Annotated in this window: 47 protein-coding genes (1 of these 47 running past the window's edge); 13 read left to right on the forward strand and 34 right to left on the reverse strand. The window is 69.4% G+C overall.

What is annotated here, in order from left to right; translation table 11 throughout:
• Positions 1–96 precede the first annotated feature (96 nt).
• The 3 genes from RAMLITH_RS12455 to RAMLITH_RS12465 form a co-directional block, all read right to left on the reverse strand.
• The gene (locus RAMLITH_RS12455) at positions 97–786 is read right to left on the reverse strand and encodes a hypothetical protein (RefSeq protein ID WP_168107755.1); all 690 of its coding nucleotides are present in this window, start codon (positions 784–786) and stop codon (positions 97–99) included.
• Positions 787–896: 110 nt separating this feature from the next.
• Positions 897–2507 carry a Wzy polymerase domain-containing protein gene (locus RAMLITH_RS12460; protein ID WP_168107756.1) on the reverse strand — a complete coding sequence of 537 codons (1611 nt, stop codon included), beginning with the start codon at positions 2505–2507 and terminating at the stop codon, positions 897–899.
• 8 nt (positions 2508–2515) lie between these two features.
• On the reverse strand, positions 2516–3631 hold the full coding sequence (locus RAMLITH_RS12465) for a glycosyltransferase family 9 protein (RefSeq protein ID WP_168107757.1): 1116 nt from the start codon (positions 3629–3631) through the stop codon (positions 2516–2518).
• Positions 3632–3693: 62 nt separating this feature from the next.
• On the opposite strand from RAMLITH_RS12465, the gene RAMLITH_RS12470 reads away from it, so the two are divergent.
• Positions 3694–4710 carry a glycosyltransferase family 9 protein gene (locus RAMLITH_RS12470; protein ID WP_168107758.1) on the forward strand — a complete coding sequence of 339 codons (1017 nt, stop codon included), beginning with the start codon at positions 3694–3696 and terminating at the stop codon, positions 4708–4710.
• Between the two features lie 41 nt (positions 4711–4751).
• Positions 4752–5519, forward strand: coding sequence for a glycosyltransferase (locus RAMLITH_RS12475; protein ID WP_168107759.1), 768 nt, complete (start codon positions 4752–4754; stop codon positions 5517–5519).
• A gap of 278 nt (positions 5520–5797) precedes the next feature.
• Here RAMLITH_RS12475 and RAMLITH_RS12480 read toward each other — a convergent pair whose 3' ends face one another.
• The 14 genes from RAMLITH_RS12480 to sucC all read right to left on the reverse strand — a co-directional run bounded on the left by RAMLITH_RS12480 (position 5798) and on the right by sucC (position 23895).
• Positions 5798–7057 carry a glycosyltransferase family 4 protein gene (locus tag RAMLITH_RS12480; RefSeq protein WP_168107760.1) on the reverse strand — a complete coding sequence of 420 codons (1260 nt, stop codon included), beginning with the start codon at positions 7055–7057 and terminating at the stop codon, positions 5798–5800.
• A gap of 94 nt (positions 7058–7151) precedes the next feature.
• Positions 7152–8330 (reverse strand): hypothetical protein, encoded by a 1179-nt coding sequence (locus RAMLITH_RS12485; RefSeq protein ID WP_168107761.1) that lies wholly within the window; start codon positions 8328–8330, stop codon positions 7152–7154.
• Positions 8327–9145: a hypothetical protein gene (locus RAMLITH_RS12490; protein ID WP_168107762.1), complete on the reverse strand. Its 819-nt coding sequence runs from the start codon at positions 9143–9145 to the stop codon at positions 8327–8329. The genes RAMLITH_RS12485 and RAMLITH_RS12490 overlap by 4 nt, the downstream gene beginning before the upstream one ends.
• Before the next feature lies 1 nt (position 9146).
• Positions 9147–10370: a glycosyltransferase family 2 protein gene (locus RAMLITH_RS12495; RefSeq protein ID WP_238344176.1), complete on the reverse strand. Its 1224-nt coding sequence runs from the start codon at positions 10368–10370 to the stop codon at positions 9147–9149.
• 41 nt (positions 10371–10411) lie between these two features.
• Positions 10412–10891 carry a pilin gene (locus RAMLITH_RS12500; protein ID WP_168107763.1) on the reverse strand — a complete coding sequence of 160 codons (480 nt, stop codon included), beginning with the start codon at positions 10889–10891 and terminating at the stop codon, positions 10412–10414.
• A 177-nt stretch (positions 10892–11068) separates the two neighbouring features.
• Positions 11069–13477, reverse strand: a complete 2409-nt coding sequence (locus RAMLITH_RS12505) for an ATPase, T2SS/T4P/T4SS family (RefSeq protein WP_168107764.1) — start codon at positions 13475–13477, stop codon at positions 11069–11071.
• The gene (locus RAMLITH_RS12510; protein WP_168107765.1) at positions 13474–14265 is read right to left on the reverse strand and encodes an MBL fold metallo-hydrolase; all 792 of its coding nucleotides are present in this window, start codon (positions 14263–14265) and stop codon (positions 13474–13476) included. The genes RAMLITH_RS12505 and RAMLITH_RS12510 overlap by 4 nt, the downstream gene beginning before the upstream one ends.
• Positions 14266–14292: 27 nt before the next feature.
• A complete protein-coding gene (locus tag RAMLITH_RS12515; protein ID WP_168107766.1) occupies positions 14293–16542 on the reverse strand; it encodes a CHASE2 domain-containing protein in 2250 nt (749 codons plus the stop codon).
• 40 nt (positions 16543–16582) lie between these two features.
• On the reverse strand, positions 16583–17272 hold the full coding sequence (locus RAMLITH_RS12520; protein ID WP_168107767.1) for an FHA domain-containing protein: 690 nt from the start codon (positions 17270–17272) through the stop codon (positions 16583–16585).
• A 48-nt stretch (positions 17273–17320) separates the two neighbouring features.
• Positions 17321–18106 carry a Stp1/IreP family PP2C-type Ser/Thr phosphatase gene (locus tag RAMLITH_RS12525; RefSeq protein ID WP_168108120.1) on the reverse strand — a complete coding sequence of 262 codons (786 nt, stop codon included), beginning with the start codon at positions 18104–18106 and terminating at the stop codon, positions 17321–17323.
• 11 nt (positions 18107–18117) lie between these two features.
• Positions 18118–20841 (reverse strand): CHASE2 domain-containing protein, encoded by a 2724-nt coding sequence (locus tag RAMLITH_RS12530; protein WP_168107768.1) that lies wholly within the window; start codon positions 20839–20841, stop codon positions 18118–18120.
• A 161-nt stretch (positions 20842–21002) separates the two neighbouring features.
• Entirely contained in the window at positions 21003–21710 is a 708-nt protein-coding gene (locus RAMLITH_RS12535; RefSeq protein WP_168107769.1) for a TerC family protein, read from the reverse strand.
• 93 nt (positions 21711–21803) lie between these two features.
• Positions 21804–22697 (reverse strand): succinate--CoA ligase subunit alpha, encoded by an 894-nt coding sequence (sucD, locus tag RAMLITH_RS12540; RefSeq protein WP_168107770.1) that lies wholly within the window; start codon positions 22695–22697, stop codon positions 21804–21806.
• A gap of 34 nt (positions 22698–22731) precedes the next feature.
• On the reverse strand, positions 22732–23895 hold the full coding sequence (sucC, locus tag RAMLITH_RS12545) for an ADP-forming succinate--CoA ligase subunit beta (protein ID WP_168107771.1): 1164 nt from the start codon (positions 23893–23895) through the stop codon (positions 22732–22734).
• A 161-nt stretch (positions 23896–24056) separates the two neighbouring features.
• Between sucC and argC the strand changes: the two genes are divergently transcribed.
• The gene (gene argC, locus RAMLITH_RS12550; RefSeq protein ID WP_168107772.1) at positions 24057–24977 is read left to right on the forward strand and encodes an N-acetyl-gamma-glutamyl-phosphate reductase; all 921 of its coding nucleotides are present in this window, start codon (positions 24057–24059) and stop codon (positions 24975–24977) included.
• Positions 24978–25005: 28 nt separating this feature from the next.
• On the opposite strand, the gene RAMLITH_RS12555 is transcribed toward argC, so the two are convergent.
• The 4 genes from RAMLITH_RS12555 to recA form a co-directional block, all read right to left on the reverse strand.
• Positions 25006–25299, reverse strand: coding sequence for a hypothetical protein (locus tag RAMLITH_RS12555; protein WP_168107773.1), 294 nt, complete (start codon positions 25297–25299; stop codon positions 25006–25008).
• A gap of 77 nt (positions 25300–25376) precedes the next feature.
• The gene (locus tag RAMLITH_RS12560) at positions 25377–27284 is read right to left on the reverse strand and encodes an O-linked N-acetylglucosamine transferase, SPINDLY family protein (RefSeq protein ID WP_168107774.1); all 1908 of its coding nucleotides are present in this window, start codon (positions 27282–27284) and stop codon (positions 25377–25379) included.
• 48 nt (positions 27285–27332) lie between these two features.
• Positions 27333–27788, reverse strand: a complete 456-nt coding sequence (gene recX, locus RAMLITH_RS12565; protein WP_420376906.1) for a recombination regulator RecX — start codon at positions 27786–27788, stop codon at positions 27333–27335.
• A gap of 145 nt (positions 27789–27933) precedes the next feature.
• A complete protein-coding gene (gene recA / locus RAMLITH_RS12570; protein ID WP_168107776.1) occupies positions 27934–28995 on the reverse strand; it encodes a recombinase RecA in 1062 nt (353 codons plus the stop codon).
• A 140-nt stretch (positions 28996–29135) separates the two neighbouring features.
• On the opposite strand from recA, the gene RAMLITH_RS12575 reads away from it, so the two are divergent.
• Positions 29136–29630, forward strand: a complete 495-nt coding sequence (locus RAMLITH_RS12575) for a MarR family winged helix-turn-helix transcriptional regulator (RefSeq protein WP_168107777.1) — start codon at positions 29136–29138, stop codon at positions 29628–29630.
• Here the strand turns inward: RAMLITH_RS12575 and RAMLITH_RS12580 are convergent.
• Positions 29615–30535 (reverse strand): LysR substrate-binding domain-containing protein, encoded by a 921-nt coding sequence (locus RAMLITH_RS12580; RefSeq protein WP_168108121.1) that lies wholly within the window; start codon positions 30533–30535, stop codon positions 29615–29617. The two genes, RAMLITH_RS12575 and RAMLITH_RS12580, sit on opposite strands and share 16 nt — an antisense overlap.
• Positions 30536–30649: 114 nt before the next feature.
• On the opposite strand from RAMLITH_RS12580, the gene RAMLITH_RS12585 reads away from it, so the two are divergent.
• The 4 genes from RAMLITH_RS12585 to RAMLITH_RS12600 all read left to right on the forward strand — a co-directional run bounded on the left by RAMLITH_RS12585 (position 30650) and on the right by RAMLITH_RS12600 (position 34932).
• Positions 30650–31615: a tripartite tricarboxylate transporter substrate binding protein BugE gene (locus tag RAMLITH_RS12585; protein WP_168107778.1), complete on the forward strand. Its 966-nt coding sequence runs from the start codon at positions 30650–30652 to the stop codon at positions 31613–31615.
• A 31-nt stretch (positions 31616–31646) separates the two neighbouring features.
• Complete coding sequence (locus tag RAMLITH_RS12590) at positions 31647–32573, forward strand: N-formylglutamate amidohydrolase (protein ID WP_168107779.1); 927 nt, start codon at positions 31647–31649, stop codon at positions 32571–32573.
• An 80-nt stretch (positions 32574–32653) separates the two neighbouring features.
• The gene (locus RAMLITH_RS12595; RefSeq protein ID WP_168107780.1) at positions 32654–33328 is read left to right on the forward strand and encodes a response regulator; all 675 of its coding nucleotides are present in this window, start codon (positions 32654–32656) and stop codon (positions 33326–33328) included.
• Between the two features lie 122 nt (positions 33329–33450).
• Positions 33451–34932 (forward strand): sensor histidine kinase, encoded by a 1482-nt coding sequence (locus RAMLITH_RS12600; protein ID WP_168107781.1) that lies wholly within the window; start codon positions 33451–33453, stop codon positions 34930–34932.
• A gap of 260 nt (positions 34933–35192) precedes the next feature.
• Here the strand turns inward: RAMLITH_RS12600 and RAMLITH_RS12605 are convergent, their stop codons facing one another.
• The 4 genes from RAMLITH_RS12605 to RAMLITH_RS12620 are packed head-to-tail and all read right to left on the reverse strand — an operon-like array spanning position 35193 to position 37436.
• Complete coding sequence (locus RAMLITH_RS12605; RefSeq protein ID WP_168107782.1) at positions 35193–35852, reverse strand: glutathione S-transferase family protein; 660 nt, start codon at positions 35850–35852, stop codon at positions 35193–35195.
• Between the two features lie 13 nt (positions 35853–35865).
• Positions 35866–36090: a hypothetical protein gene (locus RAMLITH_RS12610; RefSeq protein WP_168107783.1), complete on the reverse strand. Its 225-nt coding sequence runs from the start codon at positions 36088–36090 to the stop codon at positions 35866–35868.
• A gap of 3 nt (positions 36091–36093) precedes the next feature.
• Entirely contained in the window at positions 36094–36906 is an 813-nt protein-coding gene (locus tag RAMLITH_RS12615; protein ID WP_420376907.1) for a biotin--[acetyl-CoA-carboxylase] ligase, read from the reverse strand.
• Entirely contained in the window at positions 36903–37436 is a 534-nt protein-coding gene (locus RAMLITH_RS12620; protein ID WP_168107784.1) for an SET domain-containing protein, read from the reverse strand. The genes RAMLITH_RS12615 and RAMLITH_RS12620 overlap by 4 nt, the downstream gene beginning before the upstream one ends.
• Before the next feature lie 121 nt (positions 37437–37557).
• Between RAMLITH_RS12620 and RAMLITH_RS12625 the strand changes: the two genes are divergently transcribed.
• The 5 genes from RAMLITH_RS12625 to RAMLITH_RS12645 all read left to right on the forward strand — a co-directional run bounded on the left by RAMLITH_RS12625 (position 37558) and on the right by RAMLITH_RS12645 (position 47650).
• Positions 37558–40524: a DNA topoisomerase III gene (locus RAMLITH_RS12625; protein WP_168107785.1), complete on the forward strand. Its 2967-nt coding sequence runs from the start codon at positions 37558–37560 to the stop codon at positions 40522–40524.
• A 57-nt stretch (positions 40525–40581) separates the two neighbouring features.
• Positions 40582–44145: a FecR domain-containing protein gene (locus RAMLITH_RS12630; RefSeq protein ID WP_168107786.1), complete on the forward strand. Its 3564-nt coding sequence runs from the start codon at positions 40582–40584 to the stop codon at positions 44143–44145.
• Complete coding sequence (locus RAMLITH_RS12635) at positions 44126–46090, forward strand: adenylate/guanylate cyclase domain-containing protein (RefSeq protein ID WP_168107787.1); 1965 nt, start codon at positions 44126–44128, stop codon at positions 46088–46090. The genes RAMLITH_RS12630 and RAMLITH_RS12635 overlap by 20 nt, the downstream gene beginning before the upstream one ends.
• A 68-nt stretch (positions 46091–46158) precedes the next feature.
• Entirely contained in the window at positions 46159–46656 is a 498-nt protein-coding gene (locus RAMLITH_RS12640; RefSeq protein WP_168107788.1) for a YbhB/YbcL family Raf kinase inhibitor-like protein, read from the forward strand.
• Positions 46657–46690: 34 nt separating this feature from the next.
• A complete protein-coding gene (locus RAMLITH_RS12645; RefSeq protein ID WP_168107789.1) occupies positions 46691–47650 on the forward strand; it encodes a helix-turn-helix transcriptional regulator in 960 nt (319 codons plus the stop codon).
• Between the two features lie 25 nt (positions 47651–47675).
• Here the strand turns inward: RAMLITH_RS12645 and RAMLITH_RS12650 are convergent, their stop codons facing one another.
• From RAMLITH_RS12650 to RAMLITH_RS12680, 8 genes are all read right to left on the reverse strand, one after another.
• Positions 47676–49121, reverse strand: coding sequence for an NAD-dependent succinate-semialdehyde dehydrogenase (locus tag RAMLITH_RS12650; RefSeq protein ID WP_168108123.1), 1446 nt, complete (start codon positions 49119–49121; stop codon positions 47676–47678).
• 34 nt (positions 49122–49155) lie between these two features.
• Complete coding sequence (locus tag RAMLITH_RS12655) at positions 49156–51066, reverse strand: thiamine pyrophosphate-dependent enzyme (RefSeq protein ID WP_238344178.1); 1911 nt, start codon at positions 51064–51066, stop codon at positions 49156–49158.
• Positions 51067–51113: 47 nt separating this feature from the next.
• Positions 51114–52097, reverse strand: coding sequence for a Bug family tripartite tricarboxylate transporter substrate binding protein (locus RAMLITH_RS12660; RefSeq protein WP_168107790.1), 984 nt, complete (start codon positions 52095–52097; stop codon positions 51114–51116).
• A 72-nt stretch (positions 52098–52169) separates the two neighbouring features.
• Positions 52170–53186 (reverse strand): xanthine dehydrogenase family protein molybdopterin-binding subunit, encoded by a 1017-nt coding sequence (locus RAMLITH_RS26065; RefSeq protein ID WP_202883264.1) that lies wholly within the window; start codon positions 53184–53186, stop codon positions 52170–52172.
• Positions 53176–55098 carry a molybdopterin-dependent oxidoreductase gene (locus RAMLITH_RS12665; protein WP_202883265.1) on the reverse strand — a complete coding sequence of 641 codons (1923 nt, stop codon included), beginning with the start codon at positions 55096–55098 and terminating at the stop codon, positions 53176–53178. Before RAMLITH_RS12665 ends, RAMLITH_RS26065 begins: the two co-directional genes overlap by 11 nt.
• Entirely contained in the window at positions 55091–56005 is a 915-nt protein-coding gene (locus tag RAMLITH_RS12670) for an FAD binding domain-containing protein (protein ID WP_168107791.1), read from the reverse strand. Before RAMLITH_RS12670 ends, RAMLITH_RS12665 begins: the two co-directional genes overlap by 8 nt.
• A 4-nt stretch (positions 56006–56009) precedes the next feature.
• Positions 56010–57158 (reverse strand): zinc-dependent alcohol dehydrogenase, encoded by a 1149-nt coding sequence (locus RAMLITH_RS12675; RefSeq protein WP_168107792.1) that lies wholly within the window; start codon positions 57156–57158, stop codon positions 56010–56012.
• A 252-nt stretch (positions 57159–57410) separates the two neighbouring features.
• Positions 57411–57671, reverse strand: partial view of a hypothetical protein gene (locus RAMLITH_RS12680; RefSeq protein WP_168107793.1) — the 3' portion only. It continues 159 nt past the right edge of the window; the window shows 261 of its 420 coding nt (coding positions 160–420); its start codon lies beyond the right edge, outside the window; it ends in the stop codon at positions 57411–57413.

Raw genomic sequence — 57671 nt, forward strand, 5'->3', positions numbered from 1 at the left:
CCCCGGCGCCGTCGCCAGCCTGACCGCCTCACGCTTGAATTCGTCCGTGTAGTGCTTCCTTGAAGCCATTTCGATCTCCTGAACACATGTTGCCATTCAATGTGTCCGGGAAATCGGGGGCAGCCCAGAACCGGTCCTGAAGTCCAGCGGGCTCGCCACCCGCAGCGGCACTCCGCACTGGGTGGCCACCATGCCGGCAATGGTCCAGGTCGCCCCCGGTGCCGGGCGGTAAGTCGCAAAGCTCGTGCCGCCGATGCTGCGCAGCGGCTGAAGCAGATCACGGCCCCAGAGTCCGGCATCGCCATACGTCTCCTCCAGGCTCTCCACGTACACCAGGACCAGGTTCTTCGGCGCATGCGCCGTAAGTCGCGTCGCATCGGGGGGGACGTATTCATGCGCAAAACGATCTTCGGCGAAGTGATAGCCGATCCAGGAGAACACCGACAGCTGCACCATCAACCCCACCGCGCCCGACGCGGCTGCAATCGACGGCAGAACCATGCCTCGCAGCAGGCGATGCGCCCTGGGACTCGGCACGACCAGCCGGCTCGCAACCCCCTGGAGGGCGGTCGCGCACCCACCGAACAGCAGCGGGAAGACAAGACATTCGGCGAAAAACGTCGAGAAGAAGATCCGCCCCATGGCAACACCGGCGCTGTCGCTGTAGTACAGGTGATAGAGGATCTGGTCGAACGTGGGATCGTCGAAGTTGTAGCCCAGCCACCGGCCGAGCGCGAACAGCGCCAGCCCCATGAAATAGGCGACAAACACCGACCAGGATTTCATGCGCAGGAGACCTCCGCGAAAAGATGAGCAGACCGGAGGCTGACACGATCGGCCGGGAACGACAAGCACTGGGAGCCGGGCATTTGTCACGCCCGGCGCTCGGACCCCGATCAGCGAGTCGCCGGTCCGCGGTAGCGGGTGGCCCAGGCGGCATATGCCTGCGGAAAGGCAGCGCGGAAGCGCGCCAGGTGCAGCAGCACTTCGTCCTCGCGGCCCAGCGCCAGGGCGCTGTCCAGGAGCTTCTCGATCACCGCCGGCTCGGGCGAGTAGTGCAACAGGTCGGCCGCGTCGTCGTACAGCCGCGCGGCGTTCCCGCGCGTGACCGGCGTCAGCGTCAGTTCCGCGAAACGGACCTGGCTGCCGAACAGCCATGAGCCGCCGAGGCGTGCCAGCGGATCGCTCTGCCAGCCGGGCGCACGCCGTTCCGGGGGCAGGTAGACCTGGCTGGCGCGGAAATAATCCCAGGCCGCGTACGCCGCCGCCGTCAGCAGTCCGAGCGCGAGGAGTGAAGTGCCGAGACGGCTCGCCACCGGTCCAGCCGCGTTTGATTCCGTCGCAGGTGCCGGCCAGAGAAGCCCCAGCGCCAGTCCCAGTGCCATCTGGAACGGCCCATACCAGAGCGGATATTCCAGCAGGCTGTGCACGCCGAGCACCAGCAGCACGGCCCATGCCAGTTGCCGGACGTCGTCGCGTTCCCGCCATGGGCGGCCGCTCCACACGCCGGCAACGATCGCCCCGCACAGCACGAGGGCCGCCGGAAGCCCCAGTTCCACCGCGAAGTGCAGCGGCAGCGAGTGGGCGTTGTCCAGGATGTCGCAGAAGCGCGGCCCGGCGTACAGCGTGGCGTAGTGCGCGAAATCCAGTTCACCCCAGCCCCAGCCAAGCCACCGCCGCTCGGCGATCAGCGTGAGCACGTTCGACCAGAGGACGATGCGGCTGCCGCAGGACTCGCTGCTGCTCACGCGTCCCCACAGGGAGTTGGCCGGCTCGCCCGTCAGCAGCTCGGCCAGCCAGGGCAGCGCCACCGCGGCAGCGACGTAGGCCGCGAGTCCGAGCAGCCACAGGCGCATGCGGGGCGACCGCGGTCCGGCCCACCAGGACGTGGCGATACCGAGCAGCAGCAGTTCCAGCAATCCGGTGCGCGAGGTGGTTACCGCGTTTCCGGCGGCCAGCCACGCCATCGCCACCAGCGCGGGCCAGCGCATCGCGCCTCGCGCCGCCAGCCACAGGATCGCTGCCATGCCGATCACCGTGAGCGAGGCGAACTGGTTGCGCTGGCGCAGGTTGGCGTAGGCCTCGCCCGCGGCCGACTGGTTCACCCAGGGCGCCAGCCAGTCGGCGGCCCCGAAGTACTGGAGCAGCGCGGCGGCCGTGCTCGCCGCCGCCGCGGCGGCCCAGGCCGTCGCGATCAGCCGGACCAGCCGGTCGCGGTCGGGTGCCGCGGCCGTGATCGCGGCCATCATCCAGACCAGCAGGCAGGCTGCCGCCGCAGCCAGCGTCTCAGGAGACCACCCCGTGCGCAAGATGGCCCAGCCGCCGATGCCGCCCAGGACGGCCGCCACCGGCCACCGCGGCCCGCCGTGTCCCTGCAATCCGAATGCGAGGGCGGCGCACGTGGCGCTGAACAGCCAGGGTCCGACCCAGGACGAGGGGCCTGGGGCGAATGGATTCAGCCAGGGCAGGGCAACGAGCACGCTCACCGCCGCAAGGCGTGGGGACACGAACGCCGTCACCTGAGCAACGAGCGCAATGCCGCGAGGACTTCGTCGACCTCGATGCGTTCCATGCAGTTCGCCGGACGCCCGGGATATTCGAACCCCAGGTGCAGGAACTCGCACGCAGCCGGCGGCGGCGGTGCCAGCGCGATGCTGCGGCTGCCAACAGGTCCCCAGCGCCGGCGGCTGGTCGGCCCGTGCAACGCCACCAGCGGCGCATCCAGCAGCGCGGCCAGGTGCATCACGCCGGTGTTGACGGCCACGACGGCGGCGGCCGCCTGCAGCACGGCGGCGAGCTCGGCCAGCGACACGTCCCCGGCAATGGAGCGCACCGGCAGTCCACCGGGGCAGCGCGCCACGAGGGCTGCCGCCCGGGGCCGGTCCGCCGGGCTGCCGGACACCAGCACTGCCATTCCCAGGGCGCACGTGCGCGCGATCAACTCGCTCCAGCGGGCCAGCGGCCATTCGCGCGATGCGAACCGGAAGCCGCTGGCCCAGGGGTGCATCACGACGTATGGCGTGCACGCGCCGATCGCGGCCGGCGGCCGTCCGACGGGCTTCAGCGCGCGCTCCGGCGGCAGCGGACTGGCGCCGGGAATCGGTTCCAGCAGCCGCTGGAAATTCGCAAGCTCGTGCACGTCGCGGCCATGCGGGACTGCACGGTCATAGGCATAGTGGCGCCACTGTCCGGGCGTGGCGAAACCGATGGTGTACCGGCTGCGCGAGGCGGCGCACAGCAGCGCATACCAGCGCGGCCACTGGCCGATATCGAACATCACGTCGACGGCAATGCTCCTGATCGCGGCGAATGCGTGGAGCGGCCTGGTCAAGGGCACGTCGACGACGGCGTCGATGCCCGCCAGCAGCGCCAGGACGCCGAGGTTGCCGCGCGATGCGAAGACGGTCACCCTGACATCGGGGACGCTTGCGCGCAGGCTCGCGATCAAGCTTGCGGCGAGCAGCGTGTCGCCGATCGTCTCGAACATCATCAGCCCGAAGTGCCGCGGCGCGGCTGGCGGCACGCGCGTGCGCCGGCAGGCACCCCACAGCCACAGCAACGGCGTGCCGGCCGCATGGTCGACGAGCCGCGGCAACGCGCTCTCTCGGATGGAGGACAGGGTGGACGGCATTGGCTGCAGGGCGATTGTGCCAGCGCGCCGGGCGACCTTCGGTCCTCTATAGTGGAACGTCTATGGTGTCACCATGCGACCGCGCCCGCGAGCCGAAGGCCGTCCTGCTCTGGAAGATCGGCGCGCTGGGCGACGTGCTCATGACGACGCCGCTGCTGCGCCAGCTGCGCCGGCAACTGCCCGCCGCACGGATCGACTATCTCGTCGGAAGCGGCTCGCGCGCCGTGGTCGAAGGCAATCCGCACCTCGATGCCGTGCGCACTTTCGACGAATCCATCCTGTTTCGCCGGCAAGCGACCCGGCTTGGCGACGTGCTCGCGCTGCTGCGGGGCTACGACACCGTGTTCGTCCTCGACAAGCACTGGATCTTCGGCTGGCTCGCCAGGCTGTCCGGCGTTCCGCGGCGCATCGGCTTCCGGCGCCGGTCCGTCGAAGGGTGGCCCCACACCCGCGCCGCGCCCTATGGCGCGCTGCGCCACGAGATCGATTGCTACCTGGACCTGGCCGAGACGGCCGGACTGGCCGTCGACCGGGCCGACCGGGCGCCGGAGCTGCCCGGGCGCGAGCGGTTCCTGCTGCCCGATGAACCCTACACCGTCGCGATCAACAGCGGCGGCAGCAACCCGGGTGAAGCTTCGCACGTGCGCAAGCTGCCGGCCCCCTTGTTTGCCAGCCTGGTCGAGGCGCTGAAGGCCAGGGGCGGCGTCGTGTTCCTTGGATCGCCACAGGAGCACGCCGCGTATGAGCCGCTCGCGCGCCGGTACGGGGGCCGGAACCTGTGCGGCAGCACCAGCCTGCGCCAGGCTTGGGACGTACTGGCCCGCGCCCAGGCTGTCTACACCACCGATACCGGCTTGATGCACATGGCGGGCGCCGTGTCGAGTCCGGTGGTGGCCGTGTTCGGCCCGACCCACCCCCTGCGCAAGTGTCCGCCGGGCGCGCACTGGGTCTGGAAGGACGATGCGCTCTATGACCCGGCGTATGAAGTGTTCGGCCGCAGCCCGGACGGCCAGTACTTTCGCACCTTGCGGCTCGACGACATCCTGCGGGCGCCGACGCAGGCGCGCGCACGGATATGATGGCCGTCCTTTCTCGCATGCCGCTCCTGCGGACCAGAACCGTGTCAACCAAGGTCTCCGTCGTCATCGCGACGTACAACTCGGCGGCGACGCTGCGGGACGCGCTCGAGTCGGTCGTGAGGCAGTCGGTCCCCGTCGAGCTCGTGGTGATCGACGGCAACTCGCAGGACGGAACGCTCGACATCCTGCAACGGTATCGAGCGCATGTGGCCTGGCTGGTCTCGGAGCCGGATCGCGGCGTCTACGACGCACTGAACAAGGGCGTGGCGCTCGCCAGCGGCGAGTACGTGTACGTGCTGGGCAGCGACGATGTGCTCGCCCACGAGAACGCGTTGGCCGAACTGCTGGCGGCCGGCGCCCACGATGTCATCTACGGCGATGTCTCGGTCAGGCTGGAAAGTGGTCGCGTGGTCCCGGCGTCGACGGCGCCGCTGGCCAGTTTCAAGTACCACATGCCATTCAGTCACCAGGGAGCCATCGTCCGGCGCGCGCTGGCGCTGCGGCATCCGTTCGGCACCTCGCTCGCGTCCGACTACCGTCACTTGTTCCAGCTCTATCTTGGAGGGGCCCGCTTCGCGAAAGTGGATGCGCGAATTGCCGTGTTCGCGCTCGGCGGCCTCTCCGACCGCAATGCCGTCCGCTCCACCGTGGACCGGCTGCGCATCAATTTCGAACTCAGGGGATGGCGCGGCCTGGACGTGCTGCCCTATTACGCACTGCAGGTCCTGGTGTGTGCCGCGAAGCCCCGCCTGCTGCGCATGCTTGGCCGCGCAGCGGCGGCGCCAGTGATGCGGCGGGACGCGCGCTAGTGCCCTGTCCCAAAAATATCTGTACTCTCGTTCGGATGGATGCGGGGATGATCGGTGGTTGGCCAGAGCGGGTCCAGACTGGACGTCTGGACCCGCTTTGGACGGCCGCCGAGCGCCCCGCAGGCGCCGAACCCTCCGGGCTGGCTCGTAGCGGGCCGCATGCCGCGTTACGGTCACCGGCCAATACGTCAAGTATTGGCCGGCGCCCGCGCCTTGCCTGCGGCCCGCTACGAACCAGCGAGAGCACAGATATTTGTGGGACAGGACACTAGCCTGCTTCAGCCGGGAGCAAGCGTCATGCCGAGGAGATCGGCCGCCACGCGAAGGCATTGCGCGGCACTGTCCTTCCACAGGAACGGGGGCATGCGGCCGCAGCGCGGCCTGGCGTCGGCCCGCGCGTGCTCCACGAGGCGTTCGCGCAACGCCGCGGCCGAATGGCGCTCATAGAGGAACACGCCGCCGTCGCCGAGTTCGGCGAAGACCGGCAGGTCGCTGGCGATCACCGGGCATCCTTGCGTCCTCGCCTCCACCAGCGGCAGCCCAAAGCCTTCCATCAGCGACGGAAAGACCAGCGCGCGGCAGTGCTCGTAGATCCGGGCGATTTCCGTGTCGGTCGCGTCGAACACGGCCAGCAGACGGGTGCCGTGCTCGGGGTGTTCCTTCATGCGCCGCACCAGGTCCATGCACTCTGCGGTCGCACGGCCGGCGATCAGGAGACGCAGGTCCAGGCCGTCTGCCCAGAGCCGCTCGAAGGCGTCCAGGAGGAACGCGTAGTTCTTCTTCGGCTCGACCGAGCCGACCGCCGCGAAACACGGCTCGCTTCCCATGAGGAAGGATTCGATCTGCGGGCGGGCGGCACGGTCGCCTGGAAGGCAGGGCAGGTCGGCGCCGAGACGGAACCATCCCGTCGGCGGCAGCACGCACCCGGCTTCCCGCGCCCACTGCCGGAGATCCTGTTCGGTCGCCGCCGAGTTGCAGATGACCGCATCGCCGGCGCGCACCATTTCTTCGAACCAGCGGCCATAGATGCGCACCAGCTCCGGCGCGCAGAACTCGGGGTGCCGGATGGGCATCAGGTCGTGCACCATGAATGCCAGGCGGGCTCCGCCGGCACGCGCCCTGCCAACCGCCGTCCACGCGGCGTAGTTCCACGACGCGTCGCACAGCAGCACGGCATCGCCGGGCCGGAAGTCCGCGGCGGGAGCGCCGTGGCACGAGGAGCCGTAGGCCCGGCCCGTTCCGTATTCCCACAGCGGTCGCAAGATCGGCCACGGGAGCCGGGTGAGCTGCGTCACGGCGAACTTGCCGGGACGCGAAGTTGCGAGCCTGAAGGTGAGGCCGGCCGGAACGCGATGGGAAACCGGCTCCGGGCTGGCCGACGCCACCTCGCGAAAACGGCCGCCGCCATACGCGATCGCCTGGACCGGAACGGCGTCCTGTTCTTCCAGCTCGTGGAACAGGCGGCGTACCGTGCGCGTGATCCCCACGGCCCCGCGCTGCGTCCGTGTATACGTGGTGTCGAAGAACAGCCGGCTCATGCGCATCGGGCGCCAGCCTCCTCACGCGAAGGCCGCCGCGCCCAGGCAGCCGCGGACCCGACGCACGGCGACGTCCCGCGCAAGCGGGCAACGCTCATATCTCCCGTTCCCACGGCAGGCCAGACCGGCCGCGTACACGCTCGCAATCCATGCCGAAGGCGGGTGCCATGACGTCGGACACGCTGCCCAGGAGCACGGGATTGAGCGCCCGGAAGTACTTGTACCAGACACGCCCGTCCTCCAGCACATAGAGCTTGAAGTCGGAATCGAGGTAGCCACGCACGGCGCCGGCCGGGATGCGCAGGCTCACCGCCCCTCCAGGCGGAAAGATGCGGGGACAGAGCTGCTCCAGTTTTTCGAACACCCGCTCGGTGGCCGGCGGTATGGCTGCCGATTGCGCTATCTGCGTATTCGCCCGGCGCGCGAGCGGACACAGCCAGAAGCCGTGCACGGCCGCGGCGTCCTGCTGCGCCTGCGACTTCCGGTGCACGTCGAGCCTGGCCATGGTCGGCGAGGCAATCACCCGGCACGCGTCGGGTTCGGCGAGCGACAGCTGCTGACGCGCGAGAAGGCCGTCGATCGCTACGGCCAGCTCGGCATCCATGTGCCGGCCCTTCTGTCCGCCCGGCAAGGTCGGGAAGATCGTGTAGAGCGGCCCCGGCGCGTCGATGACGGCCTGGGCGATGTCGGCTGTTCTCTGCGCCGCGCCATGCAGGTTGGCGATGTTGACCCAGCGCGAGCCTGGATGGAAGCTGGGCGCGATGAGCGAGTAGGAGATGCTGGACAAGGTGACGTAGGTGGCCGGCTGCGAGGCCACGTCCTGCGGCACCTGGAGCTGGAACGCCGGTCCGTCGCCCCAGGTGACGTGGCCCCAGGTGCCCCACGGCTCGATCAGGTGGATCAGGAACGCCTGGCACAACACCATTCCGGCGGCCGCGGTGAGCCGGAAGGCTCGCGTGAGCGGCAGCAGGTGCAGCAGGCCGATGCACAGCGGGCCGGCGATCAGCAGGAACGCCATGAAGTAGCGCCCGTTGCCCGTGGTGGCCAACCACGGCACGAACGCCAGGGCGGTGAGCGCGGCCAGCACGAGCGGCGGCGACCAGCGCCGCTCGCCGCGCCGCGCCAGCGCGGCCCAGGCCAGCACCAGCAACAAGATGAAGGCGAAACGGAAATCCGGCGCGATGAGTTCCACGTAGACGCCGCCGTCGGGGGAAGCCATCGCGAGCGGCCGCATGACGGCTTCGCGCCAGTTGTCCGGCAGGAACCTGATCATTGGCCCCTCCGCCAGGCGCGCAGCGGCTCGAACCAGTGGTCGTGGAAGGGATAGATGGGGTTGCCGTAATGGATCCACATCTGCCATCCCCACCAGCCGTACAGGAGCAGGAAGCCGGCCAGCGCGGCGAAGCTGCCCAACGCCACGTGGCCGAGCCGCTGTCGGACGGACTGGCCGTGGAAGCCCCACAGGAAGGGCAGCAGGATCGCAAGCGGCCCGTTGCTCAGCTTGAAGGCGACCGACGCGCCGGCGCAGAGGCCGGAGAGCAGGACGAGGGTCCGCGATCCGCTGGAGTCCTGCCGCCTGGGCACCATCGGCTGCACGCCCAGTGCCACGGCCCAGACGAGGGGGATGGCGGCCAGGACGTCGTTGGAGGTGGCGTCGAAGAGCGAAAGCACGACGCCGGTGAGAAACGCCAGGGCCACGCCAAGCCAGCGCATCGCGAGGCCGTACCAGCTCGCGTCCGGCACGCCCGCTCGTGCCAGCAGCCACAGCGCAGGCACCGCGAGCAGGTTGAGGGATACCAGGACCACACCCCCCGTCGTGCCGCTCGATCCCGACGCGAACAGCTTGTAGAGCGGCCAGTACAGGTAAGGGTACTGGAACGACTGGTTGGAGGCGGCGAGGAAGTCGCGATCGAAGCGTGGCTCGTCGGCGATCCAGCCGAGATAGACATGGTGGTTCAGTGCATCCCAACCCAGCCCGATCCCGCCGAGCGCGAGCGGCACGCACGCGAACGCCAGTCCGGCGACCAGGACCAGCGCGGCGAGTTCCGCCGCCGGCGACGGACCGGAGAAGGCGCGGCGCGGGGCCATGTCAGGCCACGCGCGCGGAGCGCCAGCAGAAATGCAGCGCGCCCGCGAAGAAGGATCCGATCGCCGCCTGCATGCCGCAGGCCATCATCGTGATCGCGGGGATGGCATAGCGCATGGTTTCGAGCGGATCGAGCTGGCCGAAGCCGCGGCGGCCCCAGTCGAAGGTCAGCCAGAGCGACCAGAACAGGCCGGCGGTGAAGGTGGCAAGTCCGAGCATGAGGCCATTCTCGATGGTGAACGACGACGCCCAACGCGTCATCCACGGCGGCTCGGCCACCAGCCCCGCCAGGACCGCGATCCACTTGCTGAGAAGCGCGAACACGATGAACTGGACTCCGAGGATGGTGGCGCCGGCCAGGTACAGCAGCGTATGAATGCCGAAGGGCAGGGTGCCTGGCGCGGGCGGCGCGAGCACCCCCAGGCCGAGGCCCGCCAGCCCGGCGACCAGGAGCGCGACCCCGGGGTAGAGGAACAGCCACCTCGGGCAGAACAGCAGCAGGAAGCGCAGGTGGCGCCAGCCATCGCGCCAGGTACGCAGATGCGAAGGCCTTCCGCGCCCGTCGGGCCGCAACGTGGTCGGCACCTCTTCGATCCGCAGCCTCGCGAGCGCAGCCTTGGCGACCAGCTCGCTGGCGAACTCCATGCCGGGCGTGATGAGGCCCAGCCCGAGCACCGCATCGCGCGAGAAGCCGCGCAGACCGCAATGGAAGTCGCCGATGCGGGTGCGGAAGAAGACCCGCCCGACGAAGCTGAGGACCGGATTGCCGAGATACCGGTGGAGGAACGGCATGGCGTTCGGGGCGATGCCGCCGCGGAACCGGTTGCCCATCACCAGGTGGGCACCGCCGCGCAGCTTCCCGAGGAATTCCGACAGCCTCGAGAAATCGTAGCTGTCATCGGCATCCCCCATGATCACGTAGCGGCCACGCGCCGCGGCCACGCCGGCGAGCAGGGCGGCGCCGTATCCGCGCTGCGCGACGTGCAGCACGCGTGCACCCGCTTCCCGCGCGATGTCGGGCGATCCGTCCTCGGAGCCGTTGTCGGCCACCAGAACCTCGCCGCGCACGCCCGCGCCCTCGATGAAGCTGCGCGCGGCGCGGACGCACGCTCCCACCGTCCGGGCCTCGTTGAGGCACGGCATCAGGACGGTCAACTCGGGTGCGGCGTCATCCACGGCGGCGGCAGGTCGAACTTCGATGAGCATCCAAATGAAACGAGCGGCCAAAGCCGCTCGCTCATCATCTCAGATGCCAGGCAACCGGGCTATCAGGTACCGCGGCAGGAACCGGGCAGGAACTTGGGCGGCATCGGGGTCGTGGCGTCCGGACCGCAGACCCACTTGAACACCGGGGAACCCATGTGGTTCGTCGTCGCCGGGTTCTTGGGGGTGCTGCCATCGTGGTACGGCGTCAGGTTGATCTTCTTGCCGTCGATGTTGGAGTCGCCGAAGCCAGTCGCCTCGACCGTGATCACGCCAGCCGTGCTGGTATGGATGCTCCTGACGTACTTGCTGGTCTGGTCCGTCGCCTCGCAGCCCCAGCCGTCGGCCGTCGGGGTCGACGAACCGGACTGATACACCTCGGTGATCGTCGTGCGGCAGGCGGACGCGGCCAGCACCACTTCGGACATCTTGGCCCGCTTCGTGTAGTCCTGATACGCGGGCAGCGCCACGGCGGCCAGAATGCCGATGATCGCAACCACGATCATCAGTTCGATAAGGGTGAAACCCTGTTGCATACGCTTCATGTGACCTCCGAAAGTGAAAGAAGCCGGGTGGATTCGCAATAGCTGTGCCAGCGCATGTTGTAGTTCCATGGAACTACTTTTCGGGTGCTTTGCTGGTCCGCGCTGCCCAAAAACGGCCGAGCTTCCCGCTCATCCGACATTTTTGTCATCGCTGGCTGCGTCGGCGCCCGGCGCGCCCTACTTGATGCAGACGGCGCGCACCTGCTTCAGGTCGGTCAGCCCCAGCATCACCTTCTCCATCCCGTCCATCTTCAGCGTGCGCATGCCGGTCTCGACCGCATGGGCGAACAGCGCCGCCACGCGGGCTCGCTCCTGGATCAGGCGCTTCATCTCGTCGTCCGCCACCAGCAACTCGTGCAGGCCCAGCCGGCCCTTGTAGCCGGTCTGGTTGCATTTGTCGCAGCCCACCGCCTTGTGGAAGCGCAGGTGGCCGCCCTGGCCGTAGAGCTTCAGCCAGCTCTCGTACAGCTTCTTCGCCTCCCCGGCGTAATCCGCCTTCCAGGCGGTGGTGTTGCGCAGTTCCTCGGCGTACTCGGCGATGAACAGCTTCACTTCTTCCTGGTCCGGCGCGTACTCCTGCTTGCAGTCGCACAGCTTCTTGGCCAGGCGCTGGGCCAGGATGCCGAGCAGGGCATCGGCGAAATTGAACGGGTCCATGCCCATGTCCAGCAGGCGCACGATCGACTCCGGCGCGGAGTTGGTGTGCAGCGTCGAGAACACGAGGTGGCCGGTCAGCGAGGCCTCCACGCCCATCGAGACCGTCTCGTGGTCGCGCGACTCGCCGACCATGATGATGTCCGGGTCGGCGCGCAGGAAGGCCCGCATGATGGTCGCGAAATCGATGCCCGCCTTCTTGTTGATCTGGACCTGGCGCAGCCCTTTCTGCGTGATCTCGACCGGGTCCTCGGCGGTCCAGATCTTGGTGTCCGGCGTGTTGAGGAATTTCAGGATGGAGTGCAGCGTCGTCGTCTTGCCCGAGCCGGTCGGACCGCACACGTAGAACAGCCCGTACGGCTTGCTCACGGTCTTCTCGAGCCGCTCGCGGTTGTGCGGCGTCAGGCCGAGCTTCTCCAGCGGGATCGGCTCGCCGGCGGCCAGGATCCGCATCACCACGTCCTCGACACCGCCGGCCGACGGGATCGTGGCGACGCGCAATTCGATGTCGAGCGGGCCGAACTTCCTGAACTTGATCTTGCCGTCCTGGGGCTTGCGCTTTTCCGAGATGTCCAGGTCGCACATGATCTTCAGGCGCGTCACCAGGGCCTGCCGGAAATGCGACGGCACCTCGATGTAGGGCTGCAGGCTGCCGTCGATGCGGAAACGGATGCCCGTCTTCGACTTGCCGGGCATCGGCTCGATGTGGATGTCGGATGCCTTCTGCTGGTAGGCGTCGACGATGACCTTGTTGACGAACTTGACCAGTTCGTTGTCGGCGGCCGCGCTCTCGAGGGCGGTTTCGTCGCCGTTCTCCTCCTCCAGCGCCCCGCCCATGTCGGCCAGCAGCTCGTCGATCGAAGCTTCCTTGTCGCCGCCGTACAGCTGGACCAGCGTTTCGTCGAATTCGGCCTGCGTGGTCACCCGGTACGTGAACTTCGTGAAGCGCGGGAACACCTGCGGCACGACGCGGGAGCCCCGCACCGCCTCCGGATCGGTGCACATGATCACGAGTCCTTCGGGCGACTCCTCCAGCGGGATCCAGCGGTGCTCCTGCACGAACTCGCGCTTGAGCGGTCCCTGGAGCTGCTCGGACCGGATGCGGCCGGCATTGAACGGCTCGTACGGCACCCCGAAGAACTTCGACAGCGACGCGCCGATCTGCCCCGGCCGGATCCTGAAGTTCTCCATCAGCATGCGCTCGACCGGCTCGCCCTGCTCGCGCGCCTTGCGGATGCACTCCTGCAGCTCCGCGGCCGTCATCACGCCATCGTTGACGAGCGCGTCGTATTTCGTTGCGCGGCGCCGCTGCTCGTCCGACGCCTTCTGCATGCGCTGGCGGATGGCCGTCGCCAGCGTCTTGCACAACTGGGTCGCACCCTCGACTTCCAGTTCGCCGAACGGCTGGTCGTTCTTGTTGTTGATCACCTGCAGCACGCCGTGCAGCTTCTCGCCGTCGGCGATCGGCAGCACCAGCATCTGCCTGGTCCGGTACCCCGAGCGCTTGTCCACTTCCTTCAGGAACATGAGCGATGGATTGATCCGCCGCAGCGCCTCCTCGTCGTACACGTCCGCGATGTTGAGGACCTGGCCGCTGAGCGCCACGTAGCCGGCGATGCTCTGCGCGCTGATCGGCAGCTTGAGGTCGCGGCTGGTGTTCAGGCCGGTCTTCACCTTGGAGATGATGGCGCTGCGGTCCTCGGTCACCGCGTACAGCGTCAGGCGGTCCGCATTGAGCAGCTTGCAGATGTCCTGGCTCGACTCGAGCATGATCTGCTCGACGTTCTCGGTGTCGTGGATGCGCGTGGTGACCTGCTGCAGCCGCCGGTAGAACAGCGCCTCGAAGGAGACGCCGCGCTTGTCGGGCGGCAGCTGCTGCGACTCCAGGAACGCCAGCTCGGAATCCGGCGGCCGCGGCAAGACCGCGCTCACAGCTCGAATTCCTGGCCGGCGCGCAGCCACCGGATGTCGTGCGCGACGTTGTGGCCGAACGGCTGCGTCTGGTCGAAGCGCTGGATCTCGCTCATGATCAGGTCGGTTTCGGCCGGCTTGGTGTGCATGATGTAAATGGGGAAATTCTTGTTCCGGTCGATTCGATCCAGCTCGTTGGCAAGCACGTGCGGCGACAGGTGCAGGCTGCGCTCGGCGAGTTCCTTCTCGCGGTTGCTGAAGGCCGTCTCGATCACCAGCGCCGCGACGTCCAGCTCGTTCAGGCGGCGCCAGAAGGCGGGATTGCGCTCGGTGTCGCCGGTGAAAACCCAGCAGCCACCGCCCGCCGTGACGGCATAGCCGACGGCGGGGACCGTGTGCACCGCAGGCAGCACCTCGATGTGCTTGCCGCCGAGGTGCAGGGTCTCGCCGACGTGAAGCTCACGGAACTGCACGAACGGGGCCCGCTCCGAGGGAATCCGGGTGAAGTCCGGCCAGATCACGTCGTTGAACACGTGCGCCCTGAGGGCGGCGATCGTCCCGGCGAGCGCATGGACCTGCACCGGCCGGGCCAGCCCGGACGCGATCGCGTCGACCATCAGCGGCAGCGCGGCGACGTGGTCCAGGTGCGAATGCGTGAGCAGGACGTGCTCGATGCCGCGCATCTCGTCGAGCGTGAGGTCGCCCACTCCCGTGCCGGCGTCGAGCAGGACGTCGCGGTCGATCAGGAAGGACGTGGTCCGGCAGTCCTTCGCGATCGCGCCGGAGCAACCCAGCACCCGCACCTTCATGTCAATCTCCGCCGAGCCATGGATTGCTCACTTGGTTTCGAACCTGCTCGTGCCGTCCCACTCCGGATCCAGCGGCAGCGTTCGCAGCGAGGCTACACGCTGGGCATAGAGTTCGTAAAGGTATTTTTTCGGGTTCATCCGCCGCAGCTCGGGCAACAGCAGGTCGCAGTGGTCCCAGTCCTGCGCGCGGTACGCCTCGAGGAACGTCGCCCAGGCCTGGAGCTCCTCCTGCGCCGCCCTGTCGATGCGCCCGGCCGGGGCGGCCGGCCAGTAGATGGCCACACTCTGCTCCTTTCCCTTGACCCGGACACGGTCAATTTCCTGCCAGGCGAAGTCCGGCGCCTGGCGGCGGGTGGCCTCGCTGGCCACGATGTCCACGCCGTACACCTTGGAGAGGCCCTCGAGGCGCGAGCCCAGGTTGACCGCGTCGCCGATCACGGTGTAGCTGCGCCGGATGTCGGAGCCCATGTCGCCGACGAACATCATCCCGGTGTTCAGGCCGATGCCGACGCCGATCTCCGCCCTTCCCCTGGCGCGCTGCTCCTCGTTGATCCGGCGCACGGCGTTGGCCATCTCCAGCGCGCACTTGACGGCATAGTGCGCGGGCTGCTCGATCTCGACGGGCGCGCCCCAGAAGGCCATCACGCAGTCGCCCATGTACTTGTCGATGGTGCCCCGGTTGCTGCGGATCACGTCGGTGAGCCGGTTGAACAGCGTGTTGAGAAGTTCCTGCACCTGCGCGGGCTGCAGCTGTTCGGACACCTTCGTGAAATTGCGCATGTCGCAGAACATCACCGTCAGTTCGCGGCTGGCGGCCTTCATGCTGTAGCTGTCCGGGTCCTTCACCATCTCGTCGACCAGTTCCGGCGGCACGTAGGTGCCGAACAGGTTGGCCAGTTCGCGCTTGCTGCGGCTCTCGACGAAATAGCCATAGCTCATGTTGAGCGCCGACGTGACGATGGCCATCCCCAACGCGGCGGCGAGCGGCAGCACCAGGCCGGCGCCCGTGTACAACGCGAAATTCAGCGCCACGATGCCGGCGATCACCACCGCGCTGAGCACCAGCGCCCGGCGCGCGGTGAGCAGCGGCAATGCCAGGGCGAGCACGAGGCCGGCCAGGAGCAGGACCACGAGGTCGAATCCCCTCGCGTAGTCGGGCTGCACCAGCATGCGGTTGTCCAGCAGCCCCGACAACAGGTTCGCGTGGATCTCGACGCCCGAATACGTCTCCCCGACCGGCGTGACGCGATGATCCAGCAGGCCGGGGGCCGTCGTTCCCACCAGGACGATCTTGCCCTTGAGCGTGCCGGGCGGGATGCGCTTGGCGATCAGGTCCGACGCCGAGACGTACCGGAACGAGCCGCCCTCGGGACCGCCCGGTCCGCGAAACGGAACCAGCGTGGTCACGGCCTCGGCCACGGGAATCGCGAAGATCTTCTGTCCGAGCCGCAGCCGCACGCTCTCCAGGTTCTGGTATTCGCCGGGCACGGTACCTTCCGGAGGAAACCCCGGCTCGACGGTGGGCAGACCCATCAGCAGGCGGAACACCGCCAGCGACAGCGACTCGTAGTAGCGGTCCTGGTACTCCGCGATCAGCGGAACGGAACGGACCACGCCGTCCGGGTCCACGGCGGGATTGAAGAACCCGCCCATGGTCGTGGCGCCGGCGATCGGCGCGATGTTGGCGCCGAAACCGTTCCAGCTCGTGACCTTGATCGGCAGGCCGCGCAGCGCGCCCTTGTCCATCACCGGGGGCGGCAGCACCCCCGCCGTGCGCCCGCCCCGGTCACTCGTGAAGTAGTAGCCCAGCACCACCGGCCGCTGCCGCAGGGATCTTGCGAACAGCGCGTCGTAATCGAGGGAGCCCTGCAGCTGCTGCAGCTTCTGGACGAAACCGGGCTCGTCCTTCAGGTCGCCGCTCGCCAGCCGCCGCAGCTGCTGCAGTCCGGAGGTGTCGTCCTCCTCGGGAAACACGACGTCGAAGCCGACGACGCTGACCTGCTGGCGATCGAACAGCTCGTCCATCAGTTCGGCGAGCCGGACACGGGCCCATGGCCAGTGCCCCACCTCCGCCAGGCTCTTTTCGTCGATGTCGACGACGACGATCCGCTCGTCGAGCGTGCGGGGCATCGTCCAGCGCAGCCGGGCATCGTAGATGATGCTGTCCAGCCGCTGCAGCACGCCGATCGGCAGCGCGTCGGTGGCATGCAGCAGGGCGAACAGGAGCGGCACGAGCGCGATGGCGATTCGCGCTCCGTGTCTTCGTAGGGCTTTCATCCGTTCAGGCCTCGGCCGCCGGCGAGCCGCGGCAACGGCGTCAGTTCTGGACGAACTGCATCTGCGTCCCGGCCAGTTCCAGCAGGTCCCCGTGGCGCAACGGCACCGGGTCGGCGCCGATCACCGTCCCGTTCACGCTGGCCCGGTTCGCGCCCTCCACGTGCGCCACCACGAAGCCCTGCGGCCGCTTGGTGATGGAAGCGACGGCGACGCCGGGCTTGCCGATGGTCGTCACCACCTTGACCAACGCCACCTCGCGGCCGGCGGCCGCGCCCGAGAGCACCTTGATGCTGCCGTGCACATGGCTCATGTCGTACCCGGTCGCGCCGGCCGGCGCGGCCGGCGCCGTGGGCGGCGGCGCAGCGGGCCTGGCCTGGGCGGGAGCCGGCGGCGGCGTCGAGCCCGGCTTGATGATCATCGTCTTCTCGAAGCTGGCCGCCGGCGCTTCGTTGACGTACTTGATCTTGTACTTGCCGATCTCGACGGTGTCGGCATTTTGCAACAGCTGCTTCTTCACCGCCTTGCCGTTGACGTACGTGCCGTTGGTGCTGTTGAGATCCTCCAGGTAGACCTCGTTGCCGTTCATCAGCAGGACCGCATGCTCGCCGCTCACGGCGAGGTTGTCGATCACGATGTCGTTGTAAGGCCGCCGACCCAGCGTCGTGCGATCCTTGCTCAGCTGCACTTCCTTGATGACGACACCGTCGATCGAGACGATCATTTTCGGCATGGTCCGCTCCTGTCTGTTTGGCTCATGGGATGTCCCAGTACGGTCGGGCTATTTTCCCAGCAAACGCGACATCAGCCCGCGCTTTTTGGAACCCTCGCCCGCCAGCGCCAGCAGAACGGAGATGTTGTCGCGGCCGCCGTTGGCGTTGGCCGCTGCCACCAGCTGCGTCACCTTGTCCTCCAAGCTGCCCTCCTGTCGCAGGATGTTCGCGATCCCCTCGTCGTTCACCATATCAGACAAGCCGTCGGAGCACATCAGAAAGAGGTCCCCCGGCTCCACCTTCTGCTCGGTGACTTCAAGCATCACGGTGTCCTCGACGCCCAGGGCGCGGGTGACGAGGTTCTTGTTCGCTGAGGTTGCGGCCTGGGCCGCCGTGATCAGTCCGGCGTCGATCTGCTCCTGCAGCAGCGAATGATCCTTCGTCACCTGCGTCAGCTCCGCATCGCGCAGCCGGTAGCAGCGGGAGTCCCCGATGTGGCCCAGCATCAGCCGCGCGTCCTGGAACACTCCCAGCACGAGGGTCGTTCCCATGCCGCTGTAATGCGGGTTGGAGTTCGCCGCGTTGAAGATCGAGCGGTTGGCGTTGTCGACGCAGATTTCCATGGCGCGCCGCACTTCGCGCGCGTTCGCATGGCGGCCGGCCTGGGACAGCCAGCGCCCCAGTTCCGACTTGATGAACGTGGTCGCCATGCCGCTGGCAATCTCGCCGGCGTTGTAGCCGCCCATCCCGTCGGCCAGGATGGCCAGCCGGGTGGCCTCGTCGACGGCGACGGAATCCTCGTTGTTCTCCCGCGCGAGGCCCGGGTCCGTCCGAAAGCGAAACTCGTAGTTCATATCTTCCCGGGTCATGGCTCCAGGTCGCTTGGCCGGTCCCCACCGGGCCGGGCGCCGGAGGCGGACGGCGGGCCGGCCCCCTCGGCGCTGGCGAAGCGCGCGTTCGCGCCATTGCTGGCGCTCGGGGCCGCATCATATCCGGGCGCCTGGGGCGGCGCGGCGGCAGCCTGGACCACCGTTCGGCCGAAGTCGGGCGCCGCGGCCTGCGTGCGGGAAGCGGCCGCCGGCAGCTCGTCGAGCGCCACGCGCAGATCGGCCGCGAACTGCTCCCCGCTCTGGTAGCGTGCTTCCGGCGCCTTGGCCAGCGCCAGGGCGACCACGCGCGCCAGCCGTTCGGAGAGTTCGGGCCGCAGCACGCGCACGTCGGGCGCTTCCTCGTTGGCGATCCGGTACATCAGCTCCGCCATCGACTCGCCGCGGAACGGCAGCACGCCGGTGAGCATCTGGAACAGCATCACGCCCAGCGAATACAGGTCGGAACGGCCGTCCACCTTCTTGCCGGCGATCTGCTCGGGCGACATGAAGCTCGGCGTGCCCAGCACCAGCCCGGTCTTGGTCTTGCTGGAATCCGTGATGCGCGCGATGCCGAAGTCGGTCACCTTCACGACGTCGCCGTCCGGCTCGTACATGATGTTGGCCGGCTTGATGTCCCGGTGCACGACGTTCTGCCGGTGCGCGTAGCCGAGCGCATCGGCGACGCGGGCCGCGATGCCGAGCACGCGCGGCAGGGGCAGCAATTGCCCCGGCTTGCAGAAGTCCGCCAGGTCGCTGCCCTTGAGGAATTCCATCGCGATGTACGCCAGGTCGTGCTCCTCGCCGGCGTCGAAGATGGTGACGATGTTCTGGTGCTGCAGCCGGCCTGCGGTTTCGGCTTCGCGGAAGAAGCGCCCGCGGGCGTCGACCAGCTCGTCGCCCGCGAACTCCTGGCCGAGGGCCATCGTCTTGATCGCGACCACGCGGCCGATCTTCGGGTCCTTGCCGAGGTACACCACGCCCATCGCGCCCTTGCCCAGTTCCTTTTCGAGCTGGTAGCGGCCCAGCATCGGCTTTTCGACCGCGCCGCCTTCGAGCAGGATGGTGCCGCCGGGATGCGAGCCGCCGCCGCCGAGGATCACGGTCTCGGACAGGTTCCTGGCGCGATTGAGCTTGGACTTCACGTCCTTGAACCCGGCGTCCCACGCGGCCATGTGCTCGTACACCGTCTGCGCCTTGTTGAACTGGCGCTTGCGCTCGAAGTCCAGCGCCAGGTGGTACAGGTTCTCCATCAGCGCGTCGCCCATCGGCACGCGCCGGAACCGGTCGAACGCCATGTCCAGCTGGCCCTGTCCCTGCAGCGCGAGCCCCATCATCCGATTGGTCTCGGCCGACTCGTCGTCGGACTTCAGCTTGCCGGCCTCGGTCACGACGTAGCGCTTGGTCGTGAGCGCGAGGTGCCCGATCAGCAGCAGCGTCGCCGGGAACATCAGCTGCAGCCACAGGGCCGCCCCGGCGAGCAGCCCGAACTCGCTGCCCGCCAGCAGGAGCAGCAGGATGGCGGTGGCGGCGGCGCCCTTGCCGGCCGAGAGGCGGGGCAGCAGTGCGACGAGGTAGGCTGCCACGAGCAGGAAGACACCGAACTCGGCCAGGCCCGCCCATGACGGCCGCACCAGGAAGTGCTCGCCCAGGATGCTCGACGTGATGTGCGCGATCAGCTCCACCGGCGACAGCCCGGCGTAGCCTGGCACCGGGAACTGCGTGCCCACGCCTGCGGCCGTCGCGCCGACCAGCACGATCTTGCCGGCGTATTTCGACGGCGGGATCTTTCCGTTCAGCACGTCGTAGAAGGAATCGACCGCGAAGGCCGGGCCGCCCTGGCGGCCCTTGTAGAACTGCGGCAGCAGGCGCGCCTCCTCCGAGGTGCGGATCCTCAGCCGGCCCAGTTGCACGGCTTCGCCCGGCTGCAGCCGCAGGTCGCCCGGACCGAGGTTGAGGCTGCGCGCCGCCGCCAGCAGGGCCATCGACGGCACCGCCTTCCCGTAATAGTTGATGAGCAGCGCCTCGTCGCGCACGGCCCCGTCGGCGTCGTGCAGCTGGTTCAGGTGGCCCACGCCCGCGGCCGCCTGGCCGAGGGCCGGCAGCGGGTACTGGCCGCGCACCGCCGGGATCGAATAGCCGTGGGTCTCGTCGACGGCGTGGCGTGCCACGTAGGCGGGCAGAGGCTGATCCGGCTTGCCGCGCGGCTCGCCGACCACGTAGACGGCCGGGAGCAGCACGTTGCCGGCACGGGCGATGCTCGCCGCCAGCAGGGCATCGGTGTCGAGGGTGCGCTCAGCCTCTTCGATCACCTGTTGCGCCGCGGCACCGGCCTCCTGGTCGGGCAGTGCGGCGAGGGCATCCCTGATCCTGCGAATGAACGCCAGGCCGCGGTCCGTCTGCGGCTCGAAGAAGAACGTGGTGTAGACGATCGTCTTGGCCTGCGCGGCGGCCAGCTTGTCGATCAGCTGCGCGTGCACGTCGCGCGGCCAGGGCCAGCGCCCGATGTTCGCCACGCTCTGGTCGTCGATCGCGACGACGGCGATGCGGTCGGACGGCCGGGGCGCGCCGCTGGTGCTGCCGAAGTCGTAGAAGCGGCGCTCAAGGGAGCCGATCGCGTCGGTGCCCTGGTGCAGGCTCCATACCGCCAGCACGATCACCAGGGCGACGAACCAGTCCGCACGCCAGAAGGCAGCCCGCCTCGTCGATGATGAAGTGCCCACTGACACGCCCCTCGTGCAGCCTGACCGGTGCCAGGCACTCCGCGGCACTGGCAGGTGCCCGCTGCTGCGAGCGGGCACACAACCGTCAGGACGTTAGCAGAGGCTCACCGGAGGGACAAGTAACTTCTTCACGCGGTGCATACATTTGGTTGCAGCCATCGTCAGGCAGGCTCGGACTGGCCGTTGCGCCGCGCCGCCAGCAGCTTGCTGATCGCCAGCACGAGGAGCGCGCCCGCCGCGGCGGCGACGTATTCCCAGGTCTTGCTTTCGGGCAGGTACGGCCGCACGCCCGGGTCGGTGAACGCCATCTGGCCCGCGATCCACCCGAGCAGCATCGCGCCCAGGGTGATGATGATCGGGAACCGGTCCATCAGTTTCAGCACCAGCTGGCTGCCGGCCACGATGATCGGAATGCTCACCAGAAGGCCGAAGATCACGAGCGGGATCTGGTGCGAGCCGGCGCCGGTCGCGGCGCCGGCGATCGCCAGGACGTTGTCGACGCTCATCACGAGGTCGGCCACGATCACGGTCTTGACGGCGCCCCAGAGCTTGTCGCTGGACCCGATGTTGCTGTGATCGTCATCGTCGTGCTGGGGCGACAGCAACTGCACGCCGATCCACACCAGCAGCGCGCCGCCGACGAGCTTCAGGTACGGAATCGACAGCAACGCCAGCGCGAAGGCGATCAGGATCACCCGCAGGACGATGGCGCCGGCCGTTCCGTAGATGATGCCCAGCTTGCGCTGCTTGGGCGGCAGCCCCCGGCACGCAAGCGCGATGACGACCGCGTTGTCGCCCCCAAGCAGGATGTCGATCAGGATGATCTGCCCGACGGCGATCCAGAAGGGGGCGGTCAGCAATGCGTCCATGCAGGAGTCTCGGTGCGGATGGTCGGTGGAGGAACACCCATTGTCCGCGAACCGCGGGGGCTCGCGGATTGTGGATAACCGTAATCCCGTCCGTTACAGCAGCGTCTTGAGCAGCTTGCCCATCTCGGAGGGATCGCGCGTCACCTTGAAGCCGCACTCTTCCATGATGGCAAGCTTGGCCTCGGCCGTGTCGGCGCCACCGGAGATCAGCGCGCCGGCGTGGCCCATGCGCTTTCCCGCGGGGGCGGTGACGCCGGCGATGAAGCCGACGATCGGCTTCTTCATGTTCGCCTTGCACCAGCGCGCGGCGTCGGCTTCGTCGGGGCCGCCGATCTCGCCGATCATGATCACCGCGTCGGTGTCGGGATCGTCGTTGAACGCCTGCATCACGTCGATGTGCTTGAGGCCGTTGATCGGGTCGCCGCCGATGCCCACGGCGCTCGACTGGCCCAGGCCGATCTCGGTGAGCTGCGCCACCGCTTCATACGTCAGCGTGCCGGAACGGCTCACGACGCCGATGCGGCCCTTCCTGTGGATGTGGCCCGGCATGATGCCGATCTTGATCTCGTCGGGCGTGATGAGCCCCGGGCAGTTCGGCCCGAGCAGCAGCGTCTTCTTGCCGCCCCTGGCTTCCTTGGCCTTCATCTTCGCGCGCACTTCCAGCATGTCCCGCACGGGAATGCCTTCGGTGATGCAGATGGCCAGGTCGAGGTCGGCCTCCACCGCTTCCCAGATCGCCGCGGCGGCGCCCGCCGGCGGCACGTAGATCACCGACACCGTGGCGCCGGTCTGGCCGGCGGCTTCCTTCACGGAGGCGTAGATCGGGATGTCGAAGATCTTCTCGCCGGCCTTCTTGGGATTCACGCCGGCCACGAAGCAGTTCTTCCCGTTCGCGTACTCCTGGCATTTCTGCGTGTGGAACTGCCCGGTCTTGCCGGTGATGCCCTGCGTGATGACCTTCGTGTCTTTGTTGATGTAGATGGACATGGGTGTGATCCTGATCGTTTGGCGCGGCGGGCTGTCAGGCCTTGACGGCCGCCACCACCTTCTGGGCCGCCTGGGCCATGGTGTCGGCGCTGATGATCGGCAGGCCCGACTCGGCCAGCAGCTTCTTGCCGAGTTCCTCGTTCGTGCCCTTCATGCGCACGACCAGCGGCACGTTCAGGTTCACGGCGCGGCAGGCGGCGATGACGCCCTCGGCGATCGTGTCGCAGCGCATGATGCCGCCGAAGATGTTGACCAGGATCGCCTTGACCTTGTCGTTCTTCAGCATGATCTTGAACGCCTCGGTGACCTTCTCCGGCGTGGCGCCGCCGCCGACGTCGAGGAAGTTGGCCGGCTCGGCCCCGAACAGCTTGATGGTGTCCATCGTGGCCATCGCGAGGCCGGCGCCGTTCACCAGGCAGCCGATGTTGCCGTCGAGGCTGATGTAGGCAAGGTCGAACTTGCTCGCCTCGATTTCCGCGGGGTCCTCTTCGTCGAGGTCGCGCAGGGCCACGATCTCGGGATGGCGGAACAGCGCGTTCGAATCGAAGTTGAACTTCGCGTCCAGCGCCCTGATGTTGCCGTTGCCTTCGAGGATCAGCGGATTGATCTCCACGAGCGTGGCGTCGGTCTCCATGTACACCCGGTACAGCTTCTTGAACACGTCGACGGCCTGCTGCGTCGAGCCCGCCGGAACGCCGATGCCGTCGGCCAGCTCCTTCGCCTGCGCGTCGGTGATGCCTTCGATCGGGTCGACGAAGACCTTGATGATCTTCTCGGGGGTGGCATGCGCCACTTCCTCGATGTCCATGCCGCCTTCGCTCGACGCCATCAGCGCGATCTTCTGCGAAGCACGGTCGGTGACGACCGACGCGTAGTATTCCTTCTTGATGTCCGCGCCTTCCTCGATCAGCAGGCGCCGCACCTTCTGGCCCATGGGCCCGGTCTGGTGCGTGACCAGCTGCATGCCGAGGATCTGGCCGGCCAGCGCCTTGACTTCGTCGACCGAGCGCGCCAGCTTGACGCCCCCGCCCTTGCCGCGGCCGCCGGCGTGGATCTGGGCCTTCACGACCCAGACCGGGCCGCCCAGCTTCTGCGCAGCTTCGACTGCTTCCTGCACGGTGAAGGCCGGGATGCCGCGCGGCACAGGCACACCGAAGTTGCGCAAGATTTCCTTGCCTTGGTACTCGTGAATCTTCATCAGGTGTCTCTCGAGGAACGGGCTGGGCCCGAAGACGGGCGGCGCCGATGGCAGACGGCGAGACCGCCTGCAGATGTCGGCCATGAACTGTATCATGGTGCATCGCACCAATTGCGCCTCGCCCCCGCGCTGCGTGGGATGCTTTGCACAGGATCAAACAGATGGCGAAAGTATTCATCGACGGCGAAGCCGGCACCACCGGACTGCAGATCCGCGAGCGGCTCGAGCAGATGCCGCAGGTCGAACTGGTCAGCATCGCGCCCGAGAAGCGCAAGGACGCGGTGGCCAAGCGCGAGCTGATGGCCGAAGTCGACCTCGTCATCCTGTGCCTGCACGACGACGCGGCCCGCGAGTCGGTGAGCACGATCGACGAGATCCGCCGCGGCGAAGGCCGGGCACCGCGGGTGATCGATGCCTCGACCGCGCACCGGACGGCCGACGGCTGGGTCTTCGGCTTTCCGGAACTGGCGGCCGGACAGCGCGAAGCAGTCGCGCGGGCGGACCGGGTCAGCAATCCAGGGTGCTATGCGACCGGGGCCATCGCCCTGCTGCGCCCGCTGGTGGACGCCGGCCTGCTGCCGCGCGACTTCCCCGTGGCGCTGCCGTCGGTCAGCGGCTATTCGGGCGGCGGCCGCGCCATGATCGAGGCGTACGAGAAAGGCGAGGCGCCGGCGTTCGAACTGTACGCCCTGGGCCTGAAGCACAAGCACCTGCCGGAGATCATGAAGTACACCGGCATGACGCGCCGGCCGATCTTCATTCCGTCGGTCGGCAACTTCCGGCAAGGCATGCTGGTGCAGCTGCCGCTGCACCTGGACACCCTGCCCGGCAGGCCCCGGGCGGCCGACCTGCACGACGCGCTGGCGCGGCATTACGCCGGCAGCGAATGGGTGACCGTCGAGGCGCCGACCGACAGCGGCAAGCTCGACGCGCTGGCGCTGAACGACACCAACAGGATGGAACTGCGGGTGTTCGCGAACATGGATCACCACCACGCGGTGCTGGTGGCGCGGCTCGACAACCTGGGCAAGGGCGCGAGCGGGGCGGCGGTGCAGAACCTGAAACTGATGCTGGGTCTCTAGGCGACGCGCACGACGCGGCCGGCCGGGATCAAAGCCGGAACGTCAGCCACTCGGTGAGCTGGCCCGCGTAATCGGGCGGGCAGCCGCCGTCCTTGAGCGCCCAGAGGAACGCGTTGGCCAGCTTGCCCTTCTTGTAGAAGTTCATCCGCTCCCGGGCCGTGAACTGGCGCACGCGCAGGTCGGCGCGGATGAGGGCTTTCTCCGCCTTCGCGCTGAACTTGGATTCCTTCTTCGCGGCCGACGCGGAGAGCTCGTCCAGCACGAATGCGGCAAGTTCCTTTCCGAACCGCTCCGACTCGGCCGCGGAAAACCATCCACCCATCGACTTGCTCCTGCTACCGGCGACCGGGACACCCGGTCTGCTGGGCCGTATTCTGCCTCGGTCGCGCCGCCGCCCGGTCAGGTGGCGCGCTCCCGCCAGGCGCGCTCCAGGGCTGCTTCGAACGCAGCGGTGAACGCTTCCTCGTCCATCAGCGGCGACGAACGCAGCCGCTCGCGCAAGGTCCGGCGCAATCGCGCGATTTCGTCGACGCCGGCCGCCCGCTCGATGGCGAGCGCCTCATACTGGTCGATCCCCGGGGCGATCCATTCGTCCAGGCCCAGCGCCTCGAGAATGCTGGCCGCGCTGCGGGAAGCCGGCAGCTCGCCGGTGGCGGTGAGCACCGGGACCCCCATCCACAGCGCGTCGAAAGTCGTCGTTCCGCCGCCATACGGATAGCTGTCGAGCGCGATGTCGACGCGGTCCATCAGCCGGTAGTAGGCGTGCAGATCCACGCGCGGGGCGAACTCCACCCGGTCGGCGGCGCCGCCTCCCTCGACGATCGCCGACAGCAGGGCGGCGCGCCGCTTGGCCGAGCCGACGTCGGCCACCAGCAGTCGCGCCGTCGGGAGCGAGTGCAGCAGGCGCCCCCAGCGCAGCGCCAGGCCGCGCGTCAGCTTCACCACCTTGTTGAAGGATCCGAACGTGACATGGCCGTTGCGCTCGCACGGCGCCGTGAGCGCCGGCTCCACGGTGACGAACGGCCGGAAACACCACTGGCTGTGCGGCAGCAGCAGCAGCTGCTCGCTGTGCCGCGGCTGCGACAGGTCGGGCGGATCGCAGCGCGTGTCCGACAGCCGGTAATCCATCCTGGTCAGCCCGGTGGTGTTGAGGTAGCCAAGCCATGTGAGCTGCACCGGCGCCGGCTTGCCGACGAAGACACCCAGGCGCACATCGCCGCTGTGGCCGCCCAGGTCGATCAGCATGTCGATCGCGTCCGCGGCGATGGTCTCGGTCAGGCGCGCGTCCGTCCACTCGGCGACATCGATCCAGCGGTCGCTCAATGCGCGGACCCGGCTCGTGAATTCATCCTGGTTGGCGGTGCTGCAATAGCAGAACACTTCGAAGCGCTCGCGCGTGAGGCGCTCGAGCACCGGCAGCAGGAACAGCGTGACCGGATGCGCCCTCAGGTCGCCCGACACGAGGCCGAGGCGCAGACGCGGCTTGCGCGGGTCGCGCGAGGGCAGGGGCAGTGCGGGGACGGCGGCCTCCACCTCGGCACCCAGCGCCCTATGCCGTTCCCACAGCTCCTGCACCCCGGTGCCTTCCACGAGGTTCAGCAGGAACAGCTCGTTCGAGCGCAGGTCGAACCGGTGCGGCTGCAGCGCGATGGCGCGGCGCAGAGGCTCGAGTGCCTGCTCCGCGAAACCCTGTGCCGCCAGCAGGGCGCTGTGCAGGCCGAGGTACTGCGGCTCCGGAGCCAGCGCGATCGCCCGGGCCACTGCCGCCTCCGCCTCGTCCAGGCGCCCGAGCCGGCGCAGGATGGTGGCCTGGTTGTAGAGGGCGCCCGCGTAATCGGGCTTGCGCGCCAGGGCCTGCTCGATCGCCTCGGCCGCTTCGCCGGTCTTGCCCCGGGCGTCGAGCACGTTCGAGAGCAAGACCCAGGCGTCGGTGAAGTCCGGCTTGCCGGCCAGCGCCTGCCGCAGCAGATCCTCCGCGGGGCCAGGCCGGTGTTCCACGAAGTGCAGCTTGGCAAGGTTGTAGGCGCCGAATGGATGGCCCGGCTCGAGGGCCAGCACCTGTTCGTATGAAGCCTTCGCGCCAGCGGCATCGCCGAGCGCTTCACGGGCGATGCCCAGATTCAGGTGCGCCTTCGGCAGCGCGGGCGCGAGGGCGACGGCCTGGCGGTAGCAGGCGTGCGCCTCTTCGAGCCGCCCGGCGTCCTCCGCGGCATTGCCGGTGGCGATGAGATGCTCCGCCGCCTCGCCAGGCGCAGGGATGGGCGCCGGCTGGCCGACGTTCAATGTCTTCAGCAGGTTCTTGAACATGAGGTCCGTGATGGGCGGCGCGTCGTTGATCGTGGGGATTCGGCCGATTCATCCATTGTCGGATGCATCGAAGACCTTGCGCACCACGTCCCCGCCGAAACCGCGCGCCAGCAGGAACCGCGCCTGCCGCGCGCGCTCCCTGGCGTCGGCCGGCATGGAGCCGAAGCGCCGCTGCCACACTTCGCGGGCGCGCTGCAGTTCGGTGTCGCGCAGCGCCGCCACGGCCTCTGCGATCAGCGGGGCCGGCAGGCCCTTGGCCTGCAGTTCCTGCCTGACGCGGGCCGCGCCCAGCCGCGGGGCGCGCCGGTGCAGCACCGAATCGACGACGCGGCGCTCGTCGATGAACCCCTTGGCCTGCAGATCGTCGAGGATCCGGGCCAGCTGCCCCGGCTCCTCCTCGTGCGGCGCCAGCTTGCGTTCGAGTTCCGCGCGCGAGTGCTCGCGGGTGCCGAGCAGGCGCAGGGCGCGGCCCTTGAGCGACAGCTGCGTGGCCGGCAGCGGCAAGCGGCTTACTCCGCGTCGGCTTCCGCCGGCAGGAGCGGAATCCCCAGGGATTCCCGGACCTTGTTTTGGCTCCGGCCGGCCGCGCATGCGGCCTTCACGTGCGCTGCGCGCACATGAGCCTGCGCCGAAACGGCGGTCCCGGCGCTCACGCGCCCTCCTCGCCGGCTTCCGCCGGCAGGAGGGGAATCCCAAGGGATTCCCGGACCTTGTTTTCGATCTCCCTGGCCAGGTCGGCGTTCTCGCGCAGGAACTCGCGCGCGTTGTCGCGGCCCTGTCCGATCTTCTCGCCGCCGTAGGCGTACCAGGCGCCGGACTTCTCGATGATGCGCGCGTTGACGCCCATGTCGATGATCTCGCCTTCGCGGCTGATGCCTTCGCCGAACATGATGTCGAACTCGGCCGTCTTGAACGGCGAGGCCACCTTGTTCTTCACCACCTTGACCTTGGTCTCGTTGCCGATCGATTCCTCGCCCTTCTTGATGGTGCCGGTGCGGCGGATGTCCAGGCGCACCGAGGCGTAGAACTTCAGCGCGTTGCCGCCGGTGGTGGTCTCGGGGCTGCCGAACATGACGCCGATCTTCATGCGGATCTGGTTGATGAAGATGACCATGCAATTGGTCTTCTTGATCGTGGCCGTGAGCTTGCGCAGCGCCTGGCTCATCAGGCGGGCCTGCAGGCCGGGCAGCGAATCGCCCATCTCGCCCTCGATCTCGGCCTTGGGCGTGAGCGCCGCGACCGAGTCGATCACGATCAGGTCCACCGCGCCGGAGCGCACCAGGCTGTCGCAGATCTCGAGGGCCTGCTCGCCGGTGTCGGGCTGGCTGATCAGCAGGTCGGACAGGTTGACGCCGAGCTTCTGCGCGTACTGCACGTCGAGCGCGTGCTCGGCGTCGATGAAGGCGCAGGTGCCGGCCTGCCGCTGCATCTGCGCGATGACCTGCAACGTCAGCGTCGTCTTGCCCGACGATTCGGGGCCGTAGATCTCGATCACGCGGCCGCGCGGCAGGCCGCCCACGCCCAGCGCGATGTCCAGGCCGAGGGAACCGGTCGAGACGACCTGGATGTCCTCCAGTTTCTCGCCTTCGCCCAGCCGCATGATCGTGCCCTTGCCGAACTGCTTGTCGATCTGGGCCAGCGCCGCCTGCAGCGCCTTGGCCTTTTCGCTGTCGGCGGCGACTATGCGGGTTCCCTTGACTTGAGCGTCCATTGAAATCTCCTTGAAAGCAACGTTTGTTTCGTCTGCATCCACTGTCGTTCGGCACAGCCTGGATGCTTGACCAGTACTCTAACGGTTCGCCTTGGAAAAAGTAAACGCAATTTTTTGTCAGTTTGCCTTACGATCTACCGATGAACGACGCCTGGCGGCTCACGCACCTCGGCCGGCTGCTTGGACATGCCATGCGTCGGTTCGACGAGCGCGTGCTGCAGCTCATGGCGCACGACGTGGAAGTGCCGCTGGCGCTGTCGAACCTCGCCGCCCGCTCCCAGGTGAGCGCGGCGCATGTCCACATCACGCGCCACCTCGCGCTGGACGGATCGCGGCTCACGGACCTCGCCCGCAGCGCCGGGATGAGCAAGCAGGCGATGGGCGATCTGGTCGACCAGTGCGAGGCCTGGGGGCTCGTGGCCAGGGAGGCCGACTCGCGCGACGCCCGCGCCCGCCTGGTGCGCTTCACGCCGACCGGCCTGGCGTGGCTGCAGGCCTTCCGTGACGCCGTCGCCCAGGCCGAGGCCGAGTTCCGGGCCGAGGTCGGCCAGGACGTGGCCACCGTGGTGGCGATCGGCCTGGAAGCGTACGCGAGCGGGGGGCAGGAGGCGCCAGCCCGTCAGCCGCGCACCTGAGGGGCGACGTCCGCGTCAGCACAGCCCAGCAGCCAGCGGCGGAAGCAGGCGAGCGCGTGGCGCTGACTGCGCCCCTCCGGATAGCAGAACCAGTAGCCGAGCGCGCTGCGGTAGCCGCCATGGGGCAACGGCTCACGCACCAGCCCCGCGGTGATCTCGTCCTGCACCAGGCAGCGCGGGACCAGCGCCAGCCCCATGCCCGCCATGACGGCGCGGATCATGGTCTGGAACTGGTCGAACTGCGGACCCGAGAACGGATCGATGCCACGCACTCCGTGGGCTTCACTCCAGCGCTGCCATGCCTCCGGCACCGTCACATGGCGCAGCAGCGCGTAACGGCCGACGTCCTGCGCCGCCGCGATCGGCCAGTCGGCCACGGCGGAGCGCGGCGCGATCAGCGCCACGTCCTTGCCGGTGAGGTAATGCGCCTGCGCGCCCGGCCAATGGCCCTCGCCGAAGAGGATGGAGCAATCGAGGTCAGGCCGGTGGAAGTCGTAGCCTTCGACGTAGGGCACGAACTGCAGCGAGATCTGCGGATGCAGTTGCTGGAACGACGGCAGCCGCGGGATCAGCCACTTCGCGCCCAGCGTCGGCAGGCTCGACAGGTGCAGGACGCCGGCACCGTCGTCGCTGGTGATCAGCTCCAGCGTCGCCGCCTCCAGCTGCGCCAGCAGCGAGCGCACGCTCTTTTCGTAGTGTTCCCCGGCCGGCGTCAGCGCCAGGCGCTTGCGCGCGCGGCCGAACAGCGGCACGCCGACCCAGGCTTCGAGCTCCTTGATCTGCTTGCTGACGGCGCCCTGCGTGAGGTGCAGGGCCTCGGCCGCCCGCGACACCCCGCCGAACTGCACGACAGCGGAGAACGAGCGCAGCAGGTGCACGGGCGGAGCGAGGCGGCGCAGCGACATGGGTCCCTGATGGTTCATGACATTCCTGGGTGGAATGTTATCAGCTCCATCATTCGATTTTCAAGAGGCGAAAAGTACAATACCCTTCGCTGTACTCTCGGAGGAATCCACCGCATGCAACGTCGTACCGTCCTCTCCGGCCTGGCCGCTCTTACTGTCGCTCCCGGAATATCCCTGGCCCAGGAGGGCAAGCCCCTCAACGTGATCGTGCCGTTCCCGCCCGGGGGCGCCACCGACATCACCGCCCGCAGCCTGCAGGACCCGCTCTCGCGCATCCTGAAGCAGCCGGTCATCCTCCTGAACCGCGGCGGCGCCGGCGGTTCGATCGGCATGGCGGAAGCCGCGCGCGCGACGCCGGACGGCCTGACGGTCGCCGTCGCCACCTTGTCGACCCACGGCGTCAACCCCGCGGTCTATCGCAAGCTGCCGTACGACCCGATCAAGGACTTCATCGGCGTCACCGAGATCGTCAAGGCACCGGGCCTGATGGCCATGAACGCCAGCGCCCTGCCGGTCAAGACCTTCCAGGAGATGGTCAAGTACCTCAAGTCCAACCCCGGCAAGGTGTCCTACGCCACTCCCGGCAACGGCACCATCGGCCACATGTGGGGCGAGCTGTTCAAGAGCAGCACCGGTACCTCGATGGTCCACATCCCGTACCGCGGCACCGGCCCGGCCATCAACGACGTCCTGGGCGGCCAGGTGGCGGTGTACTTCGACCAGGTCGCGTCCTCGCTGCCGCACATCAAGGCCGGCAAGCTGCGTGCCCTGGCCGTGTCGTGGCCCAAGCGCCTGGACGTGCTGCCGGATGTCCCGACCTACGCCGAACTGGGCTTCCCGATCAACAACGATCCGTCCTGGTTCGGCCTGGTGGCACCGGCCGGCACGCCGGCCGCGGCCGTCAACCGGATCCAGCAGGCCGTGGTACAGGCCCTGCAGGAGCCGGCCGTTCGCGAGCGCCTGGCCGGCCAGGGCCTCTATCCCTCGGGTTCGACCCCGGCCGAATTCTCGGCGCAGGTCCAGCGCGAGATCGCGAAGATGAAGAAGGTCGCGGCCTACGCCAAGGTTTTCCTCGACTGATTTCCGGGGCCCCGCGGGCCCCGCTTCCGCCTTGCACGCAGCACTGAAATTGATCCATCAACGATTCGACGCCGCAGCGCCGGCGGCGGCCGGCGTCGCCCGTGGCGCGGAGCCGGTCCGCATGGTCACGCGGATCGCGGGTACCACGCCCCTGGTGCTCGATTCGCCGCACAGCGGCACCCACTACCCCGACGACTTCCGCGCCGCCTGCGACCTGCCGGTCCTGCGCCGCGCCGAGGACACCCACGTCGAGAAGATCTACGACTTCGCGCCGGCCCTCGGCGCGGCCTGGATCGAGGCGCACTTCCCGCGCATCTATCTCGACGCCAACCGCGACACGCTGGAGCTCGACACCACGCTGCTGGACGGCGAGTGGCCCGAGCCCGTGGCGACCGACCCGGGCCAGCTCTCCAAGATCCGGCTCGGCAAGGGCCTGATCTGGAAGTTCACCGACGACGGCGTCCCGGTGTACCAGCGCCGGCTCACCGTGGCCGAAGTGCGCGCGCGGATCGACCGCTGCTGGCGCCCCTACCACGAGGCCGTGCGCCAGGCGATAGCCGCCGCGCACGCCCGCCACGGCTACAGCATCCACATCAACTGCCATTCCATGCCGGCCGTCTCGGGCAGCCACGCGACCGACTTTCCCGGGCTGGTCCATCCCGACTTCGTCGTGGGCGACCGCGACGGCAGCACGGCGAGTCCGGCGCTCTCGCAACTGATCTGCGACCACCTGCGCGGCCGCGGCTACAGCGTGGCCTACAACCACCCGTACAAGGGCGTGGAACTGCTGCGACGCTACGGCGACCCCGCGCGCCACCGCCACAGCATCCAGATCGAGCTCAATCGCGAGATCTACATGGACGAGGAAACGCTCGCCATCAAGCCGGACGGCATGGCGCGCCTGCGCCACGACCTGCAGGACCTGGTGCGGCTGCTGCTGGCGACCGACCCGCGCTGACCCTTGCCGCGCCGGCGCTGCCGGCCGGCTTCCCTAGAATGTCCGGCAGGGGCCCGCGCCAGTGCCCCGGGAGGGCCGCCGTGCGCATTCTCATTGCCGAAGACGACCAGGTACTCGCCGACGGGCTGCTGCGAAGCCTGCGCGCGTCGGGCGCCGCGGTGGACCACGTGGCCAGCGGCACCGAGGCCGATGCGGCCCTGATGACCAACACCGAGTTCGACCTGCTGATCCTCGACCTCGGCTTGCCGCGCCTGCACGGGCTGGAAGTGCTGCGCAAGCTGCGCGGCCGCGGCTCCGCCTTGCCGGTCCTGATCCTCACCGCCGCCGATGCGGTGGAAGAACGCGTCCGGGGCCTCGACTACGGCGCCGACGACTACATGGCCAAGCCGTTCAGCCTGCAGGAACTCGAAGCCAGGGTGCGCGCCCTCACCCGGCGCGGCGCCGGCGTCTCCAGCAGCACGATCCGGCACGGCCCGCTGGTCTACGACCAGGCCGGGCGCGTGGCGTCCATCGACGGCAAGCTGCTGGAGTTGTCGGCCCGCGAACTCGGGCTGCTGGAAGTGCTGCTGCAGCGGGTCGGCCGGCTGGTGAGCAAGGACCAGCTGGTCGAACACCTGTGCCAGTGGGGCGAGGAAGTCAGCAACAACGCGATCGAGGTGTACATCCACCGGCTGCGCAAGAAGATCGAGAAGGGCCCGATCCGCATCGCGACCGTGCGCGGCCTGGGCTACTGCCTGGAAAAGCTCCAGCCCTGAGTCATGGTGCCCCCACGCTGCCTACGTTCGCTGCCCCCCGAGGGGGCCCTGGCCTCCTTCGGGGCGGCCCGGCAGGAGGCCCGATGAACTCCCACCGCTTCCCGGCGCCTGGCGGAGGCTGAATGAAGGTCTTCCAGCGCGAGCAACGCTCGCTGTTCGGCGAGATCCTCGACTGGATGCTCACGCCCCTGCTGCTGCTGTGGCCGGTCAGCCTGGCGCTGACCTGGGTCGTCGCGCAGAGCATCGCGGGCAAGCCGTTCGACCGCGCGCTCGAGTACAACGTGCAGGCGCTGGCGGCCCTGGTCGGCGTGCAGCAGCAGCGGGTGGTCTTCAACCTGCCGCAGCCCGCGCACGAACTGCTGCGCGCCGACGACTCGGACCTCGTGTACTACCAGGTGCTGGGCGCGCGCGGCGAACTGCTCTCGGGCGAGCGCGACCTGCCGCTGCCGGCCGAGGGCGAAGCGCCGGAGCCGGGCGCGGTGCGGCTGCGCGACGGCGAGATGCGCAACCACGAGGTGCGAATCGCCTATACCTGGGTCAGGCTGGACCTGCCCGGCGCCCAGCCGGCGCTGGTGCAGGTGGCCGAGACCCGCGGCAAGCGCTCGGTGCTGGCCACGGAGATCATCAAGGGCGTGATGCTGCCGCAGTTCGTGATCCTGCCGTTGGCGGTGCTGCTGGTGTGGCTCGCGCTGGTGCGCGGCATCAAGCCGCTGTCGCAGCTGGAAGAGCGGATCCGCGCCCGCAAGCCCGACGACCTGAGCCCGCTCGACGAGAAGACGGTGCCGCTGGAAGTCGTGCCGCTGGTGTCGTCGGTCAACGACCTGCTCACGCGGCTGAAGGACTCGATCGCGACCCAGAAGCGCTTTCTCGCCGACGCCGCCCACCAGCTCAAGACGCCGCTGGCCGGGTTGCGGATGCAGGCCGACCTGGCGCAGCGCGAGGCCGCCAATGCGGAGGAGCTGAAGCAGTCGCTCAAGCAGATCGGCCGCTCCAGCATGCGCGCGACGCACACCGTGAACCAGCTGCTGGCGCTGGCCCGCGCCGAAAGCGGCGGCCAGGTCATCGCCCGCCAGCCCTGCGACCTGGCGCGGCTGACCATCGAAGCGGTGCGCGACTCGGTGCCGCGCACGATGGACCGGCACATCGACCTCGGCTACGACGGCCCCGAGCCCGGCTCTCCCGGCGTGCAGCTGGAGGGCAACCCCACGCTGCTCAAGGAGATGATCCGCAACCTGCTGGACAACGCGATCAACTACACGCCGTCCAGCGCGCAGCACCCGGGCGTGATCACGGCGCGCATCCTGGCCGATCCGTTCGGCCAGGTGCTGCTGCTGCAGGTCGAGGACTCCGGGCCGGGCATCCCGCCGCACGAGCGCGAACTGGTGTTCCAGCCCTTCTACCGGACGCTCGGCACCAACGTCGACGGCTCGGGGCTGGGCCTGCCGATCGTGCTGGAGATCGCCCGCCAGCACCGCGCCGAGGTCGCACTCGAGGACGCCCGCCCGGGGCAACCGCAACCGGGGACGCGCGTGATCGTGCGGTTTGCGCTGGGCGACGGCGCGACCCGCGGCGAGCGCACCGAGACAGACGCTCAGGCCGCCTAGGGAAGCTCTGAACAAATCCCGCCGTGCGCGACGGTGCTTTTCCGGGATGAGATGCAAGGCGGCAGACCCAAGGCAAGCCTGGACGGCTTGCCTGGTCTGGCAACGCGGCAGGTCGCCCGGAAAAGCGCCGTCCCTACGGGCTCGGGCAACAACGGGCGCTTTGCGCACCAAGTTCCTGGCCGGTGCGTCCAGCACCGGCTGCGAAACGTTGGCGCACAAATCATCCCGTTCTTGCCTCGAGCGCGCGCGACGCGATTTGTTCAGAGCTTCCCAAAGACGTTCAGCTGCAGCCGCTCGCGCTCGATGGCGCGGGCCACGGGCGGCAGCGCGGCGACGCGCTGCACGTGCGCCCACAGGGCCGGGAACCGCTGCGGGTCGTGGCCGGCGAAGCCGCCCCAGCGCAGCAAGGTGAGCGCGTAGGCATCGAGCGGGCCGAACGAGGCGCCGCCGAGGAACGCGCGTCCGCTTTCCGCGGCACGGCTCGCCATCGCGTCGATCTCGCCCAGGATGGCGCCGAAGGCCGAGGCCGCCTGCGCCTTGATCTCGGCCTGCGCTTCGGGGCCGGCCGCGAACTTGTGCGGCATGAACACGTGGGTGAAGGTCGGGTGCGCCGTGTTGTTCATCCACGCCAGCGTTTCCAGCACGCGCACGCGCTCGAGCGGCTCGCGCGGCAGGAAGCCAGCCTGCGGGAAGCGGTGGTCCAGCCAGGTGACGATCGCCAGGATCTGGGTGATCACCTCGCCGTCATCGACGAGCACCGGCACCTGGCCGCGCGGATTGAGCGACAGGTACTGCGCGCTCTGCTGCTCGCCCTTGTGCAACTTGACCAGCACCGGTTCGAAGGTCGCGCCGGCCGCCTCCAGCAGGGCGTGCGGCACGAACGAGCAGGCGCCCGGGGCGTAGTACAGCTTGAGCGTCATGGGAAGTTCCTTTTCAGCGGAGAGTCGATGCTGCGGCAGGCGGCGCCGCGTCCGGGGCCAGGCGCCGCAGCTCCTCCTCGCGCAGGATGCGCAGCGCCTCGGGCTTGATCTGCTGGCGCAGCCGCTGCGGCTCGCCGGTGGCGGCGGGCGCGAAGCCCCAGGCTGCGAGCAGCCCCTGCGACCACGCGAAGTAGCCGGCATTGGCCAGGACGAGCAGCAGGACCACCAGGCGCAACATGGGTCAGGCGGCGGGGCGCACGCTCACTTCGGAGCTGGTGACGGTCTTCACGGCGCCCGCAGTATGCACCAACAAGGCCCCTTGCTCGTTGGTGCCGGCCGCGGTGCCGGCGGTGCCGTCGCTCAGGACGATGGCGTTGCCCCGCAACGCGTCGCGGTCATCGAATCGCGCCCGGAAGGCCGCAAAGCCGGCGCGCTCGAACAGCAGCAGCGCCTCCACCAGGGGCGCCGCCAGCTGCAGCAGGACCTGCCCCGGCTGCACCTGCGGCAGCAGCTCGCCGAGCCATGCCGGCGGCGTCGCCAGGCCCTCGGCGGAAGGCGGCGCGAGGTTGATGCCGGCGCCGATCACCGCGTAACGGGCGCCGCCGGGCTCGGCCCCGGTCGAGGCGGTCTCGATCAGGATGCCTGCCAGCTTGCGCCCGTGCAGCCAGAGGTCGTTGGGCCACTTCAGCCGGATCCGGGGATGCAGGCTCTCGGCCAGTGCCACGCCGACGGCCAGCGACAGGCCGGACCAGTCGGCCGGCGCGAGCGGCAGGCCGAGCGAGAAGGTGAGGGCGGTGCCGGCTTCGGCATGCCAGACGCGCCCCAGGCGCCCGCGGCCGGCCGTCTGGCGCTGCGCCACCAGCAGCACGGGATCGGCGCGGCCGGACCGGGCCCGCCGCATCAGCTCGCTGTTGGTCGAATCCAGTTCCGGCACCACCTCCACGGTGAACCCGGGGAGCAGCGGGGCCACCGCCTCCCGGATCGCTTCCGCGACCCCGGGCAGGTCCGCGCCGGCACCGGCGGCGGGGCCGCGCGCGCCGGTGCCGCCGCTCACTTGCGCCGCCCGCGCTTGGGCGCCAGCAAGGTGCCGCGACAGTTCTTCGAGCCGCACCAGCAGGGGTATTCCGCCTTGAGCTTGGGCGTGTACGGCTCGTCGATGATCAGGCCGTAGTCGTAGCTGAGCTCCTCGCCCGCCTCGATATTGCGCAGGGCCTTGATGAACACCCGGCCGTCGTCCTCGTCCGCCTCGCAGTTGGGGTCGCACGAGTGGTTGATCCAGCGCGAGGCGTTGCCGCCGTGCTTGGCGTCGATCACGTGCTTGTCGTCGACGTGGAAGTAGAAGGTGTGGTTGGGATCCTGCGGATCGTGCGGGTGGCGGCGCTGCGCCTCCTTCCAGGTGATCACCTCGCCCACGTACTCGACGATCCGCTCACCCTCGGCGATCGGCTGCAAGGCGAACACGCCCTTGCCGTGCACGCCAGAACGCCGGACCTGGATCCGGCGTCCGGAGGCCGGGGACGCACCGGCGGAGGCCGCGCCCCGGGAGGCGCCGGCCCGGGGGCCGGCAGCTGGTTTTTCTGCCATGGGTGAAAGTCTGTTAACTTGAATGTGCACACGTGCGCGCGCGCACGCGTGAGGAAGCGCCGATTGTAAGGAGGGCGCCGCCCGCCGGCGGCGCCGGGAACGACTGGACCAGACAGTGAGCATGAAGACACTCGTGATTGCCGAGAAGCCGTCCGTGGCACAGGACATCGTGCGCGCGCTGACGCCGGTCGCCGGCAAGTTCGAGAAGCACGAAGACCACTTCGAGAACGACAAGTACATCGTCACCAGCGCGGTGGGCCACCTGGTGGAGATCCAGGCGCCCGAGGAATTCGACGTCAAGCGCGGCAAGTGGAGCTTTGCCCACCTGCCCGTGATCCCGCCGTATTTCGACCTCAAGCCGGTGGACAAGACCAAGTCGCGGCTGAATGCGGTGGTGCGGCTGGCCAAGCGCAAGGACGTGGGCGACCTTGTCAATGCCTGCGACGCCGGGCGCGAAGGCGAGCTGATCTTCCGGCTGATCCAGCAGTTCGCCGGCGGCGGCAAGGCCTTGCCCAAGCCGGTGCGGCGCCTGTGGCTGCAGTCGATGACGCCGCAGGCGATCCGCGACGGCTTCGAGCAGCTGAGATCCGACCGGCAGATGGAAGGCCTGGCGAATGCCGCGCGCTCGCGGTCCGAGGCCGACTGGCTGGTGGGGATCAACGGCACGCGCGCGATGACCGCGTTCAATTCGCGCGACGGCGGCTTCTTCCTGACCACCGTCGGCCGGGTGCAGACGCCCACGCTCGCCGTGGTCGTCGAGCGCGAGGAGCAGATCCGCAAGTTCGTGAGCCGCGACTACTGGGAGATCCACGCGACGTTCCTCGCCGAAGCCGGCGAGTACCAGGCGAAATGGTTCGACCCGAACTGGCGCAAGAACCCCGACGACGCCGAGCAGAAGGCCGACCGCGTCTGGTCGCAGCGCGACGCACTCGCCATCGCCGACGCCGTGCGCGGCAAGGCCGCCACGGTCACCGAGGAATCGAAGCCGACCACGCAGGCGTCGCCGGGACTGTTCGACCTCACATCCCTGCAGCGCGAAGCCAACGGCCGCTTCGGCTACTCGGCCAAGACGACGCTCGCGCTGGCGCAGAGCCTGTACGAGCGGCACAAGGCGCTGACCTATCCGCGGACCGATTCGCGCCACCTGCCCGAGGACTACCTGCCGGTGGTGCGCAACACCATGGGCATGCTGGCCGGCAGCGGCATGCGCCACCTCGCGCCGTTCGCCCAGCAGGCGATGGACGAGGGCTATGTGAAGCCGACGAAGCGCGTGTTCGACAACGCGAAGGTCAGCGACCACTTCGCCATCATCCCGACGCTGCAGGCGCCCAGCGGCCTGTCGGACGCCGAACAGCGGATCTACGACCTGGTGGTGCGCCGCTTCCTCTCGGTGTTCTTCCCCAGCGCCGAATTCCTCGTGACCACGCGCATCTCGCAGGCGGTCGGCCACAGCTTCAAGACCGAGGGCAAGGTGCTGGTCAAGCCGGGCTGGCTCGCGATCTGGGGCAAGGAGGCGGCCAGCGAGGTCGAGGGCGCGAAGGAAGGCGACAAGGGCCAGAGCCTGGTGCCGGTCAAGCCGGGGGAGATGGTGCGGGCCGAGAACGTCGAGGCGCGCGGGCTGAAGACGCGTCCGCCGGCGCGCTACAGCGAGGCAACGCTGCTCACGGCGATGGAAGGCGCCGGCAAGTTCATCGAGGACGACGAACTGCGCGAGGCAATGCAGGAGAAGGGCCTGGGCACGCCGGCCACGCGCGCCGCCATCATCGAAGGGCTGATCAACGAGAAGTACATGATCCGCGAGGGGCGCGAGCTGATCCCCACGGCCAAGGCGTTCCAGCTCATGACGCTGCTGCGCGGCCTCGGGGTGGAGGAACTGTCCCGGCCCGAACTCACCGGCGACTGGGAATACAAGCTGGCCCAGATGGAACACGGCCGGCTCTCGCGCGACGAGTTCATGCGCGAGATCGCGGCGATGACCGAGCGCATCGTGCGCAAGGCCAAGGAGTACGACCGCGACACCGTGCCGGGCGACTATGCGACGCTGACGACGCCTTGTCCGAACTGCTCCGGCGTGGTCAAGGAGAACTACCGGCGCTACACCTGCACCGGACCGACCGGCGACGGTGAGGGCTGCGGCTTCTCGTTCACCAAGATTCCGGCCGGCCGCGCCTTCGAACTCGCAGAGGTCGAGCAGTTCCTGCGCGACCGGAAGATCGGCCCGCTGGAAGGCTTCCGCTCCAAGGCCGGCTGGCCGTTCACGGCCGAACTGGCGCTGAAATACAGCGACGAAGACCGCAACTGGAAGCTGGAATTCGACTTCGGCAAGGAGGACAACCCGGCCGAAACCGGCGAACTGGTGGACTTCGCCGGCCAGGAGCCGCTGGGCGCCTGCCCCAAATGCGGCGCGCGCGTGTTCGAGTGGGGCAGCAACTACGTCTGCGAGAAATCGGTGCCGACGGCGCAGCAGCCCACGCCGAGCTGCGACTTCAAGACCGGCAAGATCATCCTGCAGCAACCGGTCGAGCGCGAGCAGATGGCCAAGCTGCTGGCCACCGGCAAGACCGACCTGCTCGACAAGTTCGTCTCCATGCGCACGCGGCGGTCGTTCAAGGCCTTCCTCGCATGGGACGCCGAGGCGGGCAAGGTGAATTTCGAGTTCGAGCCGCGCGCGTCGAAGTTCCCGCCGCGCAAGGCGCCCGCCGGCAAGGCCGCCCGCGAGCCGGCGGCGAAGTACTCGCCGGCCGCGAAGGCAGCGAAGACCGTGGCCGGCAAGACGGCCGCGAAGAAGGCGCCGGCGAAGAAGGCGCCGGCGGCGAAAGCCGCCCCGGCGAAGAAGGCGGCGCCGCGCAAGACCGGCCCCGGGCTCAAGCCCAGCCCGCAACTCGCGGCGGTGATCGGCACCGAGCCGGTGGCGCGCACCGAGGTCATCAAGAGACTGTGGGACTACATCAAGGCCAAGGGCCTGCAGGACGCGAAGGACAAGCGCGCCATCAACGCCGACGACAAGCTGCTGCCGGTGTTCGGCAAGCCGCAGGTGACGATGTTCGAGCTGGCCGGGATCGTCGGCAAGCACCTCTCGGCAGAATAAGGGGAACGCAGGGAGCAGGCAGTACGGGCCGGCGGAGCGGCCCCGAGGAGGGAAGTCATGAAGGACAGGGCCTGCCGGCAGGCAGTGCGATGGCTGGCTGCGGCCGGTCTCCTTTGGTCGGCGCAGGCGACCGCGGCACTGCCGGCCGGGGCCGCGGCGGAGATCCTGACGCTCCAGGGCAGCGGCGAGCAGCGCACCGGCAGTGCGCCGCAATGGCGTCCCGCCCGCATCGCCCAGGCCCTCGCCGCCGGCGACTTCGTTCGCACGGGCGAGGCGTCGCGCATGGCCCTGCTGTTTGCCGACCAGACGCAGGTGCGGCTGCACCAGAACACCGTCCTGCAGGTCAAGGGCGTCGCGACGCCGGCGCAACCGCTCACCACCATGCTGCTGGAGATCGGCCGGGCCTGGGCGCAGACCCGGCGCGTGCCGGACAGCCGGCTCGAGCTGCAGACGCCGGCGGCCACCGCCGGCATCCGCGGCACCGACTGGGACATCGAGGTGGAGCCCGGCGGCCGGACGCTGCTCACCGTGCTGTCCGGCACCGTCACGCTCTCCAATCCGCAAGGGACGGTCGTCGTCGGCAGCAACGAAGCCGCGCTGGCCGAAGTCGGCAAGGCGCCGGTGCGCATCCAGCTGAGCCAGCCCGCCGACCGCGTGCAGTGGGTCAATGCGCTGGTCGCGGAGCCGCTGCGGCACCTGCCGTCCGGCGCGGTGCCGCCCGCGCTGCTGCCGGCGCGTGCCGCCCTCGCCAGTCGCGACGCCGCCGCGCTGGAGGCCGCGCTGGCCGCCGTGCAGGCGCAGCCCGAATGGGTCGCCGTGTTCCAGGCCGCGCTCGACATGCTCGGCGGTCGCAGCGGCGATGCCGGCCGACGCCTGGCCGCGCTGCTGCGCGGCACCGACGCGCCGGTGGCCGCCTACGGCATGCTGGCCGACCTGCAACTGGTCGACGGGGACAACGCGCAGGCCCAGTCCACCCTGCGCGGCGGCCTCGCGCGCTGGCCTGGCACGCCCGTTCTGCGCGCGCAGCTCGCCCAGGCGCAGTTGCTCGCGGGGCACACCGACGAGAGCGCCCGTACGCTGGCGCCGGTGCGTCCCGAGGACCCGGCCGACCTGTGGCTCGCGCGCGGTGCGCTGGCGCGGCGCGAAGGCGACGTGCGTGGCACCGTCGACGCCTACACCCGGGCGACGCGGCTCGCGCCCGGGGACGATCGCGGCTGGTTCGGCCTGGGCAGCGCGCACACCGAGCGGGAAGACACCGTGCCGGCGCGCGCGGCGCTGCAGCAGGCGTTGCAGCTCCATCCGCACGGCCCCGGCTATCGCGGCGAGCTCGGTACCCTGGAGACCTTGCGCAACGCGATGCCGCACGCGCACGCCGCCTTCGACGCGGCCCTGGCCGACGATCCCGGCGACTACGTGGCGCTGACCGGCCGCGGGCTGCTGCGCCTGAAGGAGGGCGAGCCGCAAGCGGCGCTCGACGATCTGCTGCGGGCCGGGGTCATGGAGCCGCGCTACGCCCGGGCGAAGGCCTACACGGCCGTCGCGTACTGGCAGCTGGGACGGCACCAGGATGCGATCGCGACCCTGGAGCAGGCGGCCGCGCTCGATGACAAGGACCCGCTGCCCTGGCTGTTCCTGGCACAGATCCATACCGACCTGTTCCGCGCCGGAGATGCGGTGCAGGCCTCGCGCCGGGCGGTGGAGCGGATGCCGTACCTGAAATCGCTGAACCAGCTCGCCAACGACCAGCAGGGGCGCGCGAACTTCGGCGCTGCGCTCGCGTTCTTCGGCATGGAGGAGTGGGCGCTGGAACTGGCGCAGCAGGGCTACCACCCGTACTGGGGCGGCAGCCACCTGTTCCTCGCGGACCGCTATCCCGGCGAGTTCAACAAGAATTCCGAGCTGTTCCAGGGCTTCCTGGCCGATCCGCTGGCCTTCGGCGGCAGCCCGCGCTTTTCCACGCTGCTGCAGCGACCGGGCGCGTACGGCGTGGTGGGCGCCACGCATGACCGGGACTTCTACCGGCTGTCGGCGCCGTCGTTCGCGGTGAACGGGCTCGCGCATCCTGGCTATCCGCTCGCCTTCTTCGCCAAGGGCCAGCGGGCCAACGTTTCCGGCATGCCGGTGGAGATCGGCGCCGGCAGCGAAGACTACGACGCCCGGGCGCGGGTGGACACCATCGCGGTGGGCGCCCGCCCCACCGAGCGGCTGGGCGCGCTGATCTATCTCACGCAGACCGACATCGGCCTGGGCGGGCGCCGCGAGCTGGACTTCTTCGGCGACGGCACGCTCGGGACGAGCCGGATCGACAACACCACCAGGCAGGCCACGTTGGGGCTTTCGTACCGCTGGTCGCCGACGGCGCAGACCTGGCTGAAACTGGGCTCGGCGACCGACGACTCCGAGTTCTACGGGCTGCAGTCGCCGTTCGCCGACGAGTGGTCGTCCGGCTCGCTGGGGCTGGTCGGCATCCTCAGGAAGCGCGTCGTCGACCTGCAGCTGCGCCACACGAGCGATCCGGATGCGGACACGCGCCTCGCGCTGGGCATCGAGCACGTCAGGGAAGCGCAGGACAACCAGGTCGGCGGGATGGGCCCGGTCCGCATGGAGTTCCTCGGCGAGTCGTTCACCGACACGATGGTGTTCACCGGCTTCAACGACATTGCGCGGCGCTTCTCGGCGGTGACCCTCGCCGGGGAGCGCCGCCTGTCGCCGGCGGTGCGGCTGGACGCGACACTGGTTGCCAATTGGCTGCGCCAGGACGTTCACGGCCGCAACAGCATCGGCTTCCTGGCGCTGGGCGCGGCCGACGGCGCCGACGCGAACGAACGAGGCACCCAGCGCGCGCTGACGCCGCGTGTCGGCTTCGTGTTCCAGCCGCGTCCGCAACTCACGCTGCGCGCCGCCTACCAGGACTGGTTGCGCCCGCTCAGCGTGAGCACGCTTGGCAGCGTGCAGACCGCCGGCATCCCGGTCGAGGACCGCCTGGTGGAGGCCGGCGGGCGGCACCGCCGCGTCGTCGCCCAGGCCGGCGCCACGCTCGGCGAGAACACCTTCGTCGCCGGCCGCGTCGAGCGGCTGCGCGTCGACAACCCGGCGTCGCCGGGCGTCGACCTGCGCACCCCGAGCCTGCCGTTCCTCGAGGAGTTGCGCAACGCACAGGTGGTGAACCTGTCGACCACCGACCTGCTGGAGGGCACGCCCTCGTTCCGCCGCGGCACGCTGCGCGCGGCGACGGTCGGCATCAACCACATGTTCAGCCGGCACGCGAGCGGCTACGCCAAGGTGCTGCACCAGGACAGCAGCAGCAGCCTCGACGGCGCGGACGCCGACGCCGCGGGCAAGCGCATCCCCTACCTGCCGCGCTGGACGGTGGCGCTCGGCGCGACCTGGGCCAGCGACGCCCGCGTCTACCTCAGCGCCCGGCTCGTGCACCGCTCGCTGCGCTACGAGGACCAGGAAAACCGCAAGGTCCTGGCGGGCGGCACCACCATGGACCTGATGGGATTCCGGGAGACCGCCGACAAGCGCTGGGTGATCGGTGCCGCCGCGCTCAACCTGCTGGGCGGCAAGTCCGAGCGCCAGAGCCGGCGCTACATCGTCGATGTCCGCTACCGCTTCTAGGGAGCGCCTGGCCGGCGTGGCCGCCGCGCTCGCGGCGGCGCTGGCGCTGTGGCTGCTGTCGCTGACCCCGGGCGGCCGGCTGGCGGAAGCGAAGGCGTTCGACCTGTTCACGACGCTGGCCGCGCCCCGCGCCAGCGCAGCGCCCATAGTCATCGTCGCGGTCGACGAGCCGACTTTCCAGGAGCTGCGGCTGCAATGGCCGTTCCCGCGCAGCATGCACGCCCGGTTGCTGGAACGGCTGCAGGCCGACGGCGCCGCCGCCGTCGGCTTCGACGTGGTGTTCGCCGAACCGACGACGCCGGCCGAAGACGGCGCCTTCGCCCGCGCCATCGCCAACTCGCGCGCCGTGGCACTGGCGTCGGCCCGCGAGATGCTGGACGGCGGCAACGCGACCATGTGGACCGAGGTCCAGCCCCTGCCCGAACTGCTGGCGGCGGGCGCCGTGGCCGGCGACATCGGGGTTCGACCCGATGCCGATTACGTCGTCCGGCAGCGGCCCGAAGGCGGCGAGACGATGGCGGCCCAACTCGCAGGGCGCCTCGGCGCGACGGCCGCCGGTCCGCGCGGCGAACTGATCGAGTACCTCGGCCCGCGCGGCACGATCGACACGCGCTCGTATTACCAGGCGGTGTTGCCGGGCCTGCTGCCGCCGGGGTTCTTCAGCGGCAAGATCGTGCTGGTCGGGCGCACCAGCCGCAGCGCCGCGGATTTGCGGCAGGCGCGGTCGGACATGTTCAACTCCCCGTTCGTGCTCGGCGGCCAGGGCGACAGCGCGTTTCCGGGGGTCGAGATCCAGGCCACGCTGCTGGCCAACCGGTTGCAGGGCGGGGGCGTGGTCGCCGTGGCGCCCCAGTGGCGCCTGGCGCTGGTGCTCGGCCTGGCCGCCTTGCTCGCCCTCGCGAGCGCGTCGCTCCATCCGGCGCTGGCGGCCGGCGCGAGCGCCGCCGCCGCCGCTGGCGTGGTGGTCCTGTCGTGGTCCCTCTTCGCCGGCGCGCGCTGGTGGTTGCCGCCCGTGGGACCGGTCGCGGCGCTCGCCGCCGCCGCCGCCGCGACCGGGCTGCTGCACTTCGTGTCCGTGCGCCGGCGCAGCCGGCGGATGCGGGGACTGTTCGCGCAATACGTGCCGGCGGAGGTCGTCGCGCAACTGGTGGAACAGCCCGGGCTGGTGCGCCTGGGCGGCGAGGCGCGCGAGGTCACGGTGATGTTCACCGACCTCGCCGGTTTCACGGGCCTGTCGGAGCGGTTGAGCGCGGAGCAGACGGTGGAGGTGCTGACCGCCTACTTCAACGCGATGACGCCCGTCATCCACCGGCACGGCGGCACCGTCGACAAGTACATCGGCGACGCGATCATGGCCTTCTGGGGCGCGCCGCTGCCGGATCCGGCGCACGCGGAACATGCCGTGCGCGCCGCGATCGAGATGCAGGAGGCCATGCACCCGCTGGCCGGGGAACTGGGCGAGCGCGGGCTGCCGCCGATCACGATGCGCATCGGCCTGCACAGCGGCACGGCCGTCGTCGGCAACGTCGGCTCCGACCTCCGCTTCTCCTACACCGCCGTGGGCGACACCGTGAACCTCGCGGCGCGGCTGGAAGGTGCCAACAAGGCATTCGGCACCGGCATCCTGCTGTCGGACGCGACCGCGGCGCGGCTGCCGCCGGGCCTGCCGCTGCGCGTGCTCGACGTCGTCGTGGTCAAGGGCAAGTCCGAGCCGGTGCGGGTGTTCACGCCGTGCGACGACGACGAGCTGCGCGAGCACAGCGCCGCCGCGCTGGCGGCCTTCGGCGCCGGTCGCTGGCAGCAGGCCCAGGAGCACCTGCAGGCGCTGCTGCGGCGCGAGCCGCGGGACCCGGCCGCCTTGCGGCTGCTCGAGCGGGTCGATCAGGCCCGCGCGCTGCCGGCGGGGGCCGACTGGTCGCCCGCGCTCGCCCTGGACAAGCTGTAACCGGCTGGCTGGACCGCCATCGCGGTTCCGTTGCATGATCTGGCCCCCGACCCGTACAGGAGAACCGCATGGCATTCACCTTGAGCAGTCCCGACCTGCAGCCCGACACGATGATGCCCAGGAGCTTCGAGTTCAACGGCTTCGGCTGCTCCGGCGACAACCAGTCGCCGGCGTTGCGCTGGAGCGGCGCGCCGGCCGGCACGAAGGCTTTCGCCGTCACCTGTTTCGATCCCGACGCGCCGACCGGCTCCGGCTGGTGGCACTGGAGCGTCGTGAACATCCCGGGCGACGCCACCGAACTGCCGCGCAATGCCGGAGCCGAAGGCGACGCCAACCTGCCCGAGGGCGCGAGCCATGTGCGCATCGACTACGGCGTGAAGGCCTGGGGCGGTCCGTGCCCGCCGCCTGGCGACAAGGCGCACCGCTACGTGTTCACGGTGCACGCGCTCAAGGACCGGCTGGAACTGCCGCCGGACGCAACGGCGGCGCTGGCCGGTTTCATGATCAACGCCAACACGCTCGAGAAGGCATCGTTCACAGCGCTGTACGGGCGCCCAGCGCAATAGGGCGGCCGGGGCGCGTGCGGTTGGCGCAGCATCCATGACGTCGCGCAGGCGTCCCCCGGCGGGCGCGGCCGAGCCGCGCGCGGGCGCGCCGGACGAGGCGTCCGGCATCCGCACGTACCGGATGGTCGACCGGTCGGACCGGCTCGACTTCGAGATCCGCGACCACACCGTCCGGCCGCCGGTGGTCATGCCGCACCGGCACGAGTTCTTCCAGATCGAGGCCAACGTCAGCGGCGAGGCGCACCACGTGCTGGCGGGCAAGCGCTGCCGCTACCCGGCGCGCTCGCTGATCTTCATCCTGCCGTACCGGGTGCATTACGCGGCGCACGAACCAGGCGCCTCCGAGTACTACGTCATCAACTTCGCCACCAACTTCCTGCGCCACGACTTCGACCTGTCGCCGCTGGACATGGAAGAGGCGTCGATCGCCGAGTACCCCGAACTGACGCCGTTCCTGTACGAAGGCCACGTCGATTTCGTCTTCGGCGAACGGGATTTCCGCCACGTGCTGGCCTTGCTGCAGCACCTCGCCGTGCTCCACCGGGACCGCAAGCTCGGCACCATAGAGCGCATCCGCGGCGCACTGCTGGAGCTGATCGGCTTTACCGTGGAGCGCTACGCCGACGAACTGGAGGCGCTCTCGGGCCGCCGGGTCTACATGCAGGGCCGCACCGACGCCCTGCGGCGCGTGCTGAAGTTCATCGACGAACACCTGCAGCGGGACATCTCGCTCAACGAAGTGGCCGAGGCCGCATTCCTGTCGCCGAACTACCTCTCGCAACTGCTCAAGAAGCAGACCGGCATGGCCTTCGTCGAGTGGCTCACCGCGCGCCGGATGGAACGCGCGCAGCACCTGCTGTCGCACACCGGCGAGCGCATCTTCGCGGTGGCGAACGCGGTGGGCTTCGCCGACGAGGCGTATTTCACGCGGCGGTTCCGGCAGCGGTTCGGCCAGTCGCCGAGCGGGTACCGCAAGGCGATGCGGGGATCGTGAATTCGGGAACCAACAGCCGTCCGTCTTAAAACAGCCGGGTCTTCACGAACTTCGCCTCCAGGTAGTCCCGGATGCCCAACGGGCCGCCTTCCCGGCCCATGCCGCTGTCGCCCACGCCGCCGAACGGCATCTCGGCGCTGGCGATGGCCAGTTCGTTCACGCCGACCATGCCCGCCCGGATCGCTTCGCTCGCCAGCGTGGCGGTCTTCAGCGACCGCGAGAACAGGTACGACGCCAGTCCGTAACCGGTGCTGTTGGCCTTGGCGATCGCCTCGTCGAAAGTCGCGAACGCCGCGATCGGTGCCACCGGGCCGAACGGCTCCTCGCGCATGATCAGCGCCTGGTCGGGTACGTCCGCGAGCGCCGTCGGCGCGAAGTAATAGCCTTTGCCGCCCGCGATGTGCGCGGGCCGGCCGCCGCCGGCGATCAGGCGCGAGCCGCGCTCGACCGCGTCGGCCACCAGCCGCTGCGTGTTCTCCAGGCCGCGCCGGTTGGCCAGCGGCCCCATGTGCGTCTCCGGGTCCAGCCCCGGTCCGACCTTGAGGCTGTTGGCCACCGCGGCGAACTGCTCGCAGAAGCGTGGATAGATGCTCTCGTGCACGTAGAAGCGGGACGGGGACGCGCAGACCTGGCCCGCATTGCGGTACTTGAAGCGGGCGCACTGTTCGGCGGCATGGTCGACGTCGGCATCCTCGAACACCAGCACCGGCGCATGGCCGCCCAGTTCCATCGAGACCCGCTTGATGCCGTCGGCGGCCAGGTGCAGCAACTGCCGGCCCACGGCCGTGGAGCCGGTGAGGCTGATCTTCGCCACGGCCGGCGAGCGCACCAGGTACTCGGAGATGAACCGCGAGTCGCCGGTGACGAGGTTCACCACCCCGGCTGGACAGCCCGCGTCCGCCAGCGCCTGCACCACCGCCATCGCGCTGCCGGCCGCTTCGCTGGCCGGCTTGACGATGATCGAGCAGCCGGCGGCCAGCGCCGCCGCGATCTTGCGCGAGGGCAGCAGCGCGGGGAAGTTCCAGGCGGAGAAGGCGGCCACCACGCCCACCGGCTCCCAGCGGATCTGCATCCGCACTTCGGGCACCCGGGCTTCGATGGTCTGGCCGTAGATGCGCTGCGTCTCGCCGGCGTACCACTCGAACTGGTCCGCGGCGTCGCGCGTCTCGCCGCAGGCCTGCACCAGCGGCTTGCCGGTTTCCTGCGACATGAGGCGGCCGATGTCCTGCTCGCGGGCCCGGATCAGGTCCGCCGCCTTGCGCAGCACGGCCGCGCGCTCCCACGGCGAGGCGCGCCGCCAGGTTTCCAGACCTTGCCGAGCGCTCGCCAGCGCCGCGTCCAGGTCCGCCCGGGAGGCGACCGGGATCCAGCCGAGGATCTCCTCCGTGGCCGGATCGATCACCTCGCGCGCGCCACCGTCCTCGGCCGCACGCCAGGCGCCGCCGATGAACAGGCCCCAGCCACGGTACAACCCGAAGTCCTCTCGCTTCATTCCTGCTCCCCGGTCAGATCGCCATGCCCTGGTAGCGCCGCTGCACGTCGTCGCACCAGTTGCCCACGTTCCACGAGCCATACGCGCCGAGCCCGCCTTCGGGCGCAGTGCCGGCGTAGACCGGCACGTGCACGACCGAAACGCCGTGGTGCGCGTGCGCCTCGCGCAGCGCGGCGTCCAGCGACGCCGCCGTGTCGCCGCCCCACACGGCCTTGACGCCGGCGACGCTGGAGGCGAGCCGCACGTAATCCACGGCGACGCCGTCATTCGTGCGGAAGTCGGCGCCGTACTGCGCGTGCTGCAGGCCGGAGATCGCGGCCATGCGGCGGTTGTCGAAGATCACGATCATCCCGCGCGCGCCATGTTCAACCGCGCTGATCAGCGCCTGCGGATTCATCATGAACGAGCCGTCGCCCGTGAAGGCCACGCCGTAGCGCGGTTTGGCGGCGAGACCGGACGCGACCAGCGCGCAGGTGGCGAAGCCCATGTACGAAGCGCCGGTCTCCGTGAAGGTCTCGAACGGCCGGTCGTCCTCCACGGTCTGGAAGCCGTTGGCCTGGACGTCGCCGGCGTCGAAGTACTTCACGGCGTCGATCGCCTTGGCGAAGTCGCACACCTTCTTGATCGCCGCCGGCTGCGTCAGCACCGGCCGCTGCCACACGGGATCCTCCAGGCCGGCCAGCGACTGCCGCTGCGCCAGGAACGCCTTCCACTCGCGTTTGGCGCGCGCGCAGTCCTCCAGCCACGCCTGCCGCTGCGGCGAATCGACGGGCTGTTCGCCGATGGCTTCGAGCAGTTGCCCGATCACCATGGTGATGTCGCCCGCCAGCGCCAGCGTGTTGTTGTAGTGGGTCGCGTCGGCGAGGTCGGCGTTGATGTTGATCACATGCCGTGCGTTGGGGTAGCCGACGCCGGAACAATCGGCCTGGCAGACGGCGCGCGTGCCGATCGCGACCAGCAGCTCGCCGTTGGCCATCGCGTGGTTGCCGCTGATCGAGCCCTTGCTGCCGCCGACGTGCATGTTCTGCAGATGCGCGTCGGGCAGCACGCCGGTGGAACCCGGCGACAGCACCACGGCCGCGCCGGTCCGCTCGGCCAGCGCGCGGATCGCACCCGCGGCCTCGCGGCCGCCGCCGCCCACCTTCATCACGATCCGCGGCGACTGCGCGATCAGCGCCGCCGCCCGCGCCAGCAGTTCGCGGTCGCCGATGGCGGCGCGGGGCACCTGCAGCCGCTCGGGAAGCGCGGCGATGTTCAGGTCCTGGATGGTCCTGGGCTGCGTGTTCAGCGGCAGCAGCAGGTAGTACGGCCCGGCCTTGTACGGGTGGTGCACGCATTGCGTGCCGCGCCGCAGCGCGTCGCGCAGCGCCTCGGGCGTGTGCAGCACGTACGACTGCCCCATCACCGCCGTCAGCTGGCCGTACAGGCCCTGCAGCGGCTTGGGGATCTGCTGCATGTTGTAGCCTTCGCCGTGCGTGGTTTCGTCGCCGTAGATGTGGTACACGCCGACGCCGTTGCTGGCGGCCGCCAGCGAGCCCGCCATCGCCTGCAGCCCGCCGGGGCCGATCGAGGTCACGACGGCGCACGTCTCCCGGTACACCCACGCGAGTGCCGTGCCGGCATGCGCCATCTCCACTTCGTTGCGGAAGTTGAAGACCTGGGTCACGCCCGCGTCGGTGTAGACACGCAGCACTTCGGCCAGGTCGGTCGACCCGTGGCCGAAGATCGCCAGGTACTTGGTCACGCCCTGGCGCAGCAGCCCCAGCACCAGCCCTTCGGACAGCGAGACGCTGGCGCGCGCCGGCAGCAGCCCTTGTTCCAGGGCCGCGGCGAGCGACCCGGCACGGGCGATGGCGGTGGCGCGCATCTGCTGGCCCGCGACGCCGGGCAGTTCCGCCAGCGGGATGTCTGCAATCTGGTTCATTCCGGTTCTCGCGAAAAGTCAGGACTGGCGCCGCCCGGCGCCAGCGGTCAGGGCGTCTTCTTCAGGCCGGCCTTTTCCATGGCCCTGGCCAGCAGCTGGTCGTCGGCGGCGATGGTCGGACCGAAGTCGGTCGCCGGCTGGAAAGCCGGCGCGAACCCCAGCTTCTCGCCCTGCGCCTTGAACTCCGGCGTACCGACGGCGGCGCGCACGGCCTGTTCCAGTTTCGCGACCACCGGCTTGGGCGTACCCTTGGGCACCGCGATGCCGCGCCACATGTCGGCCTGGAACTTCATGCCCTGCTCGATGGCGGTGGGGACGTTGGCGAAGGCCGGCTCGCGCTGCGATGCCAGGACACCCAGCACCTTCAGGTTGCCGGCGCGCACCAGCGGGGCCAGGGCGCCGGGCAGTTGCACGATGGCGTCGATGTGGCCGCCCATGAGGCTGGTGACGACCTGCGCCGCGCCGAACGGCACATGGCTCACGTCGACGCCCTGGTCGTTGAAGAAGCCGACGCCGGTGATGTGGGTGTGGCTGCCGATGCCGGAGTTGCCGACCTTGAGCTTGCCGGGATTCTTCCTGGCGTAATCGGCCAGCTCCTTCAGGTTGTTCCACGGCGCGTCGCCCTTGACGGCGATCACCGGCAGTTCGACGGTGACGCGCGCCACCGGGTCGAACGCCTTGTAGTCGAACGGCGTCAGCCCGGAGTAGTGCACCGTGGAAATGGAGTTCGAGTTGAACACCATCGAGTAGCCGTCCGGCTTTTGCGCCTGCACGTGCTTGTAGCCGATGGCACCGCCGGCGCCGGGCCGGTTCACTACCGTCACCGGCTGCCCGAGCTGCTTGGCCATGCCGTCGGCCAGTACGCGCGCGACGACGTCCGCGGAGGAGCCGGCCGGGAACAGCACCGTGAGCTCCACCGGCCTGGCCGGGAACTCCTGGGCCGCCACATGCAAAGAGACGCCGGCCACGATGGCCAGCGTCCAGAGCTTGATCGAGAGGAACCGCCTGCCGGCGGTCGATGCGAGGTTCATGTCTGTCTCCTTGTGATTCGTTGTCGTGCAGGCCACCGGCGCATTCTGGCGCGCGCCGGGTGTTCCGGTGCTTCAGGCGACCTTGCGCAGCGGCGGCCGCGCTGCCCGCTTCTCGCGCAATGCCGCCATGATCCGTTCCGGCGTGGCCGGCAGCCGCGTCATGCGCACCCCCACGGCGTCGTGGATCGCGTTGATGATCGCCGCCGCGGTAGGCGTGATCGCCGGCTCGCCGATGCCCTTGACGCCCAACGGGGTCTTCGGGTCCGGCTCGGTGATCAGCACCGAGGTGACCTTGGGCACGTCGAGGGCCGTCGGCAGGATGTATTTCGCGAAGCCGGGCGTGGCGGTGCGGCCTTCCACCTGGATGTAGTCCTCCATCAGTGCGTGGCCCAGCGCCATGACGACGCCGCCTTCGATCTGCCCTTCCACCTGCTGCGGGTTGACGACCCGGCCGACGTCGTGCGCCGCCCAGACGCCCAGCACCTGCACCTCGCCGGTGTCGTCGTCCACTTCCACCTCGGCGATCTGCGCGCCGAACACGTAGCTCTGCCAGGGCGTCGCCTCGCCGGTCTCGGCATCGAGCGCGGTGTGCTTCGAGGTGAACAGGCCGCTGCCGACGATCACGACGCCGCGTTCCTTCTTGAGCACGTGCACGGCGTGCGCCATCGTCATGCGCTTCGTGCTCGATCCTTCCACCCACACCTCGCCGGCGAACGCCTTGATGCTCTCCGGCGCGACGCCCCAGTACTCGCCCATGGCCGCGCGGAACTTGCCGAAGGCCTCGCGGCAGCCCACCGCCACGGCGTTGCCGATCATGTAGGTCATGCGCGTGGCGCCGGCGTGCGCCGCTTCGGGCACCCGGGCCGTGTCGTTGTCGCCGAGCACGATGTCCTCGGGCCGCACGCCCATCTCCTCGGCGGCGATCTGGGCCAGGCCCGTCAGCACGCCTTCGCCGATCTCGGTGACGCCGGTGGCGATCTTCACCGTGCCGCCGTCGTCGAGCTCCACCCAGACCGCCGCGCGGTCCATCGCCGCCGTGCGGGCGATGCCGTACCAGCCGCAGGCGACGCCGCGTCCTCTATGCTTCATGGGGTTCTCCTTTGGCAACGGCCTGGGGCGCCAGCCGCGCGCCCAGCGCGCACGGCTCGCGGGTGCCGGGGCCGCCGACGTCCTGCCGCGGCGCGAGGCCCCTCGCCTGGCGATGCGGCACGCCGGCGTCCCAGCCTGCCGCCTCGATCACGGCTTCCAGGCAATCGACGGCCAGCACGCGATCGAGCTGCTGGCGGGTATGCGTCGTCGCGCCATCGCGCATCAGGTTGATCATGCGCAGCTGCACGGGGTCCATGCCCAGGCGCTCGGCGGCCAGGTCCAGGTGGGCCTCGGTCGCGAATTCGGACTGGAACGCGCCGAAGGCACGCATCGCGCCGCTCGGCGTGTTGTTGGTGTAGACGCCGATCGCGTCGACCCACACGTTGGGGATGGCGTACGGCCCCGGCCCCAGGATCGCCGACTTGTTCATCACGCCTGGCGTGGACATCGCATACGCGCCGCCGTCGGCGACCATCACCATCTTCGTCGCGACGATGCGGCCGTCGCGCTTGAGGCCCATCGTGTAGCGGATCTTGAACGGATGGCGCTTGGCGGTCGCCGCGAAGCTCTCCTCGCGCGTGAACACGTAGCGCACCGGGCGCCGGGTCCTGATCGCCGCCAGCGCCAGCATGCCCTGGTAGATCATGTCCTCCTTGCCGCCGAACCCGCCGCCCACCGTGCTCATGATCATGCGCACCTTGTTGATGGGACGGCCCAGGATCTTCGCCAGCATGTGGCGGTGGTGCGTGATGTTCTGGCTGGGCGACTGCACGGTGACGCAGCCGTCCGGCTCCAGGTAGGCCAGCCCGGCCTCCGGCTCCAGGTAGGCGTGCTCGATCGGCGCCGTCTGGTAGGTCTCCTCGACCACCACGTCGGCATCCTTCAGCGCCGCGTCCACGTCGCCCTTGCGGATCCTGGTGTGCTTGCAGACGTTGCCCGGGGCGAAGTCGTGCAATTGCACGGCCCCGTCCTGCAGCGCCAGCTCGGGGTCGAACACGCCCGGCAGCACCTCGTACTCGACCTTGATCGCGCGCACCGCGGCCCGGGCGATCTCCACGGTCTCGGCGGCGACGGCGCAGACCGCTTCGCCGACATAACGCACGACACCGCGCGCCATGATCGGCTGGTCTTCGATGAAGACGCCGAAGTTGTCGACGCCGGGCACGTCGTCGCTGGTGATCACGCATTCGACGCCGGGCATCGCCTTGGCGGCCGTGGCGTCGATCTTCAGGATGCGGGCATGCGGGTGCGGGCTGCGCAGCACCTGCAGGTGCAGCATGTTGGCCATCCACAGATCGGCCGCGTACTTGATGGCGCCGGTCACCTTCGCGGGGGCGTCCAGGCGCCGCGTGCTGGCGCCGATGAAGCTGCCCGCCGCGTCCTCGTCGAGCACGGATTCCGGCTTGCTGCCATTGAGCACGTCGCGCGCGAGTTCCACCGCGTCGAGGATCTTCTGGTAGCCGGTGCAGCGGCAGATGTTGCCTCCGAGACCCTCCCGGATCTCGTCGATCGCCGCATGCGGATTGCGCCGCAGTGTCGCCGTCGCGGCCATCACCATGCCGGGGATGCAGTAGCCGCACTGGCTCGAGCCGCTCTTGTGAAACGCCCGCTGGATCACCGTCATTCCGTTGTCGCGGTCGAGGTCGTCGACGGTCTCGATGCGCGCGCCTTCGATCTTCTGCACCGGCGTCAGGCAGCTCTTGACCAGCTTGCCGTCGACGAACATCGAGCAGGTGCCGCACTCTCCGGCGCCGCAGCCCTCCTTGTTGCCGGTGAGCTTGAGCTCCTCGCGCACGAAGTCGATCAGTCGGTAATGCACGGGCACGTGGCGCGTGACCGTGCGGCCGTTCACCGTCGCCGTGATCGCGGTGAGCGACGGGCGGCCGGAATGCTGCGTGGCCGCTTCAGGCATGGACAGGTTCCTCCTTGGGCAGGCGGGTGAGCGCCACGCCGGCATGGCCGAGCGCGGCCACCAGCGCCCGCTCGACGAAATTCACCAGCACCTCGCGCCGGTACTCCTGGCGGCTGCGCGAAGCCACGCGGTCGGCCACCAGGCCGGCCGCGTGGCGCACCAGCTCGCTCGTTGGCGCCTGGGTGTTGAGCGCGCGCTCAACGTCCGGCAGCCGCTGGGGCACCGGCCCCACGGCGCCGATCGCGATGCGGCAGTCCTCGATCCGGCGCCTGGCCCAATCGAGTTTCACGAGCGCTGCCAGGCACACGGTGGAGATCACGAGCGAGCGCCGGTGGCCGACCTTCTCGAACGCGGCGCCGTGGCCCGGCACGGCGTCCAGGTCGATGCGCGTGAGCAGCTCCTGTGGCCGCAACGCCGTCTGGCCGGGCCCGACGATGAAGTCGGCCAGCGGCATGCTGCGCTGCGCGATCGCTCCGCCTTCGCGCCGCGCCAGGGTGACGGACGCGTTCATCGCCAGCAGGGCGGGCTGCGAATCGCCCGCCGGCGACGCGTTCACCAGGTTGCCGCCGACGGTCGCCTGCTCGCGGATCTGGTCGTCGGCGAACCAGACGGCGCAGCAGCCCAGCACCGGGGCTTGCCGCTGCAGCAGCTCGTCGTTCTGGAACGCGGCGATCGGCGTGGCCGCCCCCATGCGGATGCGGCCCTGCTCCAGCGCCACGCCTTGCAACTGGGGAATGCGCGTGACGTCCACCAGCGCCGGCAGGTGCACGTCGCCGGCGCGGCCTTCGCGCGCCCAGGGCAACAGGTCGGTGGCGCCCGCGACGACGCGCGCGCCGGGAATCCCCTCGAGGGCGTCGAACGCTTCCCCGAGCGTGGCGGGCGTGAGGTACTGCTCGTAGGTCAGCACAAGATCAATATCCCTCGGAATGGTTCATCTTGACGACCACCTTGATCGCGTCGTCGATCCGCTCGCGCGCATAGCGCAGCGCGGTGGGCACTTCCTCCAGCGGGAAGGTGTGGGTGTGGATCATCCTGGCGTCGAAGCGCTTCTGCGCCATCAGCGCCGCGGCGCGGTGCGTCGCGCTCTTGCCTTCGCCGCGGATGCCGTACAGGTAGATGTTGTTGCGCACCAGGTTGGCGATGTCCACCGGCACCGGCTCGGACGGGAACGCCGCCAGGCAGATGCGGCCGCCGCGCTTGAGCATCTTCGCGGCATCGTTGACGGCGTTGGGCGCGCCAGAGCACTCCAGCACGTAATGAGCGCCGCCGTTGGTGTAGCGACGCACGGCCTCCACAGAGTCTTCCTTCGTCACGTTGACGGTGTAGTCGGCGCCCAGCTTGCGGCCCATCTCGAGACGGTTGTCTCGGGTGCCGGTGAGGATCACTTCGCTGGCGCCAAGCGCCTTGGCCACCGCCACGCCCATCAGGCCGATCGGCCCGGGCCCCATCACGACGACCGACTGGCCGGCGATCAGGCCGGCCGTCACGTCGAGGCCGTACATCGCCGTGCCGGCCGTGACGATCAGCGTCGCCTCCTCGTCGCTCATGTCCGCGGGCACGTGGGCCAGCGTGTTGATGCTGTTGATCGCGTACTGGGCGAAGCCACCGTCGGTCGTGAAGCCGTTGGCGCGGTGGCCCTTGTCCATCTCGCCGTAGTTCTTGCCGTAGTTGAGGCAGGCGGTGTACATGCCTTCGCGGCAGCGCTCGCAACGCCCGCATCCGGCGTGCACTTCCACCGTGACGCGGTCGCCCACCTTGTACTCGTCGACGCCGGGCCCGAGCTTGACGACGGTGCCCATGTACTCGTGGCCGGGCGTGAAGTTCTTGTTGAACGGCAACCCGCCCTGGATCTGGGCCGGCGGGCCTTTGTGGATGATCTCCAGGTCGGTCGCGCAGACGGCGATCGCGTCGATGCGCACCAGCACCTCGGCCGCGCCAGGCTGCGGCACCGGCTTCTCGACCAGGCTCAGCTGATCCGGATCGCCCAGCACCCAGGCCTTCATCTTCTCGGGAATCCTGAAAGCCTTCTGGCGGAAAGGCGCTTCGGTCACTGCATTCATTGGCGGTCTCCTGATGTTCGAATGTCGCTGCGGAGCGGGCGCGCCTGCGCACCCGCGAGGAGCCGATTACAGGACCTGCGCGGCGCCGGTTCAAGGGCGCGACGCCAGTTTCTTGGATCCTTGCAAGACTTGAGTGGATTTGTCCAAGGTCCCGCCGCCAGGCTCATCGGTACGGCCCCCCGCCCACTGGGGGAACCCTGGGAAAGCGCCGGGACGAACCGCGTGGCGCAGGACGGGACCGCCCGGAGCTTCCTAGCGCGCGCCGCCCTGGGTCGCCTTGACCGCCGCCAGGACGCCGGCGTGCTTGTCCGTTTCCGCGAGCAGGCGCCGCACGCATGCCCGGATCGCGTCCGCGTCGCAGGCACCGACTTTCGACGTGAGGTAGCCGTCGTCGGCAATGCCGCCGAAGGTCCAGGTGGCCGAATAGATCGTGGTGCCCTCATGGTGCATCGTCGCGAGATAAAGGCCGATCCGCTCGTGCGACTCCTTCACCAGCTTCAGGCGCCTGCTGGC

Source organism: Ramlibacter lithotrophicus (genome assembly GCF_012184415.1).
Classification (GTDB): domain Bacteria; phylum Pseudomonadota; class Gammaproteobacteria; order Burkholderiales; family Burkholderiaceae_C; genus Ramlibacter; species Ramlibacter lithotrophicus.

Bases quoted from the DNA above. Each gene is read 5' to 3' on its own strand.
- RAMLITH_RS12675 (WP_168107792.1), bottom strand. From the start codon at position 57,158: ATGAATGCAGTGACCGAAGCGCCTTTCCGCCAGAAGGCTTTCAGGATT.
- RAMLITH_RS12555 (WP_168107773.1), bottom strand. From the start codon at position 25,299: ATGGGTGGATGGTTTTCCGCGGCCGAGTCGGAGCGGTTCGGAAAGGAA.
- RAMLITH_RS12470 (WP_168107758.1), top strand. From the start codon at position 3,694: ATGGTGTCACCATGCGACCGCGCCCGCGAGCCGAAGGCCGTCCTGCTC.
- RAMLITH_RS12665 (WP_202883265.1), bottom strand. From the start codon at position 55,098: ATGCCTGAAGCGGCCACGCAGCATTCCGGCCGCCCGTCGCTCACCGCG.
- RAMLITH_RS12640 (WP_168107788.1), top strand. From the start codon at position 46,159: ATGGCATTCACCTTGAGCAGTCCCGACCTGCAGCCCGACACGATGATG.
- RAMLITH_RS12455 (WP_168107755.1), bottom strand. From the start codon at position 786: ATGAAATCCTGGTCGGTGTTTGTCGCCTATTTCATGGGGCTGGCGCTG.
- RAMLITH_RS12560 (WP_168107774.1), bottom strand. From the start codon at position 27,284: ATGTTCAAGAACCTGCTGAAGACATTGAACGTCGGCCAGCCGGCGCCC.
- RAMLITH_RS12605 (WP_168107782.1), bottom strand. From the start codon at position 35,852: ATGACGCTCAAGCTGTACTACGCCCCGGGCGCCTGCTCGTTCGTGCCG.
- RAMLITH_RS26065 (WP_202883264.1), bottom strand. From the start codon at position 53,186: ATGAAGCATAGAGGACGCGGCGTCGCCTGCGGCTGGTACGGCATCGCC.
- RAMLITH_RS12520 (WP_168107767.1), bottom strand. From the start codon at position 17,272: ATGCCGAAAATGATCGTCTCGATCGACGGTGTCGTCATCAAGGAAGTG.
- RAMLITH_RS12625 (WP_168107785.1), top strand. From the start codon at position 37,558: ATGAAGACACTCGTGATTGCCGAGAAGCCGTCCGTGGCACAGGACATC.
- RAMLITH_RS12645 (WP_168107789.1), top strand. From the start codon at position 46,691: ATGACGTCGCGCAGGCGTCCCCCGGCGGGCGCGGCCGAGCCGCGCGCG.
- RAMLITH_RS12575 (WP_168107777.1), top strand. From the start codon at position 29,136: ATGAACGACGCCTGGCGGCTCACGCACCTCGGCCGGCTGCTTGGACAT.
- sucC (WP_168107771.1), bottom strand. From the start codon at position 23,895: ATGAAGATTCACGAGTACCAAGGCAAGGAAATCTTGCGCAACTTCGGT.
- RAMLITH_RS12485 (WP_168107761.1), bottom strand. From the start codon at position 8,330: ATGATCAGGTTCCTGCCGGACAACTGGCGCGAAGCCGTCATGCGGCCG.
- RAMLITH_RS12480 (WP_168107760.1), bottom strand. From the start codon at position 7,057: ATGAGCCGGCTGTTCTTCGACACCACGTATACACGGACGCAGCGCGGG.
- RAMLITH_RS12510 (WP_168107765.1), bottom strand. From the start codon at position 14,265: ATGAAGGTGCGGGTGCTGGGTTGCTCCGGCGCGATCGCGAAGGACTGC.
- RAMLITH_RS12535 (WP_168107769.1), bottom strand. From the start codon at position 21,710: ATGGACGCATTGCTGACCGCCCCCTTCTGGATCGCCGTCGGGCAGATC.
- RAMLITH_RS12655 (WP_238344178.1), bottom strand. From the start codon at position 51,066: ATGAACCAGATTGCAGACATCCCGCTGGCGGAACTGCCCGGCGTCGCG.
- RAMLITH_RS12610 (WP_168107783.1), bottom strand. From the start codon at position 36,090: ATGTTGCGCCTGGTGGTCCTGCTGCTCGTCCTGGCCAATGCCGGCTAC.
- RAMLITH_RS12600 (WP_168107781.1), top strand. From the start codon at position 33,451: ATGAAGGTCTTCCAGCGCGAGCAACGCTCGCTGTTCGGCGAGATCCTC.
- RAMLITH_RS12635 (WP_168107787.1), top strand. From the start codon at position 44,126: ATGTCCGCTACCGCTTCTAGGGAGCGCCTGGCCGGCGTGGCCGCCGCG.
- sucD (WP_168107770.1), bottom strand. From the start codon at position 22,697: ATGTCCATCTACATCAACAAAGACACGAAGGTCATCACGCAGGGCATC.
- RAMLITH_RS12620 (WP_168107784.1), bottom strand. From the start codon at position 37,436: ATGGCAGAAAAACCAGCTGCCGGCCCCCGGGCCGGCGCCTCCCGGGGC.
- RAMLITH_RS12525 (WP_168108120.1), bottom strand. From the start codon at position 18,106: ATGAACTACGAGTTTCGCTTTCGGACGGACCCGGGCCTCGCGCGGGAG.
- RAMLITH_RS12660 (WP_168107790.1), bottom strand. From the start codon at position 52,097: ATGAACCTCGCATCGACCGCCGGCAGGCGGTTCCTCTCGATCAAGCTC.
- RAMLITH_RS12515 (WP_168107766.1), bottom strand. From the start codon at position 16,542: ATGAAAGCCCTACGAAGACACGGAGCGCGAATCGCCATCGCGCTCGTG.
- RAMLITH_RS12630 (WP_168107786.1), top strand. From the start codon at position 40,582: ATGAAGGACAGGGCCTGCCGGCAGGCAGTGCGATGGCTGGCTGCGGCC.
- argC (WP_168107772.1), top strand. From the start codon at position 24,057: ATGGCGAAAGTATTCATCGACGGCGAAGCCGGCACCACCGGACTGCAG.
- RAMLITH_RS12585 (WP_168107778.1), top strand. From the start codon at position 30,650: ATGCAACGTCGTACCGTCCTCTCCGGCCTGGCCGCTCTTACTGTCGCT.
- RAMLITH_RS12465 (WP_168107757.1), bottom strand. From the start codon at position 3,631: ATGCCGTCCACCCTGTCCTCCATCCGAGAGAGCGCGTTGCCGCGGCTC.
- RAMLITH_RS12580 (WP_168108121.1), bottom strand. From the start codon at position 30,535: ATGTCGCTGCGCCGCCTCGCTCCGCCCGTGCACCTGCTGCGCTCGTTC.
- RAMLITH_RS12500 (WP_168107763.1), bottom strand. From the start codon at position 10,891: ATGAAGCGTATGCAACAGGGTTTCACCCTTATCGAACTGATGATCGTG.
- recA (WP_168107776.1), bottom strand. From the start codon at position 28,995: ATGGACGCTCAAGTCAAGGGAACCCGCATAGTCGCCGCCGACAGCGAA.
- RAMLITH_RS12490 (WP_168107762.1), bottom strand. From the start codon at position 9,145: ATGGCCCCGCGCCGCGCCTTCTCCGGTCCGTCGCCGGCGGCGGAACTC.